Origin of the sequence: Liquorilactobacillus capillatus DSM 19910 (assembly GCF_001434915.1) — a bacterium.
Classification (GTDB): Bacteria; Bacillota; Bacilli; order Lactobacillales; family Lactobacillaceae; genus Liquorilactobacillus; species Liquorilactobacillus capillatus.
The window spans coordinates 57,672-109,125 of record NZ_AZEF01000061.1 but is presented as its reverse complement, the minus strand read 5'-3'; the positions used below and the strand labels follow the sequence as shown (position 1 = coordinate 109,125).

The window sequence follows — 51,454 nt, the reverse complement described above, 5'->3', positions numbered from 1 at the left end:
ACAAAGTAATTAGAACTTTTATAAGTGGATTCACCAACAACAGTTGACGAAGAGCCTCTTTTTATTTTTACATTTTGGTATCTTCTAGTATATTTTTTGGCGCTCACGTTACATAAAAGTTGCATAAAACTAAAAATTTTACAAAATTAGTCTATCTTTTTGGATAATTATTTTGTTATAAGCTGCGATAGCTATATAATTACTTATTTTATTTGTTGAATTTTTGGGTAATATATAACTCTTTATAAGTCTTATTTCTTGCGTGTTTATGTTATCAGCGTATATTACTGACTGAAAGAGGGTAATAAATGTGGATAAATTGGCACTGAAATTAGGTATTAACAGTGTAGATTATACTATAACAAAAGTTAGCTTAGCAGGGCAATTTAAAGGTGAATTCATAGAGTTGACAGTTAGCGAACATTTGAGTAAAAGTGATATCTATTCTTTTTCAAAATTAATAGTGGACAATAAAGTGTACCTTTTTTACGGAACTAGTAAACCTAAGAATATGGATGGAACAGTTCTAAAGTTTAAATTAGTTACGCAACATGAATAAGAGGATAACTAACTTATGTCATTGAATTAAAAATATCTTGAATCGATTGATGCTTAGGACATAGAGACACCTGCGCTGGTATATGCTTAGCTAAGGGTCTTTAAATATTAAAAGGAACACGTGTGTCCTAGAAAAGACTATTGAAATGTTAATTTATGTAATATAAAAGAAAGACAAAAAGCTTACATCAAAATGATATGTCATTTTGATGTAAGCTTTTTGTGTACGCGGTATTTTCTAATTTTGCTCATTACACTTCCACAAGCATGCTATAATATCCAAGGACACTACATATAGTGCTGCAATAATACATAGTACTAAAGATTTTTTATATTACTTTCGTGCAGAAAGGTTTTGTAGTAATAGATGTAGCTAAGATCTAAATTTTAGGCAAAAGCAAGGGATCGTATTTGTGGAAAAGAACAATAAGTTAGTTATCTCAATTATTTCGATAGGATTATTAAGTTTCTTAGGGATTGTGATTGAAACAGCCTTAAATATTACATTTCCGAGACTAATGCGTGCTTTTTCAATTTCAGCAAGTACAGTTCAATGGCTGACAACAGGTTATATGTTGGTTTCAACTGTACTGATCCCTTTTGGAGCATTTTTAAGAAAAAGATGTAGAATAATTTCTTTATTTAGAATAGCTGTTTTTAGTTTTCTGGCAGGAACGATCTGTGCGGGTTTTGCAGAAGATTTTTTGTTTCTTTTACTGGGACGTTTGTTACAGGGGGTGGCAGCAGGAATAGGTCTTCCATTGATGTTTTCACTTATTTTGGAACAAGCTCCCCGAAGATCTGTTGGGACGTTTATGGGAATTGGTAGCTTAGTAATTGCCTTTGCCCCAGCAGTTGGTCCTGCGTACGGGGGCGTAATTCAAAGAGCATTTAGTTGGCATATGTTATTTATCTTATTACTGCCACTTATTATTATTACATGGTTATTAGGAGAATTTAGTATACAGCAAGTTGCACCGACTAAAAAAGTTGCTTTTGATCTACGAGGCGGGATCTCACTAGCGGCATTATTAACTGCGACTTTATTGTTAATTGTTAACCTTACATCTGGCAATGGCTCATTGATACTGCAAATCTTGCTTATAGTAATCATAATAATTAGCTGTGCGGCTTTCCTTTATTTTGAGAGAAACAATCCGCAGCGTCTACTAGAAATAACTTTACTTAAAAATACACAGTTTATAAGCTTATTAATACCGTTTTTCTTACTGCAATTAATGTCTCTTAGCATGTCATACTTGGTGCCTAATGTACTGGAATTAGGTTTTAAGCAATCTACAACGGTGGCTGGTTTTTTAGTCTTACCTGCAGCCGTTGCTGATGCAATGGTAGCGGCAGTTGCAGGTCTTGTTTATGATAAGATCAATCGCTTTTTACCGATACTCGTCGGAACAGGGCTTATCATGCTGACCTTTTTAGCAGCTAATTTACTTGTGCCAAGTGTAATCACACTAGTGTTAACATATACGATTTTTATGGTGGGGTTGGGTTTCAGCTACAGTAATATAATGACACTGAGTTTATCAAGACTTTCTACAGCAGTAACTAACGATGGTAACGCAATTTATATGACTGTGCAATCGTATTCAGGAGCAGTAGGAATAGCACTCTCCGCCTCGCTGATCTCATTTGCACAAAAACAGTCTGCTGATCTTGAGATGGGGACGAAGGCGGGACTTAATCTGAATTTATTGGTCTTACTTTGCTTAGCAATAATTGTTCTATGTTTTTGTCTAATTAGCGTGCGGCAATCAGTAAGGGAGTCGGTAGATGGACTTCAAGATACCAAAGAACTTTCAAAAAAATAAGAAACCAAGTGATATGCTTAGTTGGATCAATAGCTTATTGTTATACTGTTATCTTACTAGTTAAAATTACTTATTTCTTCAAAAAAAAGGAGCTGTGCCAAAAGTTAAGTTTTGGCACAGCTCCTCTTTTATTCTGTATAAACGTGTTCCATAAGTCAAAATTCTCCGTCTAACTTCGAATTACTCATAGCAAAGTACTCGCTATGTTCGTAATTTTGAGTTAGTACTCAAATTTTCCCGACTTATGTCACACTCTCTTTTAATTATGCTCGTTGTTTGTAAGAAGCATTTGAAGTATTGATTACTAATACATCGCCTTCTTGAATAAAGTCGGGCACACTTACAACTAAGCCGGTTTCCATAGTTGCGGGTTTGCCACCACTACCAGCAGCAGCTCCCTTGATATTGGGTGATGTTTCTGTAACACGCAAGTTAACGGTTGTTGGTAATTCAATGCCAATTAATTCTTCCTTGCAGAAGTTTAATTGGACCTTTAATTCAGGAATCAAATATTTGATTTCGTTAACGATCTGTTCTTCAGAAACTTCGTATTGATCATAGGTATCTAAGTCCATAAAGAAGAAAATATCACCTTGCTTATACAAATACTGTGCTTGCTTTTTGTCAACAATGGCTAATTCGACCTTTTCAGTTGGTCGCATAGTTGTTTGGACAATAGAGTTAGAACGAATATCCTGTAATTTCATTTGCATAACGGTATTACCTTTACCGGGTTTGTGGTGATTAGTCTCAAGTACTTTAATTAATTTGTTATCTTTTTCAAAAACCATGCCTGATTTTAAATTGATCGCTTCTATCATTTGTGATACACTCTCCATCTTTTATTAAGCCTAAAGTTTCTAACAATTGAGCCGACAAAAGCTAGGCGGAGCCAGGGATAGTGCAAAACCTAAAATCAACATTTCAAAATCCACCAATCATTTATATTTACTAACCCTTCAATTCTAACATATTAAAGGTACTTAAAGAATGATTCAACGTTATTTAAATAGTTATCTTTATTAAATTAAGTCTAAACCAGTTTTATCTATCCAATTTAATGCTAAATAGTCGAGTTTCAAGCGGCGACAAACTACAATGATAATAAAATGCTTACAGTCAAAATTGGGGGGAGTTTGTATGAAAAAAAGTCAACGACGAAAATTATTTCGGCAAAAGCGTGTCTATTTTGTCGTAGCCATTGTAGCGGGGGTACTGAGTGGTTTTGCACTGAAAGTCTATCTTGATTGGGCGACGTCATTATTGATGAGTTGGAATGTAGGGGCTATAACAGTCATGGTTTTGATGTGGCTTAACTTTCAGCCACTGACAGGAGAACATACCCGCAAAATCGTTGAAACTGAAAATATTCGGTATTCTTTCTTAGATATTGCAATTATTTTAGCTAGTTGTGTTAGCCTCGGGGTAGTCGTTTTTTTAGTGACGATAGGCAAAGGTAATCCGATTGAACTAGGAACAGGGCTGCTCAGCATCCCTGTTTCGTGGAGTTTAGTTCACGCAGTGTATACTTTCCATTATGCGGAACTATATTATAAGAAAAGTACTGATAAAAATGAGGGGGGAGTAGATTTCAATAATGCAGAACTGCCAAGTTTTTGGGATTTTGCCTATTTATCCTATACAATTGGGATGACTTATCAGGTTTCAGATACAAATTTTTCAACTACTAGTTTTCGTAAAGTTGCCTTGGGACATGCACTTATTTCATTTCTCTTTAACACAGTTATTATCGCGGTGCTGGTTAACTTTATTGCTGACTTGGTATAGAAACATAGCTAGAGTAATAAATGCAGTGAGACGGGTAATACCATGAGCTAATAAGCTTTAGGCGCGTTTAAAATGTGATTATAGTCTCAATTAATTCAGCTTTCGTAAGCTATTTAGCTCTTAGTTCTAAATAAGCATTTTTTTCAGCTTGCCAGAATGCCTGGTCGCTACTTGTAATTTTACGGATAGCACGTGCTGGAACTCCAGCGGCGAGCGTATTAGCGGGGATATCTTTTGTGACCACTGCGCCAGCCCCGACCACTGTATTATCACCAATTGTTACTCCGGGACAGACAGTAACATTACCACCTAGCCAAACGTTATCACCAATAGTGATGGGATAACCATATTCGAGTCCTTCATTCCGAATAGCAGCTGTAAGAGGATGACCTGCGGTATACAGACCTACACGCGGTCCAAACAAAACATTGTTCCCGATTGTAATTGGAGCAACATCAAGAAAAATACTTTCATAATTAGCATAAAAGTGCTTGCCTAAATGAATGTTTATACCATAATCCATCCGTGTTGGAATTTCAATGTGGGCATCACTGCTAGGGCAATCAATCATGTTGGTCAGTAGTTGTGTCCGTTTAGTATTTTCCAGTGGTTGAGTGTGGTTATATTCATAGATATGCTGTTTAGCAGCTTGCCGCAGCATAACTAATTCAGGATCGCCAGCTGCATAGAGTTTGCCCGCAAGCATCATTTTTTTCTCTGATGTCATAAAAGACCTCCTTAATGAAGTTGATAAGGGTATTTTAGCACGAAATATTGGGTATGGGAGGAGCGCTGCTCAAATAAAAAAAGCTGGGCAAAAGATGACCTTTACCTAGCTTAACTGTATTATCTTAATAAAATTTAGTCTAAAAATTGTCAATCTTACTTGTCTTGGGTACTAAAAACCTCTAGTAGTTCGGCGATATGATTTAACCTATATTCATTATTCGTGAACTACGAGAAGTCTACAGGTCAAAAAGTAAAAGATATTCTTAAAATTGACTGTCTGATTCCCCGTTCTTAGATAGTTCAAGAATATCAAAAAGCGCTTTTGCCAGTGTGTTGTTTTTATTTTCAACACCATGCTGGCGTAAAATATTGCTGATATCAGTTTCTGTAAACATAGACCATTCACCTCCCTTTCTAAATAATAAATTAAGTATAATACAAAAGTCAAAAAGAACAATAAAAAAAGCAGTAGTTTTAAAAAGAATTAGGTTTAGTCTGACTATGAAAACTTAGTAATAGCAAGGACTATATAAGATTTATTAAAAAAAGTTCTAAGCGTAAATAATAGTTCAAATAGAGAGCAGCATTGTATAATTAAATCAGCCATAGGTAATAGCTGAATTTACTGGTAGACCAATGGTGGTTTCGTGGTTGGAAAAGGGAGGTAGAGTCATATGAGTATGAAACGAGAACGAATCTTAGACATACCGACCAGTGTGAATTTACGTGAGTTGGGTGGGTATCGAACACGGGATGGCCGGATGATCAGATGGCAAAAACTGCTTCGCTCAGGGGATATGAGCCGCTTGTCTTCTAAGGCTGCTAGAAAATTAGCTAAATACGGTCTTGACTATGTGATTGATCTTCGCTCTCCGTTTGAACGTGAGATGGCACCGGATAACCTTCCGCGGCAAACGACGTATCGGTCATATCCGGTGTATCCGCTAGGAAATGCTGAATCGTCAGATTTACCGACTATTGATAAGGAAGATCTAACTGATGAACTTTTTGAAGAGCCATATACTACAATGGTCTTAAGTAAACATTCACAGTTAGCTTTTCGGATGATGTTCACAGATTTACTTGCTAACGCTAAAGAAGAACATTCACTGTTGTTTCATTGTGCAGCTGGCAAGGATCGAACCGGAATTGCTAGTTTCTTGATTTTATCCGCATTAGGAATTGATTATCAGGTAATCAAGCGTGACTATCTATTGACTAATCTTATTTTTGAATCGGCCGATAAGAAGACTTTGAAGCAAAAATTGCACGGTGATAACTTAAGAGACTTGATCACTGAGATGAATTCTTCATTTTATGTTCAAAGTCAATCATTGGATAGAGCGCGGCAAGCGTTGATGACTAATTATGGGAATATCCGGACCTACATGCACACGGCTATGGAGTTGTCAGATACAGATTTGAGTGACCTGCAACGAATCTATTTAAAAAGAGATAGTTAGTATTTTAAAGTTAGGTCTTATTACTATTTAAATAAAAAAGCTTCATGCTAAAGAACGCATGCAGCTTATCTAAAAATAATTGCAGTTGATTATTAATTTTCTTGACGGTATTTTTCCATTTTCTTTTGGAAAGTTGCTTCGGTCACGCCGTATGCAGTAAAGGTAATTGCGTTGGCACCAGCATCAATCGTTTGCTTGATCTGTTCATTGGATTTGCCACCAGATGCAATGATTGGGAAGTTAGGTGAGATGGTAGCTAGTTCTTGTCGCAACCAGCGAACAAGGTCGGCGGTTTGTTTGCCACCAGCAACGTTAAAAGCTTTAACGCCGGCGTCGATTCGTTTCTTTACGTCAATACTTTTATTTACAACGGTATAAATAATTGGAATATCAACAACTTTTCCTACACTCACAACTGTTTCAAGTGGAGTAGGAGCATTAAGGACAACAGCTTGTGCACCATTTTCCTCTGCAAAAAAACCGATTGTGGCCGAACGTAAGCCCTTTGTGAGTCCACCACCAATACCTGCAAAAATCGGAACATTAGAAACAGTTGAAATGGCTTGTAATATTTTGGTATTAGGGGTCCAGGGGTAAACGGCCAAGACAGCATCTGCGTTACAATTAGCAATCACCGCAACATCCATGGTATAGATAATACTTTTGATCCTCTTACCGAAAAGATTGATTCCCGAAGCATCCCTGATAATCGCTGGTGTTTCAACAATATCAGCTCTGAGTTTAGAAGTTAAGTTTGGAACAACTTTTTTAGGTTCTAACATAATCTGACCTCGATTTTTAGTAGTTTAGTGGGTGCAAGAAGTTGAGAGACTCAAGCACTTTTACTAAGATAAATTATAGAAATAAAAGCGTCTGATAGCAAATATTGTGCTGTTTTTTCAGAGAAAGTATTACTGAATGTTTGTTAGCTTCCCAAGCTGAACTATAATTTTATACCAATACCATTCGAAGAATAAAAAAGGAGTGAATATATGCGAGCTATTTTAAAAGAAAATTTATTTATAATGGTAGCTGTTAGTTGCGTGTTTCTTTTAAGTATTGCAACTTTTAAGGACCTAGAGCTCAGTAATGCTCTTATTAACTATCATAGTTTTTTCGGGACTACTTTTCAGACATTTGGTGAGTTTCCGATATATTTTATTTTCATTATAAGTGGTGAGATAGCATTGATCTATGCTATCCGCTGTGGAGGACATCGATCATTTAGCATTCCTTTATTTATAGGTGGTTTTGCATTGTCCGCTTGGCAGGTGGAGCAGTATTTAAATGAAATTACGCATTATTCGCTTGCAGCGTTGACTAATCTTTACAATGGGAAACCACTCGGGATGCATAGTAACGATGTGGCCGTTTTCTCTGTGACTCCGCAAGTAAAAGTACTTCTGTGGCTTGGGCTATATAGTAGTATAACAATTGTCATTTTTTTATGGATGAAAAATAAGCGAAAAGAAGAGTTGCAAAAATACCTATTAGTGGCTGTCTTTGCTTCGTTGACGGCGCTTCTTTCACTAGAAATAAATGGTGTTCTTAAGGCTTTCTGGGGGCGAGTACGACCATATGAATTGAGCACCTCCCAGCATAATTTTACTTCTTGGCTGCAGCCTAACGGTTTCACTGGACATAGGTCCTTTCCTTCAGGACATACGATGGCAGCAACTCTTATGGTGGTCTTTTCATGGTTTACTGTTGGTAAAAGACACACGAGGGTGCTCATTGTAGGGGTATTCTATGGTGCGATTATGGGAATAGCCCGTATTATTATTGGAGCGCATTTCCTGTCAGATGTCGTATTTTCTTATTTCTTAACACTATTAGTAGTTTTTATTATGCATGGTCTTTATAATCATATTGTAAGTGACGAATTAAAACTAACTTAGTAAGTATTGAGGAAAATAGATTATTAGTAAGGGGTGGGTCAAGTGAATAAATATAAAGAGCGTTATGGGATGCCTTTTAAAGTGGGAATAGGTCTGAACCTAATCTATATTATCTTTGAACTTCTTTTTGGAATTCTTTTTAGCTCAGTTGCTTTGATGACTGATGCGATGCATAACCTTAGTGATGTTTTTGGTTTAATAGTTTCATGGCTTGCCGGTATTATCAGTTTTAAGGAAAAAACACCTAAGATGACTTATGGCTACAAACAGGCGACGGTCTTGGGTGCATTTGCTAATGCTACTTTTGTTCTAGCAGCTATGGTGTGGATTATCATTGAAGCAATTATTAATTTTAATCCGCAGGGTTCAAAACAAGGTCTGAGTGTTGCTGGAATTGCATTGATTGGTGTTGTGATTAATTTTACAACAGCCTTTTTATTTCAAAAAGACAGCCAAGAAGATTTGAATATCAAGGGTGCATTTATTCATATGGCGGCTGATGGAATGATTTCATTAGGAGTTGTATTTTCTGGCTTATTAATCAGTATCACTGGTTGGGGAGGAATTGATTCACTCACAAGTATTCTCGTGGCGATCATAGTGATCTATTCTTCATGGGGATTACTGCGTCAGTCCTTATCACTATTAATGGCGGCTGTCCCAGAGGATATGGATATTGATCAGATTATTAAGGTTGTTAAATCATTTAATGAAATAACCGACTATCATGATTTACATGTTTGGGGGATTGGAACGAACGATGTTGCAATGTCAATACACATTAGTTTAGAAAAACAGTCGGATTATGCAGATGTTTTGGGAAGATTGACAAGTAATTTGAAAGAAATAGATAAGGTAACTCACACGGTCGTTCAAGTTGATTGTCCACAAGTAGAGAACGAAAATGACTTTTAATAATCCGAAAACAAAAGACATAAAAAAATGAGTTCGAGACTTTTGTCCCAAACTCAATACTTTAAAATGAATTTTTGGTTATAGACTGAAACCATTAGGTTAAATAACTTGTATTATTGTTGGTTAGTTTTAAATAAAGAACCAATTGTATTTTGAATGTCAATCGCTGTTTTTGCATGGTTCATCGTATATAGATGAATGCCTTCAACACCGCGTGTCAGCAAGTCAACGATTTGATCAACAGCATAAGCTAATCCTGCTGTGCGTAATGACGCAGGGTCATGTTCATATTTATCAAAAATAGCAAGAAATTTTTGCGGAAGATGAGCAGATGTTGTTTTGATAAGTCGTAAAGCTTGTTTTCTCGTAGTTATGGGCATAATACCCGCGATGATTGGAACGTTAATATCAGCTAAGGCACAATTTTCTTTGAATGTAAAAAACTTATCGTTATCGAAGAAAAGCTGTGTGATTAACTGATCGCAACCAGCATCAACTTTTTGTTTCAGGTAATGAATATCTGAAACTAAGTTAGGTGATTCTGGATGGATTTCAGGGTAGCAGGCTCCTAAAATTTTAAAATCAAGGTTCTGTTCATGGATAAACTTAATTAGACTACTGGCGTACTCAAAGTCTTTTTTACGCGGAATCTCTGGAATAATATCACCTCGAAGAGCCAGTAACTGATGAATATGAAGTGAATTCAATTCTGTCAAAATCTTTTTGACCTGCTGAGTGCTGAGGTAAGCAGCAGATAAATGAGCAATTGCTGGTATGTTTAGATTATTATTGATGTAGCTAGCCAGTCTGAGTGTGGTTTCTTCAATATTATTCTTATTATTACTACAAGTGACACTAATGAAGCTGGGCTTAAGTGTTTGTAATTGATCAAGAGTGGCTTTGATATTTACAATACCTGTCTGTGTATTGGGCGGGAAAACTTCGAAAGATAGTGAAGGCGACTTAGTTTTCACCATCTTCAAGCTCCTTTCGAACTTCTTTTGTGGCACTCGTTAGATTCTCCAAGCTTGCTCTTGTTTCATTTTCACCACGTGTTTTAAGACCACAGTCAGGGTTAACCCATACTTTTTGTTTTGGTACTTTTTGTAAGATTTTGCGAATTGCATCTTTAATTTCTTCAACTGAGGGAACTCGTGGTGAATGAATGTCATAGACACCAGGCCCAACTTCGGTTTGAAAGTTTTTAGCTTGTAACTCATCAAGAATTTCAAGATTTGATCGTGAAGCTTCAAATGAAATAACATCTGCATCCATATTGTCAATTGCTGGTATGATGTCAGTAAATTCACTGTAGCACATATGTGTATGTATCTGTGTCTCAGGTTTGACTTGGCTGTGAACTAAGCGGAATGCTGGAATAGCCCAGTCGAGATACTCACTGTACCAGTCACTTTTACGCAAGGGTAGTTTTTCGCGTAACGCAGCTTCATCAATTTGAATGACACGAATACCGTTAGCTTCAAGATCTAGCACTTCATCTTGAATCGCAAGTGCAATTTGCAACGTGGATTCACGCACTGAGATATCTTCACGTGGAAATGACCAGTTTAAAATGGTTACAGGGCCAGTCAGCATCCCTTTAACTACCTTGTTGGTCTGTTCTTGAGCATATTTAGACCATTTGATTGTGATAGGCTTTTGTCGGGTGACATCTCCCCAAATAATCGGGGGTTTAACACCGCGTGTGCCGTAAGATTGAACCCAGCCATTTTTACTGAAGAGATATCCACTTAAATTTTGTCCAAAATATTCAACCATATCATTACGTTCAAATTCACCATGTACTAAAACGTCGAGTCCGATATCTTCTTGCCACTTAATCCATTCATTTATTTTTCCAGCAATAAATATGTCATATTCTTTTTGATCTAATTCATGACGTTTGAGTCGAGCGCGCATTTTCTTGACCACACGTGTTTGCGGAAATGACCCAATTGTAGTAGTCGGAAGAAGAGGGAGTTTAAATTCCTTTTTCTGCAAGACTTCACGTTGGGCAAATGCTGGGGTGCGGACGAAAGCTTCCTCAGTTAGACCAGCAATTTTTTCTTTTAATTTTTTATTACTTTTAATTCGGTTGCCAGTAAATAATTTTTGATTCTTAGCAAGCAGTTTATCAGCCTGACCATCTAAGATGGAAGAAAGCTCGCCAAGTTCAGCAATCTTTTCTTTTGCGAAAGAAAAATGTGCCTTTACCTCAGGACTAAAGTTTTCATTGGCTACGCTGAAGGGGACATGCAGTAAAGAACACGAAGTCGAAAGAACAATTTTTGTGGCAGGCAATTGTTTTACTGTCGCTAGTGTTTGTTGGTAATTGTTATGCCAGATGTTTTTACCATTGACGATTCCAGCGAATAAAACTTTTTCATCAGGAAAACCATTTTTTACGAGTTCTAATGTCTTACGTCCCTCGATAAAGTCTAAACCGAGTCCATCAAAATCAAGTTTGATTAAATCAGTATAATTATCACGGACATCTCCAAAATAAGTTTGTAGTAGAACCTTAAGACTGCCCTTTTTGGTTAACAAAGCAGTGTATATTTTATTGAATAAGGCTCGATCCTGAGGTGACATATCCTTGACGAGTGAAGGCTCATCAAGTTGCAACCATGATGCCCCCAGCTGGTTAAGCTGTGAAAAAACGGCTGTATAAGCTTCTATGATTTGTGAAATAAAATCTTCTGGCTTTGTTCCATTAGCAAACTCGCTTAAGTTAAGAAGGGTGTATGGACCAACCAATACAGGACGTGTTTTGATTCCTGCTGTAAGAGCCTCTTTGAATTCAGTAAAAATTTTGTTGCCAACTAATTTAATTCGTGTTGTTTTATCGAATTGAGGAACAAGGTAGTGGTAATTAGTATTAAACCATTTTTTCATTGGAAGAGCTTTGAGATCGCCCTTTTCGCCTTGATATCCACGGGCAAGTGCAAAATATTTGTCAAGAGGACTGAGTTTTAGCTCTGCTGCTTTTTGCGGGATAATGTTAAACAATAAAGCTGTGTCAAGTGTTGTATCATAGAATGAAAAATCATTGCTTGGAATATAATCGACACCAGCTTCTTGAAGTAGTTTCCAATGTTTCAAACGTAGTTCTGCTGCTCGAGTAAACAATTCTTTTTGTGTAATTTCATTGTGGAAGTATTTTTCAGTACTGAATTTTAATTCACGATTCTCACCAATACGTGGGAACCCGATAACAGAAGTTGCCATATAGTTATCCTCCTTTTTTGATTATGAATAAGGTAACATTATATTTGTTTATTGGATAAGTGTTATAATCAATGATTTGATATAGCTATTAACTATATGAAGATAGTAAGATGAAATTATAATCTTTAACAGGAGGTATAGGATGCGGTTAGAACAGTTGGAGTATTTGGAAATGATCGTCAAAACGGGTTCTTTCAATGAGGCGGCTAAAAGACTTTTTATGACACAGCCGAGTCTTTCAAGCGCAATAAAAAAATTAGAGGAAGAGCTAAGCATTAAAATACTATTGCGAACAAAAACTGGAGTTTCTTTAACAGCTGATGGTAGAGAGTTTATGAGTTATTCCCGCCAAGTGCTTGAACAGGTTGAGTTGCTGCGGGGACGGTACAAAAAAAATGAAAAACGAAAGAAATCTTTCTCCGTTTCTGCACAACACTATGCTTTTGTTGTTAATGCATTTGTTGAATTGTTGCGGGGATTAGATGTTGATGAGTACAATTTTACTTTACGTGAAACGGAGACACAAAATATTTTTGACGATTTGAATGATTTTAAAAGTGAGCTGGGAATTTTATATTTAAACAGTTTTAATAGCAAAGTCTTGCAAAAAATAATGTTAGAGAATGATTTAGAATTTCAGCCATTGTTTATAGCAAAACCACATATTTTTGTTGGATATCGGAATCCACTGACTAAAAAAAAGTGTGTTAATCTAGCAGACCTTGAGGACTATCCATACCTTTCGTATGAGCAGGAAGATGCCAACTCATTCTTTTTTGCTGAGGAAGTTTTAAGCACAATCGTCCGTAAAAAAAATATTAAAGTGAGTGATCGTGCGACTATCTTTAATCTAATGGCAGGAGTCAATGGGTATACAATTAGCTCGGGTATCATTAGTAGCGATTTAAATGACGATAAGATTGTTGCAATACCGCTTAATGTAAATGATTCAATGACGCTGGGATTGGTTAAACATAAGCAGCTTGAATTAAGTCTAATTGCGCAGCAATATTTACAAATATTAAAAAGACATATTCGAAATTATGGATTTAAAATTATCAATGAGAATAAATAAAAAGTACAGTTAGTTGGATGTGTTTAATTTATTTTATAAATCAAAGTAAAATTATCATACAGCTTTGTTAAAGAAAATATTCAGAGCCATAAAGCGTTATCAAAATAGTGATGTGCCATTTTGTGACAGAAGTATGATATACTTACCTAAATTAAAAGATATAGGGGAAGATAGAATGAAAAAAATTATTGCTCTGATGAGTTGTGTCTTTGGCTTGTTTGTATTTGTTAATATTTATCATGAACCACAGGTAAATGCCGCAGAGAAGACATATACAATTGGAACTGATGTAACATTTCCCCCATTTGTGTATGCCAATTCTGATAATAAGTACGTTGGGATTGATATGGATTTAATACGTGCAATTGCAAAGAAGGAAGGTTTTAAAGCTGAGATTAAGCCACTTGGTTTTAATGCGGCAGTCCAGTCTTTAAGCTCTGGACAAATCGATGGAGTAATCGCAGGGATGACTATCACCGATGAGCGTCGTCAAAAATTTGATTTTTCGACACCGTATTATAAATCTGGAATTGTTATGGCAGTTGCTCCTAAAGGGGACATTAAGGGGCTCAAAGATCTAAAGGGCAAACGAGTAGCTGTTAAAACAGGGACTGCGGGTGCTACATATGCTAATTCAATCAAGGACCGTTACGGTTTCAAAACAGTAACATTTGATGATTCAGATAATGTATATAACGATGTTAAAAATGGTAATTCAGCTGCCTGTTTTGATGATAGTGCGGTTTTAAATTATGGGGTTAAAACTGGATTAGGGCTTAAGATCGTCACTAAGCCGACTGATATTGGCAGTTATGGTTTTGCTGTTGAGAAAGGTAAGAATAAGGAGTTAATGTCTAAGTTTAACTCGGGTTTGAAAAAGTTAAAAGCAAATGGTGAGTATGCCAAAATTATTGAGAAGTACACCGGTGAATCAGCAACAGCTGCACAGAAAAAAAATAGTACGCAGGCTAATGCTGAAGGTCATACATTCTTTGGACTGATTAAGCAAAATCGCGATTCTATTATTGATGGTATTTTCGAAACAATCAAATTGACGGTGGTTTCAATTATTTGTGCTACAATCTTTGGTGTTTTGATTGGACTATTAGGTGTCTTACCAAGTAAACTTGCACGTGGAACATCAACAACGATTATTTATATTTTCCGTGGTTTGCCATTACTTGTTTTAGCACTGTTTATTTACAATGGGGTTCCAAGTTTAACTGGTTCTAAAGTACCAGCCTTTGTTGCAGGTATTATTACATTGACCTTGAATGAAGGGGCATATACAGCAGCCTTTGTTAAGGGCGGTATTCAAGCTGTTGATACTGGCCAAATGGAAGCTGCACGAAGTTTAGGATTGCCGTTTGGAAAATCAATGCGGAAGGTAATCTTACCACAGGGAATTAAGATTATGATTCCGTCATTTATTAATCAGTTTATCATCACTTTGAAGGATACCTCGATCCTGTCGATTATCGGAATACTTGAATTGACTCAAACTGGTAAGATTATTATCGCACGTAACTTAGAAGGCTTTAAGATTTGGACAATAATTGCTCTGATCTATTTGATTATTATTACTGTGTTAACACTGTTGTCTAAGTGGGTAGAACGGAGGATTAATGATTAATGAAGAATACAAAGGTTAAAGTTACAAATTTAAAAAAGAATTTTGGTAGTAACCATGTTTTAAAAGGGATTGATTTTGAGGTTGCTCAAAATGAAGTAGTTGTGTTGATTGGGCCATCTGGCTCTGGCAAAAGTACGTTATTACGATGTTTGAATAGATTAGAGGATCCGACTTCAGGTAGTGTCGTAATTGATGGAAATGATATCAGCGATTCAAAAACTAATATTGATCAAGCACGCGAAAATATTGGGATGGTTTTCCAGCATTTCAATCTTTTTAATAACTTGACAGTTGGTCAAAATGTTGAACTTGCGCCGGTTGAACTGGGAAAGTTGTCAAAAAGTGAAGCTGTTACAATGGCTAAAAAACTGCTGGATACAGTTGGCTTAGATGATAAGTATGATGCTATGCCGCAATCATTATCAGGTGGTCAAAAACAGCGTGTTGCAATTGCACGTGCACTTGCAATGAATCCTGATATTATGCTGTTTGATGAACCGACTTCTGCACTTGATCCAGAGATGGTTGGTGATGTTCTTGAAGTTATGAAGGACCTTGCGAAAAAGGGAATGACAATGGTAGTTGTAACTCATGAGATGGGCTTTGCTAAAGAAGTGGCTGATCGGGTTGTATTTATGGCCGATGGTAAGGTTATGGAAGAGGGAAAACCGGAAGAAGTTTTCGGTAATCCACAAAACGAACGAACCAAAACATTCTTGCAGAAAGTTATTAATGTTTAATATCCGAATAGTTACAATTATACTAACTTGCATTAGATAATAGTAAGAGTGTAGATTTAGAAAAAAGAGTTGGGCTCGTCTAAGAAAGATTGCAGAGGTGACATTCAAATGTTTAAAGTTGTTTTAGTTATGCATGATGCTACAACGAATGACTATTATCGAATGAATAAGACTTACTTTGAAAGTATGCCAGTTGCAGGGCAGTACATCTATAACTCTGATGGATTAGCCTATCAAGTTGAAGAAGTAGCGGCATTTGCCGGTTATGTCAGCAGCAAGGGTGCAACAACTATCTTAGTTGTTCATCCAGTTAATAAAAATGAACCTGTAAGTAATTTGTACGGTTTGGATATCGAACGTGATCTAGACGATTAATCATTAGATGAACTTGCTTCTTAAAATTAAATAGACTATAAAAAACCAAATTTTGAGTAATTACAGTTAGAAGTAAAAGAACTGCTTGACTTATGATTTGGTTTTTTTGTAGACTAATGTTTTTTTTGTAGTAATATTTAAGAAGTAAGAAAAAAAGTAAGTAAGTTATCTTATTTTTAGAATACTGGTGATATTATTAAGTTGCCGTTTAAAGAGGGGATTGTTTTTGTATGACTAAGAAAGCAGTAGGTGAACGCCAAGCTGTTTGGAGAAAAAGTTTTTTGATTTTATGGCTGGGGTGCTTTATCACAGCGTTAGGCTACTCAATGACGATGCCTTTTATTTCATTATATTTAGATACTTTAGGACATTTTAGCAAATGGGAATTAAACCTGTATTCAGGAATTGCCTTTTCGGTTACATACTTTTCGCAAGCAATTGTTTCCCCTTTTTGGGGTAATTTAGCAGACCGCAAGGGAAGAAAACTGATGTGTTTGCGTGCTTCAGGTGTAATGGCATTCACAATCTTCTTTGTTGGGATGGCTCAAAGTGTACTGATGGTGATCATTCTCCGTTTATTACAAGGTGCTTTTTCGGGTTACATCAATAATGCAACAGCTTTAATGGCAGGTGAAACACCGCACCAAAAAAGTGGTCAGGTCATGGGGAATCTGATGACAGCTAATGTGACAGGAACACTACTTGGTCCGCTTTTCGGAGGAATTATTGCAGGTGTTGTTGGCTATCGAATGACTTTCTTTATTACCGGTATTTTGATGGGGCTCGTTTTCATTTTAACATACTTCAATGTTACCGAACATTTTACACCAATTCCTGCTAAAAAGATTAAACCCATCAGCAGAGTTTTTCATGAGTTAAGTCAACCGCAGCTTATCATTGTTATGTTTATAACAACACTGCTGGTTCAATCATCATTATTATCTATTTCACCGATTATCAGTTTGTTGGTTAGACAATTAATGAATGGGCAAGGTAATTTTTCGTTAATAAGTGGTATTGTAGCGGCGATGCCCGGTTTTGGGACACTGCTACTGGCTTCAAGAATAGGTCATCTTATGGATAAGATTGGTCCAGAGAGAGTCCTTGTGACTGGATTGATGGCAACAGCTATTATTTTTGTACCGATGTTTTTTGTAACAGCACCATGGCAATTAGGTTTACTCCGTTTTTTGTTAGGCCTTTCCAGTGCCGCGATGCTGCCGGCCGTTCAGACGATTTTAACATTGGATGTTCCCAGTGAAGCTTTTGGTCGTGTCTTTAGTTATAACCAATCGTTTCAGGCTGCGGGCGGTGTAGCAGGGCCGATGGTGGGATCGTTGGTCTCAAGTCTTTTCAGCTATGAAGCTGTTTTTCTAGTTACGGCAATATTTATTGCAGTTGATTTATTACTTGTTACACGAGTTATGCGTAAAGCAAGTTAAAGATAAATTAAAAAATAGCGGGTCAGATCAAAAATTACCTTTTGATCTGACTCGCTATTTTTTATCTGGTTTTAACGCCTTCTACAACTTAAAGATTCTAAGGACGCAAGCTTTCAGTTTAATTATTCATATGATATTTCAAGTAGATAACTCTTTTCGTGGGGAATATGAGCAGTAGTGATCCAAACATCCTTAAAAGGAGCAGCAGGATGGTTTGTTTTGGCTTGATAATACTCAAGCAGGTCTCCATGTTGAGCACTAAAATCATCCTGCATCCTATTGACCATCAGCTTGTTATCAGGAAAGTAAATCTCCTGCTCAGAAACCTTAACATTGTCAGGGATACACAAGCGAACTGCGTTATCATACGAAGTGTCCAATAATTTATAATGATCTGGATGACGTTTGAGAAAAGATAATAAATTAAAAATCGAATCAGAATTACTTGCCATAAGATCATTCCTTTATATTTAACTCAAGTTACAGTTTATTTGGTATAATTGTACTATCTAAGAAATGATATGTAAAATTGAGTCGAGAAAGGCTTTATTTTGGCTAAGGAAGTGGGACTAATGGTCGTTCATTTTTATCTGGTAAGGCATGGGCAAACTGAGCTTAACCGGCGGCGCCGTCTACAAGGGGTTACGGACTCACCGCTAACTAAAAAGGGAATTGCGAGGGCTAAAAATTTAGGAAAAGACCTTCAGAATGTAAAATTCACGGCTGCTTATGTCAGTGACCTTAAAAGAACACAGAAAACAGCACAGTATATTTTAGCGCAAAATAAAAACCTTAAACCGGCAATTATTATTACTTCTGGGTTACGTGAACTTAATTTTGGGAGTTATGAAGAGATGAAAAACCGGCGGCTTATTCCGAATGTTTTACGAAAAATCGGTTTACGAAAAATTTTTACAGCCTTTCGACAACAACAGCATGTTGCTGCGGTAACTAACTTATTTAAGATTATGGATACAGCAACACAAATTGAAACTGCCCAACAGCTTGATCAGCGGCTGACACGTACTTTGACTGCAATTGCACATGAATATCATGCTGCACAGGAAGATGTTAATATTTTAGTTGTTACGCATGGAGTAGTGCTCTCTGTTTTCATTGAAGGTTTGAAGGGCGATGTACCATTACTATTATTAAAAAATGCACGTGTTAGTAAAGTTGATTTTAGAAACGGTCTTTTTAGTGTAGTTAGTATTAATCAAAAAAAGTTAGATAATAAGCGAAGTGAGAAAAATGATAAATAAACAAACAGTAAGAATGCTACACCAACTTGTAGAGGAAAAGATTGTTCCCGGTGTCTCGTACGCGATGCTGCATCATGGTAACTTGCAGGCTGAGGTTTTTGGAAAAAGCCAGCTTATTCCGGTTGAAAGAAATTTAAAGCCAGGGTTGCTCTATGATGTGGCCTCCCTCACAAAGGTAATTGGGACAACAACGGTGATTCTTAAGCTGATTGAAGAAGGTAAAATTGGGCTTGATATGCCTGTCCAAGAGTATCTTCCACATTTCTTTGATACACGTGTGACCGTGCGGCATTTACTGACCCATACTTCAGCGATTACCGGTTATATTCAGAATCGTGATTCTCTGACAGCACAACAGTTATTAGATGCATTATATACGTTACATATAGGTGGCTGGTTTGGAAAAAAGGTCGTTTATACTGATATTGGAATGATTTTCTTAGGGTTGATTATTGAGAAAGTATATCAAAAACCAGTTCAAAAAGTAATTACTATGGAAGTCTTACAGCCTCTAAAGATGAATGAAAGTACTTTTACACCTGCTCCTAAAGACTGTGTTCCAACTGAACTATCAGCCAGTCGCGGACTTATTTGTGGACAAGTACATGATCCCAAGGCTAATATAATTGGGGAGCGTTGTGGATCGGCCGGACTTTTTACGTCACTACATGACGTCCTTAAATTTGCGATGTGGATCTTAGAAACCTCTCCGACAAAGAAGGTTTTGCGGGAAGAAACGATCACTGAATTATTCAAAGACCAGACACCTACCGGTCAGTTAGGCCGTTCTCTTGGCTGGGATTTACGGTATAACAAGCAAAATAAAGCATGTCTTTATCATACCGGCTTTACGGGTACGTTTCTCTTGATAGACAAGGTAAGTCAAGATGGGTTGGTAGTGTTAACCAACAGGGTACATCCCAACTCTGCTAATGATATTTTTTTGGCAAAACGTGATCAGATTATCGCACAATATCTCCAAGAAAAGGATTAAGTAACTAAAATATATTTTAGGAGGAACGGCAGTGAAACAACCACTTTTTTTAAGACCATATTTTCAAGAGAAAATGTGGGGCGGACAACGTTTAAAAACTGAATTCGGGTATGATATCCCTAGTGAACATACAGGTGAGTGCTGGGCTATTTCGGTTCATCCCCATGGACCGGCAACCATAACTAATGGTGAATTTAAGGGGCAAACTTTGGATCAGCTCTGGGCTAAGCAACGTGAATTATTTGGTAATGCTCCTGGGGATGTCTTTCCGTTACTGACCAAGATTCTTGATGCAAGTGCTGCATTATCTGTACAAGTTCACCCTGATGATAGTTATGCTTTGGAACATGAACATGAGCTTGGTAAAACGGAATGCTGGTACGTAATTGCGGCCGATAAAGATTCAGAAATGATTTATGGGCACCATGCACAAACAAAAGCTGAATTAGCCGAAATGATTCGTGCAGGGCGTTGGGATGATCTTTTACGGCGCCTTCCAATTAAAGCTGGAGATTTTCTTTATGTGCCAAGCGGGACGATTCATGCTATCGGTAAGGGTGTTATGGTTTTAGAAACTCAACAAAGCAGTGACACGACTTACCGTGTCTATGATTTTGATCGTGTAGATCAAAAAACAGGGCAAAAACGTGCGCTACATATTAAACAGTCGATTGATGTTACCAATGTTCCGCATCTTGATCCACAGCTAGATATAGTTAAAAAGCAGCAAGGTGATGCTTTGATTACAAGATATGTTGCAACAGACTTTTTTAGTGTTTACAAATGGGAGCTCCCATTTGGAGCAGTATCTTTTCAACGACAGGAAGCGCCGTATACTTTAGTTTCAGTTCTTGATGGTAAAGGTGAGATTGAAGTTGCGGGGCAAAAATATTCTTTAGTTAAAGGACAGCATTTTATTTTACCGTTTCCAGTTAAAGAATGGACGATCAGGGGTCAGTTAACGATGATTGCTTCTGAACCTGGGCTCAAAGCATAATTTTTCTAAGATACATTAGGTTTTCAATGCAAATTATAGATATCGTTTAGAAGTGTTAGTTAATAATCAAACTGTAATGCAAAATAATAAAGAGACGCTAGGCCGAGAGTGACCTAACGTCTTTTTATTGAAAATTAATAAGTTGGTTTGATAATAATTTTTTCTTGGGGACTTAGGTCAGCTGTGGGGTATTTCCGCTTTAAGGCCAGTAAAAGTAGCCTCTTAGCAAGTTCGCCATTCCGAGCTAAAATCGGTCCGTGGAAGTAAGAACAAAAGACGTTCTTATAGATAGCACCTTCAGAATCATCTTGACCGTTATTACCATGGCCGCTGATCACTTTACCCAAGGGTCGTTCACCCTTACCAAGGAAAGTAAGACCATTATGATTTTCAAACCCATGATAAGTTTGAGCTGTTTCGGCATTCTTAATAACGATATCACCGATAAAACGGTTATTATCCTGACTCTTGGTGTAGTGAGGTAAAGCGTTGATACCCTCGATCCTTTCACCATCAGCACCAATATAATATTGACCAAGAAGCTGATAACCACCACAAATAGCTAACATGGGGCCGCCATCTTCAATAAAGGTTATTAAATCATCTTTTTTGGCTTGAATGTCTTTCGAAACGATAACTTGTTCATAGTCTTGCCCACCGCCAAAAAAGGCTAAATCATATTTTGCAGGTTCAAAGGGCTGCTTTAAACTGACAATTTCAGAAGTTAGGGTAATATCCATCTTTTTAGCATAGTAGTCGAGGACAAGGACATTGCCGATGTCACCATAAGTGTTCATGAGATCACCATACAAATGAGCTATTTTTAATGTATAAGCCATCTTATTCCATTCCTTCCTTAATATAACCTTGGGCAGCCATTGCTTTTCGTAATTGTAAGACTGCGGTATAAGTTGCTAAAACATAGACATGTTTTGTTGGCATTTTCTTGATTGCTTCAAGAACAGTATTAAGATTCTCACGCTCTTCGAAGTTTTGAGCGGGAACACCGGCAACCTTAAGTCGAAAGGCAATGTCACGGTATCTTTCTCCACCTGCCAGCACGCTAGGAATTCTTTCAAAGGGCAGATTTTCAAAACGTCCATCCCAGATCCAGCTAGTATCGATTCCATCAGCATAGTTAGCGTTAAGTAAAACGGCAAGTGAAAAAGGATCATTATCTGTTTTTAGCATACTTAAGACTTGATCGAGGCCAACCGGATTCTTAACTAGGATCAGCGTAACTTCCTTATCCTGGATGTTAATCACTTCTTGACGCCCGAAGACCTTTTCATCTTCACTATTCAAAGCTTGCATGATTAGATTAGTATCAATATCAAAATGGCGCCCTACGCTGTAGGCGGCTAAAGCGTTGTAGATATTATAGGTACCACCAATATGCAATTTCACAGGTTGCCCATCGATTTCAAAAGTTGATGTCGTTGGTGTCTGGGCATTAACCGCGGTCACTTGATGTGTTAGTGCGGGACGCTTAAAATCACAGTTAGGGCAATAATATTTACCTAGGTTACTGTAAGTTAATTGGTAATAATGCAGGATACTTTGACAATTTGGGCATAGAAGACCATCTGTATTAGGCGCGGCCATCTGTTCGCGGTCTTCAGTAGCATTAAAGCCATAGTAAATAGTTGGATTAGGTAATTTCTTGCTATTAAAGATCGGTGCATCACCATTAGCAATGATAGTCGCTTGGGGTGCCATGCGGATACCATCTAGTATTTTAGCGTAAGTTGTATATATTTCACCGTAACGGTCCATTTGATCTCTAAAAATATTAGTGAGGACAAAGGCACTTGGTTTAACGTACCGTGTGATTAAGGCAACATTCGCTTCATCAGTTTCTAAGATCGCGAGATATCTTCCAGATTTTGTTCGTTGTGCAGTTAAAAAGGCGGTGACGATTCCTTGTTTCATGTTAGAACCGCTGGGGTTGGTTAGGACGTTATCATAGTTAGTTCGTAAAACCTTAACAGTTAAGGCTGTTGTCAAGGTTTTACCGTTTGTTCCTGTAATAATAACTACTTCATAGTTGCGGGATAAAGTTTGTAAAACCTCAGGATCAAGTGCAAGGGTTATTTTACCAGGTAATGCTGTTCCTCCATGTAGAAAGTTATGCAAGAACCAGTACGATGCACGACCAGCTGCAATTGCGACTGAGCTTTTAAACGACATGCTTTTTCCTCCATTTTAAAGCGATGCAAAGATTTTTTTAAAGATCGCTTTATTTGATAATATCATTTTGTATCATATCATAAATACTGAGGAGTGTATGTTTTTTACAACCTTTTCCGCTGAAAATTAAGAATTTTTGGAGTAATTATTTTTATTTTCAGCTCTGTGTAGTGAAATTTTGCTGAAAATCATATATACTTATTGGGAAAGTCTTAATTTGGAGTGAGTTGTTTTGGCGCAATTATTTTTTCGTTACGGAGCAATGAACAGCGGTAAAAGTATTGAGATACTTAAAGTTGCGCATAATTATGAGGAGCAGCATAAAAGTGTCGTTATAATGACAAGTGCTGTTGATAAACGTGAACAGGTCGGTTATATTGCAAGTCGGATCGGTTTAAAGCGGAGAGCTGTTCCAATCTACGAGACGACAAATATTTACCAAGAGGTTATTAAGCGTAATCCGCAAAGTGCTTGCGTTCTTGTTGATGAGGCACAGTTTTTGAGCCAACATCATATAATCGAATTAGCAGAAATCGTTGATGAACTTAAGATTCCAGTGATGGCCTTTGGTTTGAAAAATGATTTTCGCAATGAATTATTTGAAGGTTCGAAGTATCTTTTGCTATATGCAGATAAGATAGAAGAAATGAAAACGATCTGCTGGTTCTGCCAGAAGAAAGCCATTATGAACTTACGTTTTAATAACGGAAAACCAGTTTATGAAGGTGAGCAAATAATGGTTGGCGGCAATGAAGCATATTATCCGGTGTGCCGTCGTCATTATCTGCACCCACCGCTGTAACTTCAAGAGGAACAATAATAATAGCTACTTTACCGGATTCTTATTTTGTTTAATAGAAGAATTCATTTTTAGATGGAGGAAATTACTAATGAATGATTTGTTTGACAGATTACAGACACTTAAAGATCGTTATGAGGAACTGGGTGGTCTGCTGTCTGATCCAGATGTCATTTCTGATACTAGACGTTTTACTAGCTTATCAAAAGAAATGGCTGACTTACGCGAAACGGTTGAAAAATATGACCAGTATAAAAAAGTTACCGACTTAATTAAGGAAGACGAAGAGTTGCTTGGGGAAAAGCTCGACGATGAGATGGCTGCGATGGCTAAAGAAGAACTAGCTGAGGCCAAGACTGAACGCGAAAAGCTTGAAGAGGAGATCAAGGTATTGTTGCTTCCTAAAGATCCTAATGATGGTAAAAACATTATTATGGAAATTCGTGGAGCCGCAGGCGGTGATGAAGCTAGTTTATTTGCGAGTGATCTTTTCAGTATGTATGCTAAGTACGCTGAAAAGCAGAAATGGTCGATAGAAGTTTTAGATAAAAATGTGACTGAAGTCGGTGGGTTTAAGGAGATTGCCTTGCTCATTAACGGAAATAGTGTTTATTCAAAGCTAAAGTATGAAAGCGGGGCACATCGTGTTCAGCGTGTCCCAGTTACAGAATCAGCTGGACGAGTACATACATCGACGGCTACAGTTGTGGTTATGCCTGAAGAAGAAGATGTTGAGATCGAAATTGATCCGAAAGATATCCGAGTAGATGTTTACCGTTCGTCTGGTGCCGGTGGACAACATATTAATAAAACATCATCAGCTGTTCGAATGACTCATTTACCGACAGGAATCGTAGTTGCGATGCAGGATCAACGTTCACAACAACAAAACCGTGAAAAGGCAATGAAAATTTTGAAAGCACGTGTTTATGATTATTATTCATCAAAGGAACAGAGTGAATATGATAAGAATCGTAAGTCGGCTGTTGGAACGGGAGACCGCTCAGAACGCATTAGAACTTATAACTATCCACAAAATCGAGTTACGGATCATCGAATAGGTCTAACTCTGAATAAGTTGGATCGAATTATGAACGGGGAACTTGAAGAAGTGATTGACGCGTTAATACTTTATGATCAAACACAAGCATTGGAGAACTTACAAAATGAGTAGTTTGACCTATTTTGAGGCCCAAAAATGGGCTTTTTCTTTTGGGGCTAAGTTTAAGGTTGAAGAAAGTACGGTTAATTTGTTGCTGCTGGGGATCAAAGACTGGAATTTAACTGATCTATTATTAAATTATCGTGAGCAGATGCCATCAGTTGAGTTTGAAAAGTTTAAAGGGATGGTAGAAAAGGTGGCACAAGGTTGGCCCCCGCAATACCTGTTAGGTGAGGCTGTTTTCTTGGGTCGAAAATTTAAGGTGACAGAAGATACTTTGATTCCAAGGCAGGAAACAGAAGAGTTAGTTGACTGGATTTTAGCTGATTTCGAAGATACTACGTCACAATTAAAGTTGGTTGATATTGGTACTGGGACAGGGATCATTGGCCTTTCAGTGCAGCTTGCTCGGCCTGCATGGAATGTAACTTTAACTGATATTTCTCCAGCAGCTTTAACGGTTGCACAAGCTAATGCACGGCGATATAAGCTTATCGTGAAGACTATCTGCAGTGATTTATTTAGTGCATTAAAGGGAGAGAAGTATGACATTATCGTTTCTAATCCACCGTATATTGCTACAGCAGAAAAAGATTTAATGGATCGAAGTGTACTTGAACATGAACCGCAGCTCGCTCTTTTCGCTGCAGACAAAGGTTTGCTTATGTACCAACGAATTGCCGCTGAAATCCAGGCTTATTTAAGTAAAAAAGCTGTACTGTATTTAGAAATTGGTTTCCAGCAAGGGCAAGCCGTCAAAGCAATTTTTGAAAAAGCTTTTCCAGCCGCGACCGTTTCTTTGAGAACTGATATGGCAGGACATGATAGGATGCTTAGAGTTATTTTTAATAACATTGATAGAGAGGTAAAATAAATGTTGATTACAAAAATCTATAAGGCGGATGAGATACAAGCAGCAGCTGCTGAATTGAAAAAGGGAGAATTAATAGCTTTCCCAACTGAAACAGTTTATGGTTTAGGCGCAGATGCAACTAATGAACAGGCGGTTAAAAGGGTTTATCTAGCTAAAGGACGTCCGTCTGATAATCCGCTGATCGTTACCGTTTCTTCGCTTGAAATGGTGAAAAAGTATGTTGTTGATCTTAATGAGGATGCACAAAAACTAATTAAACATTTTTGGCCAGGACCGTTGACCTTGATTTTTAAAATCAAGCCGGGGTCATTATCTAAGGCTGTAACTGGTGGACTTGAAACAGCGGCGTTTCGGATGCCTGCAAATCGAGTTACGCGTGAATTGATTACGCGTGTAGGTGTTCCGCTGGTGGGGCCTTCAGCTAACACATCCGGCAAACCCAGCCCGACAACAGCGGCACATGTTTTCCATGACCTAGAAGGTCGAATAGCTGGCATAGTTGATGATGGACCAACAACAGTCGGAGTAGAGTCTACTATCTTAGACATGTCAGTTACGACACCAGTTGTGCTACGTCCAGGAGCTGTGTTAGGTGAAGAGCTTGAACGATTTCTTGCTAAAAAGGTAGTCTTTGATCGGCATAAGGTTGCAGCTGAGGAAACACCGAAGGCACCCGGGATGAAATATAAACATTATGCCCCTGCAGCACAGGTCTTAATCGTTAAGGAAGCTGATTGGTCTGCAGCTCTAGCGTGGGCTAAAAAACAACATGAAGAAGTTGGTGTGATGGCCTTAAACGAAAACTTGCAAAGCGAAAAACCAGTCAACTGTCTTGTCTATGATTTAGGAAAAGACATCTATACTGCGAGTCAACATCTTTTTGCCGGGCTGCGGTATTTTGATAATAAGAAGCAAATCCATTATATTTTAGCGGCAGCTTTTCCAGAAGAAGGTTTGGGTGCAGCTTATATGAACAGGTTACGCAAGGCAGCTGGCAACCAATTTTTTAAAAACTAAAAATTGCGCTAGCAAAAAAGGCCATTATCAGCTAGAATATACTAGGAAGAAAAAGGAGTGGCTAAATTGGGAAAGTTTGAAGTATTGGATCACCCACTGATACAACATAAGTTAACGATTATTCGGAACGAAGATTGCGGAACCAGAGAATTCAGACAGGTCGTTAATGAAATTGCAGAATTAATGGCTTATGAGGTCTCACGTGATATGCCTTTAGAAGACTACGAAGTTAAGACACCAATTACGACGACTGTTAAGAAACGTCTTGCAGGTAAAAAAGTAGTAATTGTACCTATTCTTCGTGCTGGTTTGGGAATGGTCGATGGAATCCTTGAACTGATTCCGGCAGCTAAGGTTGGTCATGTTGGAATGTATCGTGATGAAAAGACTTTGAAACCAACAGAGTATTTTGTCAAAATGCCAGATAATCTTGCTAGTCGGGATATCTTCATTGTAGATCCGATGTTAGCAACAGGCGGTTCAGCTATTATGGCTGTAGATGCACTTAAAAAGCGTGGGGCAATCAATATTAAGTTCGTTTGTTTAGTTGCTGCTCCTGAAGGTGTGAAAGCATTACGGGATGCACATCCTGATATTGATGTTTTTGCAGCTGCTTTAGATGAACGTTTAGATGAGAATGGCTATATTGTTCCTGGACTTGGTGATGCTGGTGATCGTCTTTTCGGAACAAAATAATAATCATTAAACGGCAGATATTTTAAAACTTGAGCTTAGCAACGTCTTTAGTGGGGGAGTTAAAGGATAATTCTTTTAATTGTGCAATTATGATGGTGTAGAGGCTTAATTTTTGAAACGAATAAGTTTAATTGATGACAAGGGACTGGGTTAAATGACCCGGTCCTTTTGTGTTGCATCAACGTGTTGGTCGGTCTTTTTTTGATTTATTATTAATTAGCAGTCACTGACTATTGCTTGCGAGATATAAATTAGCGTAAATATTCAAGGTCGTTGGCAGTTGTTAGCGTTATTTGTTTTATCTTAACTGATAATATTTGCACAAAAATATGGAAAATAATGAAAATTGTTTTTTGACAAAATATTATTATTGGCTAATTAATCCGCTTAAATCGGTATGGGAGACGCTTTCCTGGACTTTCAATATCGCTTTGTGTTTTTTGTAAAATGGTGGTATGATTTCTTGTGTATTCAAAGAGCTATTTTCTTTGAAACCTTTTGTACCATGCTTTTTCCCATAATTGTTGGGTCGTACATCCAACCGTGAAAAGAGGTGAGACTTGGTGAATGAAGGAGCTTATGTTCAGAAGCTTTTTGGTATTCCCTTTAACCTTAGTAACGATATTCCAGGATTAATAGCGGCAGTGATTGTCTTTTTTTTATTGTTTTGGTTGTCTAGAAGTATTCAATTGAGACCAACTAAAAGGCAAAACATTATTGAATGGATAATTGATTTTACTAATGGAATTATTAAGGGCGTAATGCCGGATGAAGAAGGCAAAAAATTCGGACTATTGGCATTTACTTTGTTTGTGTTCATATTCATATCTAACCAATTAGGTTTGATGGCGCAGTTGACCGCAAATGGAACGAGCTATATTTCAAGCCCGACATCAAATGCCATGACGACGTTGTCGCTTGCGTTTATGGTTCTTATGCTTGCACACTTCCTCGGTGTAAAGAAATTTGGGTTCAAGGGGTATTTTAAGAATACTTATTTAAGCCCCATTCCATTTTTGTTGCCACTGAGCGTGCTTGAAGAATTTACGAATTTTTTGACGTTAGCTCTTCGTTTGTACGGGAATATTTATTCCGGTGAAGTTTTATTGAAGTTGATCTACAAGTTTGCAACTTCTTTTGGTGTTGCATCATTTATTCCAGCGATACCGCTAGAATTAATCTGGCAGGGATTCTCTGTCTTTATTGGAAGCATCCAAGCCTACGTCTTTGTTACATTGACAATGGTTTATATTTCTCAAAAAGTTGAAAAAGAGTAAACAAGGAGGATTTCTAATTATGAGTTCATTAGCTTTAATTGGTGCAGGTTTAGCTGCAGCTGGTGCTGCTATTGGTGGTGCTATTGGTAACGGTCTTGTTATTTCGAAGATGTTGGAAGGTATGGCACGTCAGCCAGAATTATCAGGTCAATTACGGACAAATATGTTCATTGGTGTTGGTTTGGTTGAAGCTGTTCCTATCATTTCGATTGTTATTTCATTCTTATTGTTGGCACAAGGCTAATAATTCTTTTGTCAATATTTAGCTGTTTTTAGTGTTGACAGTATAGAGGAGGTGTCAATAGATGAGTTCAACATTTTTATTAGGTGCTGCAAACGGGGTTCAATGGGGCGATACGATTTTTTACCTTGTCCTATTTATAGTCTTGATGGCATTGTTGAAGCATTTTGCATGGGGACCAGTTAGCGAAATGATGGAAAAACGTGCTGATAAAATTTCTGGTGATCTTGATTCTGCAGAAGAAGCACGTAAAAAAGCAGAAGACTTAGCTGCACAACGTCAGACAGCCTTGAAGGATTCTCATTCAGAAGCTTCTAAGATAATTGATCGGGCAAAGAAGAATGGTGAACAGCAGAAAGTTACGATCGTTAGTGATGCACAGGAAAAAGCGCAGACGCTGAAGATGAATGCTAAGGAAGATATTTCACGTGAACGTCAAGACGCTTTAGACAGTGTAAAAAATGATGTTGCAGAATTATCTATTGAAATTGCTTCGAAAATCATTCGCAAGGATTTGAACGCAGATGATCAGAAGGCCTTAATTGATACTTATATCGAAGGGTTGGGGAAGCAAAATGAAGCTAAGTAGAGAAATGGTTGCACACCGTTATGGACAAGCTTTGTTTGACTTAGCGGAAGAGCAAGATCTTCGGCAGCCTTTATTAGAGGAACTGACCGAATTAAAAAAGGTCTTTGCAGATCAGCCAGAGCTAGGTGTATTTTTGACAAGCAAACAAATTTCGTTTGCGGCTAAGTCGAAGATGCTGCAGTTTTTAATAGATAAAGCGTCGCAAACAGTGGCCAATCTTCTAAGAATGACTTTTGACTACGGACGTCTTTGCACACTGGATGCAATTATTAATGAGTATATTAGATTGAACGATGAATTTGAAAAGACAGTTCGAGCTTCTGTTATCACTGCCATCAAGTTAGAAGATGCTCAAAAAGAAAGACTTGCATCTTCATTTGCAGGCGTCGTTGGTGCTAAAAAAGTTTATCTTGATGAAAAGATCGATCCTGACATTATCGGCGGGGTCATCCTTAAATCGAATAGTTATATTTATGACGGTTCAATCAGGACAAAGATTGCACATATTAAACGTCTGTTATTGAAATGAATTATAAAGAGGTGAAACTTCTATGAGCATTAAGGCTGAGGAAATCAGTGCTCTAATTAAGCAACAATTAGCGAATTATCAAGACGAGCTCAGTGTGGATGAGGTAGGAACTGTTACCTATGTTGGTGATGGAATCGCTCGTGCCAATGGACTCGATAACGCCTTAGCTGGTGAATTGTTAGAATTTGATGATGGCACATATGGGATGGCTCAAAACTTGGAGTCAAATGATGTTGGTATTGTTATTCTAGGTTCATTCAAGGGAATTCGTGAAGGCGATAGTGTTAAACGTACAGGCCGTATTATGGAAGTTCCAGTTGGTGAAGCTCTGATTGGAAGAGTTGTTAATCCTTTGGGACAAGCTATTGACGGACTGGGTGAGATGAAAACTACCAAAACACGTCCAGTTGAAAAGAAAGCTCCTGGTGTTATGGAACGGCAATCGGTTAAAGAACCTCTTCAAACGGGTTTAAAAGCGATCGATGCTTTAGTTCCAATCGGACGTGGTCAACGTGAATTAGTTATCGGTGACCGTAAAACGGGTAAGACCTCAGTTGCGATCGATACTATCATTAATCAGAAAAATGAAAATATGATTTGTGTCTATGTCGCGATTGGTCAAAAGGAATCAACTGTTCGTGCACAGGTTGAAACATTACGCAAGTACGGCGCGATGGACTATACGATCGTTGTTTCTGCTGGTCCTTCATCTCCTGCACCATTACTTTGGTTAGCTCCTTATGCTGGTGCTGCAATGGGTGAAGAATTTATGTATAATGGTAAGCATGTTTTGATCGTGTATGATGATCTGTCAAAACAAGCAGATGCTTATCGTGAACTTTCCTTGATTCTGAGACGTCCACCTGGTCGTGAAGCTTATCCTGGTGATGTCTTCTACTTACATTCACGTTTATTGGAACGTGCTGCTAAGTTAAGTGATAAGTTAGGTGGAGGTTCAATGACTGCTTTGCCGTTTATTGAAACTAAGGCCGGCGATGTTTCAGCATATATTCCAACTAATGTTATTTCGATCACCGATGGACAAATCTTCTTAGACAGTGATAACTTCTATTCTGGAGTTCGTCCTGCGATCGATGCCGGAACATCTGTTTCACGTGTTGGTGGTTCTGCGCAGATCAAGGCTATGAAGAAAGTTTCAGGAACGTTACGTCTTGATCTTGCTTCTTACCGTGAACTTGAATCATTTGCACAGTTTGGTTCTGATCTTGATGAAGCAACTCAAGCTAAGCTAAACCGTGGACGCCGCACAGTTGAAGTCTTGAAGCAGCCGTTGCATAAACCACTAGTTGTTGAAAAACAAGTTTTGGTTCTCTATGCTTTGACACATGGCTTCTTAGATGTAGTTCCTGTGGACGATATTGCACGTTACCAGGAAGAATTGTTTGCTTTCTTTGATAATAACAATAAAGATTTGTTGGATGCTATTAAAGAAACAGGTCAATTACCTGAGACAGCTAAACTTGATTCTGCTCTTAAAGATTTTGCCGAATCTTTTCAAGCAACCGCAAAATAAGAAAGGTTGGTGAGAGTTAATGGGGGCTTCTTTACAAGAAGTTAAGCGACGGATCGTTTCTACTAAAAAGACAGAGCAGATCACTGGTGCGATGCAGATGGTTTCAACTGCTAAGCTGAGCCAGATTCAACGTCATACAACCAGTTATCAAGTCTATGCAGATAAGATACGTAGTGTTATTACTCATTTGGCACAAACACATCTTTTAGATGGAAAAGTAGTCAGTGACTCGGCCAGCACACCTAAAAAAGGCAAAGATCAAGTTAGCGGGTTTAATATGTTGACAAAAAGGCCTGTTAAACACACAGGGATAATTGTTATCACATCTGACCGCGGTCTTGTTGGAAGTTACAATAGTAATGTAATCAAACAAACAATGGAATTGATAAAGAATGCGGGTCACACAACTGATGACATTGTTATCATTGCTTTAGGTGGAACTGGTGCTGATTTCTTTAAAAAGCGCGGTTATAAAATTGCTTTTGAATATCGTGGTATTACTGATATACCTAAGTTTAGAAATACGCAGCAGTTAGTTAGAAAAATTGTTGGAATGTATGATGAGGAAGTTTATGATGAATTATTTGTTTGTTATAACCACTTTGTTAATACATTGACTTCTGAGTTTCGGGCTGAACAAATGCTTCCGATTTCAGCGATTAATATCGGAGATAATGATTTAGCTCAAAAATCAGATGAAGGATACGCACCAGCGTACGAGATGGAACCTTCACAAGATGCAATTCTAGAAGTAGTGTTGCCGCAATATGCAGAAAGCTTGGTTTATGGAGCAATCTTAGATGCTAAAACATCCGAACATGCTTCTAGCTCAACTGCAATGAAATCAGCAACAGATAACGCGAAGGATATTATTTCTTCACTAGAATTACAGTTTAATCGTGCACGTCAAAGTGCTATCACAACAGAAATTACAGAGATTACAGGTGCACAAGCTGCCCTAGATTAGGATGACAGGAGGAATTAACAAGATGAGTTCTGGTAAAGTAGTCCAAGTTATCGGACCTGTTATTGATGTTCAATTTCCTCTTAGTGAATCTTTACCCGACATTAATAATGCACTTCATGTAGAGCGCGAAGACGGCTCAAAGCTAGTTATTGAAGTTGCACTTGAATTAGGTGATGGTGTTATGCGCACGATCGCCATGGACTCGACGGATGGTATCAAACGTGGAGCCAAGGTCGAGGATACAGGTTCTTCAATTAGTGTTCCTGTTGGTAAAGATACATTAGGAAGAGTGTTTAATGTTTTAGGTAACACCATTGATAATGGTCCGGAATTTGATAAGAATGCCCGTCGCGATCCAATTCATCGTGATGTTCCAGCATATGATCAATTAAATACTGGGGTTGAAATCCTTGAAACAGGTATTAAAGTTATTGATCTTCTTGCACCTTATGTTAGAGGTGGAAAGATTGGACTCTTTGGTGGTGCCGGTGTTGGGAAGACCGTTTTGATTCAAGAGTTGATCCATAATATTGCTCAAGAACATAATGGTATTTCAGTTTTCACTGGTGTTGGAGAACGGACACGTGAAGGAAATGATCTTTACTTCGAAATGAAAGACTCTGGTGTTCTTGAGAAGACTGCCATGGTGTTTGGTCAGATGAACGAGCCACCTGGTGCACGTATGCGTGTTGCTTTGACTGGATTGACAATTGCTGAATACTTCCGTGATGTTGAGGGACAAGATGTCTTATTATTTATTGATAACATTTTCCGCTTCACGCAAGCTGGTTCAGAAGTTTCAGCCTTACTTGGTCGTATTCCGTCAGCTGTTGGTTATCAACCAACATTAGCAACTGAAATGGGTCAACTGCAAGAACGTATTACTTCAACGAAAAAAGGTTCAGTTACATCTATTCAGGCTGTCTATGTACCTGCGGATGATTATACTGACCCAGCTCCAGCAACGACTTTTGCCCATTTGGATGCTACGACTAACCTAGAACGTAGTTTAACACAGCAAGGTATCTATCCTGCTGTTGATCCATTGGCATCAACTTCAAGTGCACTTGAACCTGAAACTGTTGGTGAAGAACACTATGAAGTTGCTGTTGAGGTTCAACATGTTTTGCAAAGGTACCGTGAATTGCAAGATATCATCTCTATTTTAGGGATGGACGAACTTTCTGATGAAGAAAAAGTAATTGTTTCACGTGCGCGTCGTATTCAATTCTTCTTATCACAGAACTTCTCAGTTGCTGAACAATTTACAGGTGTCCCTGGGTCATATGTGCCAGTCGAAGAAACAGTCAAGGGTTTCAAAGACATTTTAGACGGTAAATATGATGATCTTCCAGAAGATGCTTTCCGTTCAGTTGGACGTATTGAAGAAGTAGTTGAAAAGGCTAAGAAAATGGCTAGTAAATAAGGAGGTAACGTTTAATGGCTGAGCAATCTGTTTTGACAGTTAATATTGTTACTCCTGATGGTAGTGTCTATGAAGGACAGACTACAATGGCTATTTTTAAGACAACTATTGGTGAGATCGGTGTTTTACCGAATCACATTCCTTTGCTTGCATCTCTTCAAATCGATGAAGTTCGGATGAAGGTTGAAGGAACTGAGGATAAATTTGAGGAAATTGCCGTTAGTGGTGGTTTTGTTGAGTTTTCTAATAATACTGCGACAGTTGTTGCTAATAGTGCTGAACGTAAAGAGAATATTGACTCTGAGCGTGCCGAACGTGCTCGTAAACGTGCTGAAGAAAAATTAGTACGTGCAAAACAAGAACATGATACAGATACATTGCGTCGTGCAGAGGTTTCGCTACGGCGGGCAGTTAATCGGTTAAACATCTCAAAACATTAAGTACTACTTAATTGGATTGGATAAATATTTTGAAAAAAGCTAAGACATAGTTTGCCTATGCCTTAGCTTTTTTTGTATTGGAGTACTTAAAGGGGTATTTTTAGGAACTTTTTTGTAAGATATACTGTTAAATGGAAAAATAATTAAAATATTACAAATTAGTTACATTTTTAGAGACGGGTGATTTTTTTTATGCTATCATTAGTCTGAAAGAAATAAGGGGTTGTTTTAATGAAGTATTATGGCTTTTTAGCTTTGTTAACATTAGTGAGTCACTTCGTTTTTATTACTTTAGCGTTTGTTAGTTTGCAGACTTTACGTCTCGATCGGTGGGTAACTCCGAGTCGGCAAAAATATTTTAATATTTTGTTAGTAATGCTCGCAATTACAATCGGCTATACTTGCAGCTCTTTCTTCCTCAGCTTTGTTGATAATGTCCGTAATCTTACATATTTGCTTTAGCTTTGATCGAGCATATGTTTCGTAATTGTTTTTTATTATCGTGAAATTAATTAGTTGTCGAATAATAAGACATTTTTGGAGGAATTGTATTGGAAAAAATTATCGTGCGCGGTGGGAAACCATTAAAAGGTGAAGTTAGAATTGAAGGAGCCAAAAATGCAGTTCTACCTATTTTGGCAGCTGGGTTATTAGCGAGTGAAGGGCAAACTTATTTAGAGAATGTTCCAGATTTGTCAGATGTTCATATGATGAATAATATGCTCCGTTTTTTAAACGTTAAAGTTGCGATGGATAAAGAGAAGAAAACTGTTTCTTTAGATGCAACAGCTCAACCTTCGTATGAAGCACCATTTAAATATGTCTCCAAGATGCGGGCCTCAATCGTTGTTTTTGGCCCTCTTTTAGCGAGATTAAAGCATGCTAAGGTTGCAATGCCTGGTGGGTGTGCTATTGGCTCACGACCGATTGATCTACATTTAAAGGGCTTGGCTGCAATGGGCGCACAGGTTGAACAGCATGATGGTTATATTGAGGCTTTCACGACTGGCCTGGTGGGAGCAAATATCTACCTTGATTTTCCGAGTGTTGGTGCAACACAAAATATTATGATGGCAGCGACACTAGCTAAAGGAACAACTATCATTGAGAATGTTGCACGTGAACCTGAAATCGTTGATCTAGCTAACTTCCTTAACCGAATGGGTGCCAAAGTTACTGGTGCGGGAACAGAAACGATTAAGATTGTTGGGGTTAAGAGCTTGCATGGTGTACAACATACGATTATTCAAGATCGGATTGAAGCAGGCACTTTCATGGTAGCTGCAGCTGTAACCAGAGGAAATGTGTTGATCAAAAATGCTATTGCAGAACATAATAAACCACTTATCTCAAAACTAGAAGAGATGGGTGTAACAGTTATTGAATGTGATGAAGGAATTCGAATTATTGGAACAGATAAATTAAAGCCTGTTTCAGTGAAAACATTGCCGCATCCCGGTTTTCCAACTGATATGCAGCCGCAGCTTTCAGTGTTGCAATTAATGGCAGTAGGGACAAGTATATTAACAGAAACCGTTTTTGAAAACCGTTTTATGCACCTCGAAGAGTTGCGTCGTATGAATGCTAAGTTCAATGTTGAAGGTAATTCAGTTGCATTGCAGGGACCAACAGATTTTCATGGCGCAGAGGTCGAAGCAACTGACCTCCGAGCAGCTGCCGCATTGATTTTGGCCGGCTTAGTCGCAAAAGGTTACACACAAGTTTCCCAACTGAAATACTTAGATCGTGGCTACTATAATTTCCACCAGAAATTAGCTGGTTTGGGTGCTGAGATAAAACGAATCGATGATGAAAGTTGTGAAGCTTATCAAGTGTATAAAAACAGTCATGTTTAAAGTAATCACTGCCTAATTACTACTCAGTATCAGCTATACTAATCTTAATTTTTTATATTGTTTAGTCTCGACAGCTGATTGTGTATTTTTGTGCAAGTTGATTTGTGCTATAATGGTAATGATTTTTTGCATATAATCTATGCTAGTGCTAAATGATTGTGCAACTATACATCCAATTTATTGAAGGAGAGTAATTATGGCTAAAGATATTGGTATCGATTTGGGAACTGCTAATGTTTTAATCAATGTGCAAGGTAAGGGCATTGTTTTAAATGAACCTTCAGTAGTTGCAATCGATACGCATACGGGACGCGTCTTGGCAGTGGGTTCGGAAGCGTACAAAATGGTTGGACGTACTCCAAGTAATATTCGTGCGATTCGCCCGCTTAAAGACGGTGTAATCGCTGATTTTGATATAACTGAGCAAATGCTTTCATACTTTATAAAAAAATTAAACGTTAAGGGCTTTATGTCTAAGCCTAATATTTTGATTTGTTGCCCAACCAACACGACTTCAATTGAGCGCAAAGCAATTCGCCAAGCTGCTGAAAAATCTGGTGGTGGGAATGTCTACTTGGAAGAAGAGCCAAAAGTAGCTGCGATCGGAGCAGGTCTTGATATTTTCCAACCGCATGGAAACATGGTAATTGATATTGGTGGTGGAACAAGTGATATCGCCGTAATTTCATTGGGCGACATCGTTGTTAGCCGTTCTTTGCGTGTTGCGGGTGACCGCTTAAGCAGTGATATTTCAGCTTATGTTAAAAAGAGACATTCGCTCCAGATTGGTGAACGGACAGCTGAGAAGGCTAAAATGGAAATCGGGACTGTTGTTGCGGGGCACCGTAAAAAAGAGATGGAGATTAGAGGGCGTGACATCGTTAATGGCTTACCACGGACAATTAAGTTATCCTCTGATGAGATTGAACAGGCATTGCGTGATACGATGCTGGGAGTAATTGCAGCTGCTAAAGAAGTTCTGGAACAGACACCACCAGAATTAGCTGCTGATATTATTGATCGCGGAGTAATTCTAACTGGTGGTGGTGCATTATTAGACGGGATTGATCAATTATTCTCCGATAACTTGAAAGTTCCAGTTATGGTTGCTTCCACACCTTTAGATGACGTCGCTTTAGGAACTGGTTTCTTATTAGACCATATTACTAAGAGTAAAAAGGCTAAGAAGTAAGCTGTTCGGGTCGAGTTTGTATCGAAAAGAAGGGCGGTAGGCAAGTAAATGAGAAGCTTACTGATAATGTTGGTTCGCGGCTATCAAAAGTTTATTTCCCCTTTGTTTCCTCCAAGCTGTCGTTATTATCCAACCTGCTCGCATTATATGCTGGAAGCTTTAAAAAAGCATGGTGCATTAAAGGGAACATTGATGGGACTCGCGCGGCTTTTACGCTGTCATCCCTTTGTTCGTGGAGGATATGATCCGGTTCCAGATCATTTTAGCTTAAAACGAAATCGAAAAGCTCCAAAGTAAAGTATTATTTAGGAGGAATACTGTGGCAAGAAGAGAAAAGAATATTGAGGTCTTTGAAGAAGAAAAGATGGTTAACGGTAATGTCGTCTTAGAATTGAAGACGGAACAAAATGAGATTGGCTCCGTTACACAGGATGGCAAGCGTTTTGTAGCATCTTTACCTAATGGTGAAACATTTAAGGCAAGTTCTCAAAAAGAAGCAGTCAATATTTTGATTCGCAACTACCATCTACATCGAGTTAATTAGGTATCTCTGCCGACTAGCTTAGTATCTTAGTCGGCATTTATTATCTTAAAAGTAAAAAGTGTATATTTGTTTAGAAGGAGGATCAGCTTTGGCAGAAAAACAACTGACAAGGGCGGATAATGATGATTCGCGTATTGATTACGGTATTATTTTTTCGGTACTGATTCTGGCTGTAATCGGAATGGCATCAATTTATGTTGCTGCCAAACATGATACTAGTACAACAAGTATTATGAAGGCAATAATTATGCAGGTCGTGTGGTACGTTCTTGGAACGACGGCAGTGGTTATCATTATGCAATTTGATGCTGAACAGTTATGGAAGTTGGCACCCGTTGTATATGGGGTAGGGATTGTACTCCTATTGCTGGTCTTAGTTTTTTATAGCCGAGCATATTTTAATAGTACGGGCGCAAAAAGCTGGTTTTCTATTGCGGGACTGACTTTTCAGCCGTCAGAGATTATGAAACCTGCGTATATTTTAATCTTAGGGCGAGTTGTGTCACAGCATAATAGTGAGTACCCTGTGCACACAACGAATTCTGATTGGCGTTTATTGGGTAAGATGATCGCTTGGACACTGCCAATTGCAGTTTTATTAAAACTCCAAAATGATTTTGGGACGATGCTTGTCTTTTTTGCCATTTTAGGTGGTGTTATTTTAGTTTCAGGAATCACATGGAAAATTATTGTACCTGTTGTTACCTTTGCTACTGTAGTTGGTGGAACAGCTATTTTCTTAGTTGTCTACGGACGAAATATTTTAATGAACTTTGGTTTCAAAGCTTATCAGTTTGATCGAGTTGAAGCTTGGTTAAATCCTTCAGCTAGTACTTCTGGCAGTAGTTACCAGTTGTGGCAGAGTATGAAGGCCATTGGTTCAGGCAGTTTGTTGGGAAAAGGGTTTGATGTTTCCAAGGTTTACGTGCCGGTACGTGAATCTGATATGATTTTTTCAGTTATTGGTGAAAACTTTGGCTTTATCGGTGGTTGTGTCTTGATTTTCATCTACCTGTTACTGATTTTTCAAATGATTCAAGTTACTTTTGATACTAAGAATGAGTTTTATGCGTATATATCGACGGGCGTTATTATGATGATCCTCTTCCATGTTTTTGAAAATATTGGAATGAGTATCGGTCTTTTACCATTAACAGGGATTCCCTTGCCTTTCATTAGTCAAGGTGGTTCAGCTCTGATCGGGAATATGATTGGAATAGGTTTAATTATGTCGATGCGCTTTCATAATAAGAGTTACATGTTTAGTAGTAGTAAGGAATTTCATTAAAGAACGGATTAAGATTAACTATGTTTATAGTTGGTCTTTTTTTGTATAATAAGGTAAAGAGTCAGTCGAAGGGAAGTTAGCAGTATGAAAATATTTTATTGTTATAACAGGTGCAGCACTTGTCGTAAGGCACAGAAATGGTTAGATGAAAACGCAGTAGAATATACAAAAATAGATCTTATCAAAGAGCCACCTGTAGCAAAGCAACTGGCTGAATGGATTAAGAACAGCGAACGTCCGCTTAAATACTTTTTTAATACTAGTGGTATAAAATACCGTGAGTTGCAACTTAAAAATAAAGTGCCAACAATGGATATTCAAGAGGCAAGTCGGCTTCTAGCAAGTGATGGTAAGTTGATTAAAAGACCATTGCTAGTTGAAGGGGATCATGTGACATGTGGTTTTAAAGAAAATGTTTATGAAGCTGAATGGAAATAGCTACTTGATAATTAGTTTTGATAAATAAAGGGACAGCAATAACCACTAAAAACGGTCTAAGTAAGTGGTTTATGTCAATTTGTGATAACTAGTATCAATTGAAAATGATTCGCAGCTGGGATAGAATGTTAGCATACATTAATTGGGGGAATCGTCAATGTCAAAACTTGAAGTTAAGGATTTGCATGTATCGATCGATGGTAAGAAGATTTTAAAGGGTGTCAATCTGACAATGAACACGGGTGAGATTCACGCTATTATGGGGCCAAATGGAACTGGGAAATCAACATTATCACAGGCTATTATGGGTCATCCTGCCTATAAAGTCACACAAGGTGAGGTTTTGTTGAATGGTGAAAATATTCTTGATCTGCCAGTTGATGAACGCGCACGTGCGGGCCTTTTCTTGGCGATGCAGTATCCAGCAGAGATTCCCGGGATAACTAACGCAGAGTTTATTCGGGGGGCTGTAAATGCTCGCTTGCCAGAAGATAAGTCGCTCTCAATTCGTAAGTTCTTAAAGAAACTGGATAAAACAATGCAAGTTTTAGATATGACTGAAGAAATGGCGGATCGCTATTTGAATGAAGGCTTTTCCGGCGGTGAGAAGAAAAGAAATGAAATTTTGCAGTTAATGATGATCGAACCTAAATTCGCTATTCTAGACGAGATCGATTCAGGCTTGGATATTGATGCGTTAAAGGTTGTTTCACGTGGAGTTAATCAGATGCGTGGTCCAGAGTTTGGATCATTGATTATTACACATTATCAGCGCTTGTTAAATTATATCGTTCCAGATGTTGTTCATGTTATGATGGGCGGAAAAATCGTTAAGCAAGGTGGACCTGAGCTGGCTAAACGGCTTGAGGATGAAGGATATACTGGCTTGCGGGATGAATTAGGCCTGGACATTAAATTAGTGGATGAAGAAGCGTAGGGGAGATGTGAGTATATGACGATTGATGTGAAGAAATATCCAGCAATTGCTGAATATGCCAAGGAAACGGCAGAGCCTGCTTGGTTTACAGAATTAAGGATCCAGTCGTTAGAAAAAGCAGCTGAGTTAGAGCTTCCATCTTTTGAAAAAATTAGGTACCAGCGTTGGCCGATCCAGTTGCAGCAACCTTTAGAGAAAAGGAATGTTCAAAAAGAATTATTGGAAGAAAATGATTTTGAACAGACTGAAAATATGGTTGTCCAAGTTGGGCAAGCAACCTTGGAATTGAAGCTAAGCCAAGAGATGCGAGATCAAGGCGTAATTATCTGTGACTGGCAGACAGCACTTCATGAACATGGTGAGCTGGTACAGAAGTACTTTATGCAGAAAGCAGTTAAGTTTGATGAAGATCGTTTAACAGCACAACATGTGGCATACATGACGAGTGGCTTGTTTATTTATATTCCTAAGAATGTTATTTTAAAAGACGTTTTTACTAGTTATTTTATTCAAGATGCTACGACGAAAGCTGATTATGTACACCATGTAATGCTTATAGTAGGCGAAAATAGTGAGTTTTCGTACCTTGAGAACCTAAAAACAATTGGGACAGAAGCGACAACTGCCAACATCATCGTTGAAGTAATTGCGCAGGAAAATAGCCATGTCAAGTTCGCTAGTGTTGATCGCTTAGGGGTGAAGACGACAACCTATCTTAACCGTAGGGGATACCTTGAAAAAGATGCACGGATCAATTGGTCAATGGGAATGATGAATGATGGCAAAATTGTTGGCGATTTTGATTCTGACTTGGTTGGGGATGGTGCTCATTCTGAGGTGAAGATCGTTGCTATCTCAACTGGGAAACAAGTCCAGGGAATTGACACCCGGGTTACTAATAGGGGGAAGCATACGATTGGGCACATTTTACAACACGGAGTTATCTTATCACGTTCAACGCTAACCTTTAATGGTATTGGACATATTATTAAAGGTGCTAAAGGAGCAGACGCGCAACAAGAGAGCCGTGTTCTAATGCTTTCAAATAAAGCTAAAGGTGATGCTAATCCTATTTTGTTAATTGATGATAATGATGTAACAGCTGGTCATGCCGCAAGTATTGGCCGGGTTAATCAGGAGCAGCTTTACTACTTGATGAGTCGCGGACTACCGAAGAAAATGGCAGAGAGATTAGTTATTATCGGTTTCTTGGGCCCGGTCCTGGCGACTATCCCATCAAAAGCGATCCGTGAGCAGCTGAAGCTGACAATTGAAAGGAAGCTGATCGATGGTCAAAAAGATGAATGATTATATAAAGGATTTTCCAATATTAAATCAAAAAGTTAATGACGAACGTTTAGTTTACCTGGATAATGCCGCAACGACTCAAAAGCCGCGGGCGGTTGTAGAAGCTGTTACAAATTACTATTATCATGATAATGCTAATGTTCACCGGGGGGTACATACTCTGGCAGAGCGGGCAACAGAGGCCTTTGAGAACGTTCGAACCAAAGTGGCACACTTTATTAATGCACCAAGCAAAGATGAGATTGTGTATACTAAAGGGACAACGGAGGGCTTGAATTGGGTAGCTGCTGGATATGGTCGCAACCATGTCAAAGTGGGTGATGAGATCGTTATTTCATACATGGAGCATCACAGCAATCTTGTTCCGTGGCAGCAGTTGGCGCAACAGACTGGCGCTAAACTTAAATATATTGCACTTCAAGCTGACGGACAGCTTGATATGGAAAGTGTACAACAGCAGATTACTGATAAGACCGCGATCGTCGCATTAACACACGTTTCCAATGTCCTAGGGGTTGTCAATCCAATTGCTAAAATTGCTCATATAACACATCAACATAATGCACTAATGATTGTTGATGGTGCACAGTCGACACCGCATATGAAGATTGATGTTCAAGCATTAGGAGCAGATTTCTTTGCCTTTTCAGGACATAAGTTACTTGCACCGACAGGAATCGGTATTTTGTGGGGCAAGAGCAGCTTATTGGCAGAAATGTCACCACTGGAATTTGGCGGTGAAATGATCGACTGGGTACAACTGCAAAAAACGACTTTTAAAGCAGCTCCTTGGAAATTCGAGGGTGGCACTCAGAATATTGCTGGTGTAGTTGGCTTAGGAGCAGCCATTGATTATTTAGAAAAAATTGGGATGGATAATATTCAAGCACATGAACAAGTTCTTATGCAAGCAATTCTTCCTGAGTTGAGTAAGATTAAGGGGTTAACAATTTACGGCCCGCAAGAGGCACAGGAACGCACGGGGATTATTGCGTTTAATCTGGATAATCTTCATCCGCATGATGTCGCGACAGCTCTTGATATGGAAGGAATTGCGACTCGTGCAGGGCATCATTGCGCACAGCCGCTAATGGCTTATTTAAAGGTTCCAGCAACTGTCAGAGCAAGCTTTTATTTGTATAATACGTTAGCAGATGGACAGCGTTTGGTTGAAGGAATCAAAGCTACGAAGGAGTTCTTTAAAAATGGCACTATCTAAGCTAGAAAACTTATATCGCCAAATGATTTTAGAGCATGCAGCTCATCCCCATCACCATGGTTCACTAAAAAAGACGTCGCAAAAAATTGAGTTACGAAACCCGACGTGCGGGGATGTTTTAACGTTAGAAGTTGAATTAAAAGATGGAAAGGTAGCTGATATTGCATTTGCAGGCTCCGGTTGTACAATTAGTCAAGCCTCGGCAAGTATGATGACCGATGAAGTTATTGGCAAGACGCCCGCACAAATCGCTAAAATGGTGGTTGCCTTTTCTGAAATGGTTACTGGTAAAGAAACAGATGAGACTGAAGAACTGCTGGGTGATGCGACGATTCTAGCTGGTGTTGCACAATTTCCGGCTCGGATCAAGTGTGCAACCTTAGCTTGGAAAGCTGTTTATCAAGCTGTTAAAGCAGATGATAGTAAAGCGACACTGGGTTTATTACATCATGATGTATAAGAAAGAGGAGGGTCTCTAAATGGCAGATGCAAATATGCTTGGCTTAGGCGGAGAATATAAATATGGGTTTAAAGATGATATCAAGCCTATTCTGACGACTGGTGAGGGTTTGAATGAAGATATCGTACGCCAGATTTCAAAGGCTAAGAACGAGCCCAAATGGATGTTGGATTTTCGTTTGAAATCATTTGAGCGTTATAAAAAGATGGCGCTGCCAGATTTTGGCCCAGATTTATCCGATATTAATTTGGACCGGATTAATTATTTTAGACGAGATAGCAATAGTGTGGCACGTAAATGGGAAGATGTTCCTGACGATATCAAAAATACCTTTGACCGTTTAGGGGTTCCTGAAGCAGAACGTAAGTATCTTGCTGGCTCATCCGCGCAATATGAGTCAGAAGTTGTTTATCACAATATTCGGGAGGATTTTGAGAAGTTAGGGATCATCTTTATGGATACTGATTCTGCTTTGCAAAAGTACCCTGAATTAGTACGCAAGTATTTCGGTAAGTTAGTACCACCTGCTGATAATAAGTTCGCAGCACTCAATTCTGCAGTTTGGTCAGGCGGGACATTTATTTATGTACCTAAGGGTGTTAAGACTGAGGTTCCCATCCAGAGTTACTTCCGGATCAATGCGGGGAACAGCGGTCAATTTGAACGGACTTTGATCATCGTTGATGAAGGCGCCAGCATTAATTATGTCGAAGGTTGTACAGCACCGAATTATTCAGAAGATAGTTTGCATGCAGCAGTTGTCGAAGTTAATGTTTTAAAGGATGCGTATTGCCGTTATACGACTATTCAAAACTGGTCAGATAATGTCTATAGTCTTGAGACCAAACGTGCACAAGCACTTGAAAATGCAACGATGGAATGGGTCGATGGCAACTTAGGGTCTAAGGTTACGATGAAATATCCGAGTGTTTATCTGAATGGGCGCGGTGCACATGGAACGATGCTGTCAATTGCTTTTGCAGGTAAGAATATTGATTCTGATACGGGAGCTAGAATGATTCATAATGCCAAGGAGACTTCAAGCTCGATCGTCTCTAAATCTTTGTGTAAGGATGGTGGCCGGGTCGACTACCGCGGTAAGGTTCGCTTTGGTCGCAACAGTGATGGTTCTTTTTCACATGTAGAGTGTGATACGATTATTTTAGATGATAAGAGTGCCAGTGATACGATCCCCTTCAATGAAATTAAAAACGGTAATGTTTCGATGGAACATGAAGCTAAAGTCTCTAAGATATCCGAAGAACAACTTTATTATTTAATGAGTCGGGGGATCACAGAAGAAAAAGCTACTGAAATGATCATTATGGGATTCGTAGAGCCCTTTACTAAGGAACTACCAATGGAATACGCAGTAGAACTTAATCGACTAATAGAATACCAGATGGAAGGTTCTGTTGGTTAAACAAGTATGACTAGCCGTAAACGTTGTTATATTAACGTTTGTGGCTTTTTATTTTTTTATTTTTGGAAAATTAACGACAAATTTAACGACAACATGCTGCTTTTGGCTTATTTGTCCATGAATTTTGCAAATTTTTCTGCTGTATCACGTTTGGCTCTTTGTGTTACATGGGTATAAATATCAAGCGTTGTTTTTGAGTTTGAATGTCCTAATCTGTCTTGTACTTCTTTGATAGATGCTCCTGCTTCAAAAAGTAAAGAAGCATGAGTATGTCTAAAGCCATGAACAGTGATCTTTTTTTGAGGATATTTTTTATAAATCCAATTAAGCCAGTCATTTACTCTATTTGGGATTAACAATTTATTTGTTTCCATCTGAGTAAACATAAATTGATCACTAGTCATTGAATTAATGCCACTTTTAAGAAGCCTTTCTCGCTGATCGAGTCTCCATGATTTCAATAAAGAAATCGTTTTGGCATCTAGTTCTATTTCTCGTTCAGAGGAGGCTGTTTTAGGGGTTTGGACTATAACCCTATGTGCTCTTGCATCAAAATACAGTGTTTTATATATTTTTACACTGTTATTTTTATAATCAATATCTTTCCATTGGAGGCTTAAAGCCTCGCTTTTTCGCAATCCCGTATATGCTAGTAGCCTAAAAAATGTAATATACCTTTTATCGCCAATGGTATCTAGACATTCAAAAAAATATTTTAATTCATCATGTGTATAGAAATTTTCTTTATTATCATTTTTGGATAGGGGACGTGGTACAACAGTTTTCTTCATGGGATTACTGTCAATAATTTCTAAATTAATAGCGTAGTTTAATATTTGAGCTGTTAAATTTTTAATATGTCGATACTGACGATATCTTTTGTGCCAATAGTTAACGGCTTTTTGACAAAAAGGTACGTTTATCTTTTCTATTTTAAGCTTTCCAAATTTAGGCTTTATATAACGCTTATATAGCCACCAGCAATCAGTAGCTGTCGATTGTTTAACTGTAGTTTGATATGATTCAAACCATAAGTCAAACAGCTCTTGGAATGTTTTTATAGTGTTGTTTTTTTTAGCTAACTTGCCACTTGAAAATTCTATTTGTAGCTGGCTGGCTTTATTTTTAGCTTCAGTTCTAGTAACGAACCCTTGTCGAGTGGTTTCGTATTTTTTCCCCGTTACCGGGTCATAACCTAAAAAAACGCGTAATTTATAACGTGTTTCTCCTTTTTTATTTTTATAACTAGTTATTTTCATAGTGTATAGCCTCCAATGTTTATAAAATATAAGAAAATACGTAATTCAGGTTGAAAAACCATATAATTCGTTTTTTAAAATCAATATTTGCGTATTCATATCTAAAAATGCGCACGTACGTTCGATTAAAGTACTAAATAAAAGCCCTCGAAAAGGCAATTATCTATATACCAAGTATCTGTTTCTTCTTAGCCTCAAAATCCTCTTTGGTGATGATATGTCCTCGTCTAGCAGCTTCTTGTATGCTTAGAGTAAATTTGATGCACTATGTATTCAAAAGCCAGCATCTAAATGCTAAGCTTTTTAGTAATTTTATTTTATCTGTGTTGTTGAAGCCGCGTTTTTAGAAGGGTGCTGAAGCATGATGAATACAGCTGCGACAATCAAAACTACGATTGCAGGGAAAGCCATTGCTGCAGTTAAACCGAATAATGCACTACCAATAATGCCCAAAACTGACCCAACAAGTGAAATACCATGTCTCTTTGACTGAACAAGTGCAATGATATTAACAACTACACCAATCCAAGCCATTGCGTAAAAGAATCCTGCACTACTTGTATGACTAGTGCTTACTGCTTCACTAATAACTACAAACCATGAAACGGTAAACAAAAGACAATTTATTATATCCAAAACCCCAGTAAGTGTATTCAAAAGTAAACGATTTTTCTTCATTTGTTTTTCCTCTAATCTTTAGCTAAGTTTATTTGCTCTAATCCTGTACTCAAAACTTGTCCTTTGGTTAAATCGGCAGTAACTTTGGTGACTTGACCCGAATTTTCATCGCTAGTAGTCCCCAGTATTTCATTAACATCACCATCATCGGTAGAGATGTTGCCACTACCACTTATAGCGGTTATTATATACCGCCCCGGCTTGATATCTTTGCCAACAACCCAATCCCCAGCATTTAATTGTGTTTTGTAAGTTCTTTTTCCAGCAGGGGAGAAGCTGGTACTCTCAATCCCTTCAAGTTGTACAGTGTCTCCTTTTTTCAAGGTAGTAGTGTAAGAATCTACTTGGCCACTATTTTCATCGGGTGTCTGCCCAAGTATTAAATTAAGACTACCTGTACTATTAGAAACATTCCCACTACCGTTAGTAGCTTTTATTATGTATCTACCTGGCTTTATATCTTTACTCTTACCAACTTTAAAGCTTCCAGCACCTAAAGCTGTTTGTTGGGCTTTTGCATAAACTGTGTTAGCACCATTAGTTGATTCTCCTAAAAAAGATATTCCTGAAATGGATAGAGCAACAACTGATACCAGTCCAAGCTTTGAAAATTTGTTCATTTTGATACCTCCCTAATAATTCAGCTTTTTAAGTCGTCAGTTTTTGGACTATACGAGTAATATTTGATACTTTGTTTCATTGCTAAATAAAATTCCTCGAAAGGGCAATTGTCTTAGTCGCTCAAATTATGTGCTTTAAAGTTTTTAAGTTTAGCTAAGTATATTGAACCACCAACAATTGAAACTATACCACCAATCCAACCTAAAAACGGGATTAAGGCGACTGCTCCACCAACAATTAGTAAAACACTTGGAGCTGTTCCAACACGAGCATCGCCTTTATAATAGACAGCCGCAATAATACCTAAAGCTAAGATTGCAATTTTTAAAATTTCGAGTATAATAGCCATTCCTGATGTTCCACTTGTAGTATTATTAGCAACATCACTAATTGCACCACCAATAACAAACCAGCCTCCGAAAAGTAAAACAATTCCTCCAACTAAACCAACAATTCCATTTGTTAATACAAGCTTTTGAGATTTCATAAAAAAAAGCTCCCCCTATAAAATTTCAGCTTTTTAAGTCATCAGAATTTGGACTTTATGATATCTTTATATATGATTACCACTAATAAAATATACCATTTTTCCTAACACTCTAAAACTCTACTCTCCTTATTTTGAAAATTAAAAAACTATTGCTTATTAATTTTATCAACACTTACTAAAATGACTTTGTCTCCCTTGTACTGAGAAATGATTCCCTCGTTTATCTGATTACTATTAACATTTCCCCAACCACTCAAAGAACCGTCAACAGTATCGTGTCCCCAATTTTTAATTTGGATGAACTTTTACCAATAACAAGGAACTCTTGTCCGCCATCTGCGGTAGGTGTAACCAAAAGGTGATACTCTTTGAAGCTATCTGCTCCTAAATCCCTTATGTAAAAATCCTTGAGTTCTATACCTGCACCCTTTGACATTAAATCAGAATCACTATATTGATTTGCATTTTTAATATCAATTTTCGCAGTTATATTTGCGTACTCATTACTTGAAGATTCTGATGAACTAGACACTGAATCGGAGTTACTAGATGAACTGTTAGAATTCGAATTCTGGGAAGGTGTTTTAGCGTTCGACTCGCTCTCGCTTTTAGTTTTTGATTCTTGAGCATATTCCGTAGAAACGGAAGAGCTAAACTTTTTTTCGGATTCACTTTCAGAAATAGATTTTGTTTTCTTTGAAGAATTATTTGCTTTGTTTGATGTAGATCTGTTACTACATGCGGATAATAAAAAAATAGAAGAAAGGGTGGCACAAATTACGCTTTTTTGTTCATTTTAATCTCCCTAGTATATAATCTCCAATAACCTATTTTTTCAAATTTTAAGTAAAAGCTGTTAATTCAAGTTGTACGAAACAGCTAGTTTAGTTTTGCGTGATTGAGCCATCTTTATGAACGGTTACACTCATTGCTGTTCCAGTCATTGATCCGTTATCTATAGAGCTTTTAGAAATAGCCTTTACAAAATAACCGTTTTCGTCGTTAAACAAGCAGCCCCATTGCCAATCGCCGTTATTATCACCAAATTTTGCTTCCACAGCTGCTACGGCCTCGGCAGTATTGTTGATTGCTGCGCCTGAGGCAGCAGGAGATGACGAACTGGAAGATTGACTTGAAACGGAAGAGACTTGAGTAGAGGCAGTTGCATTAGAACTACTTTGTTGAGTAGCAAGTGAAGAAGAATTAGCAGCCACACTTGTTGACGATGCAGATTGTGAAGACGCAACGGATGCAGCCGTAGATTGCGAAGATGCGGTACTCATGGACTTAGCTTTGGCTTCGCTTTCTAACTTAGCCTTACTTTCAGATACTTGTTTTTTCTTCAATGCAATACTAGATGCTTTTTTGCTTGAGTTTTCCTTTGCGATACTTTCTAATTTGGCTTTGGAAAAGTTGTTACCTTTACCTGTAGAACTATTATTTCCGCATGCAACAAGCAAAAGAGAGGAGCTTGCAATTAAACCCAATAAATATATTCTTTTCATTTTAATTCTCCTAAATGCAATCTTAGTTAGCAAAATGATTATACGGTATACCAAATTCCTCTATTGAAAACTTTTTTAATAATCCAGCATAGCAACACACCTTTATGTATTGTTCTTGTGATGTTTCCAAAAAATTTGAGTAAGTGCAATCTTTAGCTTTTCTTTGTCTTCCTCAGTAAGTTCTTCATTGGCATAAGTCATTCCTTTTTCAAGGTCTTCATCAAGAAAACTTTTTAAATCAATTTTATCTTGAGAATGCTTACCTTCAGAATTCTTGCCTAGTAAAAAATCAGTTGATACATTGAATAAATCAGATAAAACTTGTATAGCTTCTATATTGGGCTGTCTTGTTCCACGCTCCCAAGCACCAACAGTTTTGCTAGAAACATGAACTATTTTCCCAACATATTCTTGTGTATAATCTTTGCTAGTTCTTAATTCCTTTAATCTTTGTGAGAACATAGAGTAGTGTCCTTTCTAAAATATAACTTGATAATACTACTAAAAGTAGATTCATTTTAAAAAGACTACAATGAGTAGTTATAAAATATTTTAACGCTACTTTAAGTGGTTTTTTATGAGAAAGTAGTTTATAAAGTAGAAGGTTCTGTCGGTTAAATTAATTTTAGAACTGATAAGCACCGTTTGTTACAACAATGATGATTGGTTCTTTGTTAACTGAAATCATTGAATTAACCTCTAAAATAACTATGAAGTATTAACTATCAGTGGAATTTATATTTTTATGTTGAATTATTTTTAGAGCAGGTGTCAATCTAGATGATGTGAAACAGATTATCTAATACATATGGAAAGTAACGCTGCTTTTTGTGAGTACAAATTTAAATATATTAAAAGAACCATACCAAGGTATCAGCTGGTATGGTTCTTAACTTGGAGTTAGTCTATTGTAATAAATTACACATTGTATTATCATAATAGTGGGTAGCGTTTAATTAAAACGATTCGCAAACGTTGAGCTACCTGCTACTTCCTGGGGGTTTTATCTTGATATGAAGTCAAGATAAAATCCTTTTTTGAGATTGATTTTAAACAACAAAAGTAGTGTACAACTTTAACTGGTGGACGGTCAAGTATTAAATCTTTAACTTTCTCCAGTTAATAATTATTTATACATAAGTTATCAATAATAAATATGAGGTATTAATTAATATCAGCTTAGTTTGCTGGAACAAAAAAGGAGTCTAAGTTAAACGTTAAACTTGATCCAAGTTTTTACTGGTTTTGAGTTAAAGCTTAGATGTTATTAACTTATCTTACACCCTTTTAAATATAGAAATAATAACTATTTATACAATTTTAGTTTATAACAAGGCACAGCAGTTAAGCTTGTTTTGTTAAAGCAATGTAGTAATTAGCCATTGTCAGTTGATAGTAAGGCAGTGTCCAAACAGCAGTTATCCCGCTAGTAATAATGGTTAAAAACCAGTATCCGATGAAACTTAACTGTAAAACGAAGTATTCCCATTTATGATTATTCATTAGAATTCGACTTTGCGTGATAGCTTGGATATAACTAATCTTATGGCCTTGTTCAAGTTGATCACG

At 37.8% G+C, this 51,454-nt stretch carries 55 protein-coding genes (1 of these 55 running past the window's edge); 39 read left to right on the top strand and 16 right to left on the bottom strand.

The genetic code is table 11. The annotated features are described in order from the left end of the window. The first annotated feature begins 310 nt into the window (after positions 1-310). Positions 311-559 (top strand): hypothetical protein, encoded by a 249-nt coding sequence (locus FC81_RS10695; RefSeq protein WP_057746837.1) that lies wholly within the window; start codon positions 311-313, stop codon positions 557-559. Positions 560-962: 403 nt separating this feature from the next. Then, entirely contained in the window at positions 963-2,387 is a 1,425-nt protein-coding gene (locus tag FC81_RS10690; RefSeq protein WP_057746834.1) for an MFS transporter, read from the top strand. 263 nt (positions 2,388-2,650) lie between these two features. Here the strand turns inward: FC81_RS10690 and efp are convergent, their stop codons facing one another. Next, positions 2,651-3,208 (bottom strand): elongation factor P, encoded by a 558-nt coding sequence (gene efp, locus FC81_RS10685; protein WP_057746831.1) that lies wholly within the window; start codon positions 3,206-3,208, stop codon positions 2,651-2,653. 319 nt (positions 3,209-3,527) lie between these two features. On the opposite strand from efp, the gene FC81_RS10680 reads away from it, so the two are divergent. Then, positions 3,528-4,175: a DUF1345 domain-containing protein gene (locus FC81_RS10680; protein ID WP_057746828.1), complete on the top strand. Its 648-nt coding sequence runs from the start codon at positions 3,528-3,530 to the stop codon at positions 4,173-4,175. Positions 4,176-4,284: 109 nt separating this feature from the next. Here the strand turns inward: FC81_RS10680 and FC81_RS10675 are convergent, their stop codons facing one another. Then, complete coding sequence (locus tag FC81_RS10675; protein WP_057746825.1) at positions 4,285-4,902, bottom strand: sugar O-acetyltransferase; 618 nt, start codon at positions 4,900-4,902, stop codon at positions 4,285-4,287. Between the two features lie 265 nt (positions 4,903-5,167). Beyond that, positions 5,168-5,299 (bottom strand): hypothetical protein, encoded by a 132-nt coding sequence (locus FC81_RS11235; protein ID WP_268871917.1) that lies wholly within the window; start codon positions 5,297-5,299, stop codon positions 5,168-5,170. 279 nt (positions 5,300-5,578) lie between these two features. Between FC81_RS11235 and FC81_RS10670 the strand changes: the two genes are divergently transcribed. Beyond that, positions 5,579-6,367, top strand: coding sequence for a tyrosine-protein phosphatase (locus tag FC81_RS10670; protein ID WP_235804686.1), 789 nt, complete (start codon positions 5,579-5,581; stop codon positions 6,365-6,367). Between the two features lie 92 nt (positions 6,368-6,459). Here FC81_RS10670 and FC81_RS10665 read toward each other — a convergent pair whose 3' ends face one another. Next, positions 6,460-7,149: a beta/alpha barrel domain-containing protein gene (locus tag FC81_RS10665; protein ID WP_057746822.1), complete on the bottom strand. Its 690-nt coding sequence runs from the start codon at positions 7,147-7,149 to the stop codon at positions 6,460-6,462. 210 nt (positions 7,150-7,359) lie between these two features. Between FC81_RS10665 and FC81_RS10660 the strand changes: the two genes are divergently transcribed. Both FC81_RS10660 and FC81_RS10655 read left to right on the top strand, forming a co-directional pair. Then, positions 7,360-8,265, top strand: a complete 906-nt coding sequence (locus tag FC81_RS10660; RefSeq protein WP_057746820.1) for a phosphatase PAP2 family protein — start codon at positions 7,360-7,362, stop codon at positions 8,263-8,265. Positions 8,266-8,307: 42 nt separating this feature from the next. After that, complete coding sequence (locus FC81_RS10655) at positions 8,308-9,180, top strand: cation diffusion facilitator family transporter (protein ID WP_057746817.1); 873 nt, start codon at positions 8,308-8,310, stop codon at positions 9,178-9,180. A 113-nt stretch (positions 9,181-9,293) separates the two neighbouring features. Here FC81_RS10655 and metF read toward each other — a convergent pair whose 3' ends face one another. Then, entirely contained in the window at positions 9,294-10,157 is an 864-nt protein-coding gene (metF, locus tag FC81_RS10650; protein ID WP_057746815.1) for a methylenetetrahydrofolate reductase [NAD(P)H], read from the bottom strand. Beyond that, positions 10,144-12,408: a 5-methyltetrahydropteroyltriglutamate--homocysteine S-methyltransferase gene (metE, locus tag FC81_RS10645; RefSeq protein ID WP_057746812.1), complete on the bottom strand. Its 2,265-nt coding sequence runs from the start codon at positions 12,406-12,408 to the stop codon at positions 10,144-10,146. The genes metF and metE overlap by 14 nt, the downstream gene beginning before the upstream one ends. Before the next feature lie 142 nt (positions 12,409-12,550). Here metE and FC81_RS10640 point away from each other — a divergent pair, with 142 nt between their 5' ends. The 5 genes from FC81_RS10640 (at position 12,551) to FC81_RS10620 (ending at position 17,673) form a co-directional block, all read left to right on the top strand. Next, a complete protein-coding gene (locus FC81_RS10640) occupies positions 12,551-13,483 on the top strand; it encodes a LysR family transcriptional regulator (protein ID WP_057746809.1) in 933 nt (310 codons plus the stop codon). A 175-nt stretch (positions 13,484-13,658) separates the two neighbouring features. Next, positions 13,659-15,116, top strand: coding sequence for an amino acid ABC transporter substrate-binding protein/permease (locus FC81_RS10635; protein WP_057746806.1), 1,458 nt, complete (start codon positions 13,659-13,661; stop codon positions 15,114-15,116). Further along, positions 15,116-15,856, top strand: a complete 741-nt coding sequence (locus tag FC81_RS10630; RefSeq protein ID WP_057746803.1) for an amino acid ABC transporter ATP-binding protein — start codon at positions 15,116-15,118, stop codon at positions 15,854-15,856. The genes FC81_RS10635 and FC81_RS10630 overlap by 1 nt, the downstream gene beginning before the upstream one ends. Positions 15,857-15,964: 108 nt before the next feature. Further along, positions 15,965-16,231 (top strand): hypothetical protein, encoded by a 267-nt coding sequence (locus FC81_RS10625; RefSeq protein ID WP_057746800.1) that lies wholly within the window; start codon positions 15,965-15,967, stop codon positions 16,229-16,231. A 230-nt stretch (positions 16,232-16,461) separates the two neighbouring features. Further along, positions 16,462-17,673, top strand: a complete 1,212-nt coding sequence (locus FC81_RS10620; RefSeq protein WP_057746797.1) for an MFS transporter — start codon at positions 16,462-16,464, stop codon at positions 17,671-17,673. 122 nt (positions 17,674-17,795) lie between these two features. Here FC81_RS10620 and FC81_RS10615 read toward each other — a convergent pair whose 3' ends face one another. Further along, on the bottom strand, positions 17,796-18,125 hold the full coding sequence (locus FC81_RS10615) for a hypothetical protein (RefSeq protein WP_057746794.1): 330 nt from the start codon (positions 18,123-18,125) through the stop codon (positions 17,796-17,798). Between the two features lie 99 nt (positions 18,126-18,224). Between FC81_RS10615 and FC81_RS10610 the strand changes: the two genes are divergently transcribed. The 3 genes from FC81_RS10610 to manA are packed head-to-tail and all read left to right on the top strand — an operon-like array spanning position 18,225 to position 20,926. Beyond that, entirely contained in the window at positions 18,225-18,935 is a 711-nt protein-coding gene (locus tag FC81_RS10610) for a histidine phosphatase family protein (RefSeq protein ID WP_235804685.1), read from the top strand. Further along, positions 18,928-19,929, top strand: a complete 1,002-nt coding sequence (locus tag FC81_RS10605; protein ID WP_057746853.1) for a serine hydrolase domain-containing protein — start codon at positions 18,928-18,930, stop codon at positions 19,927-19,929. Before FC81_RS10610 ends, FC81_RS10605 begins: the two co-directional genes overlap by 8 nt. A gap of 31 nt (positions 19,930-19,960) precedes the next feature. Then, a complete protein-coding gene (gene manA, locus FC81_RS10600) occupies positions 19,961-20,926 on the top strand; it encodes a mannose-6-phosphate isomerase, class I (protein WP_057746788.1) in 966 nt (321 codons plus the stop codon). Positions 20,927-21,060: 134 nt separating this feature from the next. Here the strand turns inward: manA and FC81_RS10595 are convergent, their stop codons facing one another. Continuing rightward, positions 21,061-21,765 carry a type 1 glutamine amidotransferase gene (locus FC81_RS10595; RefSeq protein ID WP_057746784.1) on the bottom strand — a complete coding sequence of 235 codons (705 nt, stop codon included), beginning with the start codon at positions 21,763-21,765 and terminating at the stop codon, positions 21,061-21,063. Between the two features lies 1 nt (position 21,766). Then, positions 21,767-23,116, bottom strand: a complete 1,350-nt coding sequence (locus FC81_RS10590) for a Mur ligase family protein (RefSeq protein ID WP_057746780.1) — start codon at positions 23,114-23,116, stop codon at positions 21,767-21,769. Positions 23,117-23,348: 232 nt separating this feature from the next. On the opposite strand from FC81_RS10590, the gene FC81_RS10585 reads away from it, so the two are divergent. From FC81_RS10585 to sufB, 25 genes are all read left to right on the top strand, one after another. Continuing rightward, entirely contained in the window at positions 23,349-23,918 is a 570-nt protein-coding gene (locus tag FC81_RS10585; RefSeq protein ID WP_057746777.1) for a thymidine kinase, read from the top strand. An 88-nt stretch (positions 23,919-24,006) separates the two neighbouring features. After that, positions 24,007-25,089: a peptide chain release factor 1 gene (gene prfA / locus FC81_RS10580; RefSeq protein ID WP_057746774.1), complete on the top strand. Its 1,083-nt coding sequence runs from the start codon at positions 24,007-24,009 to the stop codon at positions 25,087-25,089. After that, the gene (gene prmC, locus FC81_RS10575; RefSeq protein ID WP_057746771.1) at positions 25,082-25,951 is read left to right on the top strand and encodes a peptide chain release factor N(5)-glutamine methyltransferase; all 870 of its coding nucleotides are present in this window, start codon (positions 25,082-25,084) and stop codon (positions 25,949-25,951) included. Before prfA ends, prmC begins: the two co-directional genes overlap by 8 nt. After that, positions 25,952-26,968, top strand: coding sequence for an L-threonylcarbamoyladenylate synthase (locus tag FC81_RS10570; protein WP_057746769.1), 1,017 nt, complete (start codon positions 25,952-25,954; stop codon positions 26,966-26,968). Positions 26,969-27,034: 66 nt separating this feature from the next. Next, positions 27,035-27,664, top strand: a complete 630-nt coding sequence (gene upp, locus FC81_RS10565; RefSeq protein ID WP_057746850.1) for a uracil phosphoribosyltransferase — start codon at positions 27,035-27,037, stop codon at positions 27,662-27,664. Between the two features lie 563 nt (positions 27,665-28,227). After that, a complete protein-coding gene (gene atpB, locus FC81_RS10560) occupies positions 28,228-28,941 on the top strand; it encodes a F0F1 ATP synthase subunit A (protein WP_057746766.1) in 714 nt (237 codons plus the stop codon). 19 nt (positions 28,942-28,960) lie between these two features. Beyond that, on the top strand, positions 28,961-29,185 hold the full coding sequence (gene atpE, locus FC81_RS10555) for a F0F1 ATP synthase subunit C (RefSeq protein ID WP_057735614.1): 225 nt from the start codon (positions 28,961-28,963) through the stop codon (positions 29,183-29,185). Between the two features lie 61 nt (positions 29,186-29,246). Next, positions 29,247-29,771, top strand: coding sequence for a F0F1 ATP synthase subunit B (gene atpF / locus FC81_RS10550; protein WP_057746762.1), 525 nt, complete (start codon positions 29,247-29,249; stop codon positions 29,769-29,771). Beyond that, entirely contained in the window at positions 29,758-30,300 is a 543-nt protein-coding gene (gene atpH, locus FC81_RS10545) for an ATP synthase F1 subunit delta (RefSeq protein ID WP_057746758.1), read from the top strand. Before atpF ends, atpH begins: the two co-directional genes overlap by 14 nt. 22 nt (positions 30,301-30,322) lie before the next feature. Further along, the gene (atpA, locus tag FC81_RS10540; RefSeq protein ID WP_057746756.1) at positions 30,323-31,834 is read left to right on the top strand and encodes a F0F1 ATP synthase subunit alpha; all 1,512 of its coding nucleotides are present in this window, start codon (positions 30,323-30,325) and stop codon (positions 31,832-31,834) included. A gap of 19 nt (positions 31,835-31,853) precedes the next feature. Further along, the gene (locus FC81_RS10535) at positions 31,854-32,801 is read left to right on the top strand and encodes a F0F1 ATP synthase subunit gamma (RefSeq protein ID WP_057746753.1); all 948 of its coding nucleotides are present in this window, start codon (positions 31,854-31,856) and stop codon (positions 32,799-32,801) included. 22 nt (positions 32,802-32,823) lie between these two features. Beyond that, positions 32,824-34,227 carry a F0F1 ATP synthase subunit beta gene (gene atpD, locus FC81_RS10530; RefSeq protein ID WP_057746750.1) on the top strand — a complete coding sequence of 468 codons (1,404 nt, stop codon included), beginning with the start codon at positions 32,824-32,826 and terminating at the stop codon, positions 34,225-34,227. Positions 34,228-34,241: 14 nt separating this feature from the next. Continuing rightward, positions 34,242-34,667, top strand: coding sequence for a F0F1 ATP synthase subunit epsilon (locus tag FC81_RS10525; RefSeq protein ID WP_057746747.1), 426 nt, complete (start codon positions 34,242-34,244; stop codon positions 34,665-34,667). A 231-nt stretch (positions 34,668-34,898) separates the two neighbouring features. After that, entirely contained in the window at positions 34,899-35,129 is a 231-nt protein-coding gene (locus FC81_RS10520) for a DUF1146 family protein (RefSeq protein ID WP_057746743.1), read from the top strand. An 89-nt stretch (positions 35,130-35,218) separates the two neighbouring features. Beyond that, the gene (gene murA / locus FC81_RS10515) at positions 35,219-36,523 is read left to right on the top strand and encodes a UDP-N-acetylglucosamine 1-carboxyvinyltransferase (RefSeq protein ID WP_057746739.1); all 1,305 of its coding nucleotides are present in this window, start codon (positions 35,219-35,221) and stop codon (positions 36,521-36,523) included. A 196-nt stretch (positions 36,524-36,719) separates the two neighbouring features. Then, positions 36,720-37,715, top strand: coding sequence for a rod shape-determining protein (mreB, locus tag FC81_RS10510; RefSeq protein ID WP_057746736.1), 996 nt, complete (start codon positions 36,720-36,722; stop codon positions 37,713-37,715). 48 nt (positions 37,716-37,763) lie between these two features. Continuing rightward, positions 37,764-38,012 (top strand): membrane protein insertion efficiency factor YidD, encoded by a 249-nt coding sequence (gene yidD, locus FC81_RS10505; protein WP_057746734.1) that lies wholly within the window; start codon positions 37,764-37,766, stop codon positions 38,010-38,012. A gap of 22 nt (positions 38,013-38,034) precedes the next feature. Continuing rightward, positions 38,035-38,259, top strand: a complete 225-nt coding sequence (locus tag FC81_RS10500) for a DUF2969 domain-containing protein (RefSeq protein WP_057746729.1) — start codon at positions 38,035-38,037, stop codon at positions 38,257-38,259. An 88-nt stretch (positions 38,260-38,347) separates the two neighbouring features. Further along, entirely contained in the window at positions 38,348-39,547 is a 1,200-nt protein-coding gene (locus FC81_RS10495) for an FtsW/RodA/SpoVE family cell cycle protein (RefSeq protein ID WP_057746726.1), read from the top strand. 84 nt (positions 39,548-39,631) lie between these two features. Next, complete coding sequence (locus FC81_RS10490; RefSeq protein WP_057746723.1) at positions 39,632-39,985, top strand: arsenate reductase family protein; 354 nt, start codon at positions 39,632-39,634, stop codon at positions 39,983-39,985. 157 nt (positions 39,986-40,142) lie between these two features. After that, entirely contained in the window at positions 40,143-40,922 is a 780-nt protein-coding gene (gene sufC / locus FC81_RS10485) for a Fe-S cluster assembly ATPase SufC (RefSeq protein ID WP_057746720.1), read from the top strand. A 15-nt stretch (positions 40,923-40,937) separates the two neighbouring features. Then, a complete protein-coding gene (sufD, locus tag FC81_RS10480; protein WP_057746717.1) occupies positions 40,938-42,230 on the top strand; it encodes a Fe-S cluster assembly protein SufD in 1,293 nt (430 codons plus the stop codon). Continuing rightward, a complete protein-coding gene (locus FC81_RS10475) occupies positions 42,211-43,449 on the top strand; it encodes a cysteine desulfurase (protein WP_057746714.1) in 1,239 nt (412 codons plus the stop codon). Before sufD ends, FC81_RS10475 begins: the two co-directional genes overlap by 20 nt. Next, positions 43,436-43,909: a Fe-S cluster assembly sulfur transfer protein SufU gene (gene sufU / locus FC81_RS10470; RefSeq protein ID WP_057746711.1), complete on the top strand. Its 474-nt coding sequence runs from the start codon at positions 43,436-43,438 to the stop codon at positions 43,907-43,909. The genes FC81_RS10475 and sufU overlap by 14 nt, the downstream gene beginning before the upstream one ends. Positions 43,910-43,928: 19 nt before the next feature. Beyond that, entirely contained in the window at positions 43,929-45,332 is a 1,404-nt protein-coding gene (gene sufB, locus FC81_RS10465; protein WP_057746708.1) for a Fe-S cluster assembly protein SufB, read from the top strand. A 107-nt stretch (positions 45,333-45,439) separates the two neighbouring features. Here sufB and FC81_RS10460 read toward each other — a convergent pair whose 3' ends face one another. From FC81_RS10460 to FC81_RS10420, 7 genes are all read right to left on the bottom strand, one after another. Then, on the bottom strand, positions 45,440-46,591 hold the full coding sequence (locus tag FC81_RS10460; RefSeq protein WP_057746706.1) for a tyrosine-type recombinase/integrase: 1,152 nt from the start codon (positions 46,589-46,591) through the stop codon (positions 45,440-45,442). Positions 46,592-46,903: 312 nt separating this feature from the next. Beyond that, complete coding sequence (locus FC81_RS10455) at positions 46,904-47,269, bottom strand: hypothetical protein (RefSeq protein ID WP_057746704.1); 366 nt, start codon at positions 47,267-47,269, stop codon at positions 46,904-46,906. A gap of 11 nt (positions 47,270-47,280) precedes the next feature. Beyond that, the gene (locus FC81_RS10450; RefSeq protein WP_057746701.1) at positions 47,281-47,889 is read right to left on the bottom strand and encodes a hypothetical protein; all 609 of its coding nucleotides are present in this window, start codon (positions 47,887-47,889) and stop codon (positions 47,281-47,283) included. A gap of 113 nt (positions 47,890-48,002) precedes the next feature. Then, positions 48,003-48,377, bottom strand: coding sequence for a hypothetical protein (locus FC81_RS10445; RefSeq protein WP_057746698.1), 375 nt, complete (start codon positions 48,375-48,377; stop codon positions 48,003-48,005). Positions 48,378-49,264: 887 nt separating this feature from the next. Beyond that, a complete protein-coding gene (locus tag FC81_RS10430) occupies positions 49,265-49,885 on the bottom strand; it encodes a hypothetical protein (RefSeq protein ID WP_057746690.1) in 621 nt (206 codons plus the stop codon). A 102-nt stretch (positions 49,886-49,987) separates the two neighbouring features. Next, complete coding sequence (locus FC81_RS10425) at positions 49,988-50,347, bottom strand: helix-turn-helix transcriptional regulator (RefSeq protein ID WP_057746687.1); 360 nt, start codon at positions 50,345-50,347, stop codon at positions 49,988-49,990. 882 nt (positions 50,348-51,229) lie between these two features. Next, positions 51,230-51,454: the 3' portion of a DUF975 family protein gene (locus tag FC81_RS10420; protein ID WP_057746684.1), read on the bottom strand. Its footprint extends 468 nt past the window's final position; the window shows 225 of its 693 coding nt (coding positions 469-693); the start codon falls outside the window, past its right edge — the gene reads right to left on this strand; it ends in the stop codon at positions 51,230-51,232.

Bases quoted from the DNA above. Each gene is read 5' to 3' on its own strand.
- mreB (WP_057746736.1), top strand. From the start codon at position 36,720: ATGGCTAAAGATATTGGTATCGATTTGGGAACTGCTAATGTTTTAATC.
- FC81_RS11235 (WP_268871917.1), bottom strand. From the start codon at position 5,299: ATGTTTACAGAAACTGATATCAGCAATATTTTACGCCAGCATGGTGTT.
- FC81_RS10620 (WP_057746797.1), top strand. From the start codon at position 16,462: ATGACTAAGAAAGCAGTAGGTGAACGCCAAGCTGTTTGGAGAAAAAGT.
- FC81_RS10615 (WP_057746794.1), bottom strand. From the start codon at position 18,125: ATGGCAAGTAATTCTGATTCGATTTTTAATTTATTATCTTTTCTCAAA.
- atpE (WP_057735614.1), top strand. From the start codon at position 28,961: ATGAGTTCATTAGCTTTAATTGGTGCAGGTTTAGCTGCAGCTGGTGCT.
- FC81_RS10425 (WP_057746687.1), bottom strand. From the start codon at position 50,347: ATGTTCTCACAAAGATTAAAGGAATTAAGAACTAGCAAAGATTATACA.
- sufU (WP_057746711.1), top strand. From the start codon at position 43,436: ATGGCACTATCTAAGCTAGAAAACTTATATCGCCAAATGATTTTAGAG.
- FC81_RS10460 (WP_057746706.1), bottom strand. From the start codon at position 46,591: ATGAAAATAACTAGTTATAAAAATAAAAAAGGAGAAACACGTTATAAA.
- FC81_RS10660 (WP_057746820.1), top strand. From the start codon at position 7,360: ATGCGAGCTATTTTAAAAGAAAATTTATTTATAATGGTAGCTGTTAGT.
- FC81_RS10570 (WP_057746769.1), top strand. From the start codon at position 25,952: ATGTTGATTACAAAAATCTATAAGGCGGATGAGATACAAGCAGCAGCT.
- sufB (WP_057746708.1), top strand. From the start codon at position 43,929: ATGGCAGATGCAAATATGCTTGGCTTAGGCGGAGAATATAAATATGGG.
- prmC (WP_057746771.1), top strand. From the start codon at position 25,082: ATGAGTAGTTTGACCTATTTTGAGGCCCAAAAATGGGCTTTTTCTTTT.
- FC81_RS10595 (WP_057746784.1), bottom strand. From the start codon at position 21,765: ATGGCTTATACATTAAAAATAGCTCATTTGTATGGTGATCTCATGAAC.
- FC81_RS10680 (WP_057746828.1), top strand. From the start codon at position 3,528: ATGAAAAAAAGTCAACGACGAAAATTATTTCGGCAAAAGCGTGTCTAT.
- FC81_RS10665 (WP_057746822.1), bottom strand. From the start codon at position 7,149: ATGTTAGAACCTAAAAAAGTTGTTCCAAACTTAACTTCTAAACTCAGA.
- FC81_RS10625 (WP_057746800.1), top strand. From the start codon at position 15,965: ATGTTTAAAGTTGTTTTAGTTATGCATGATGCTACAACGAATGACTAT.
- FC81_RS10430 (WP_057746690.1), bottom strand. From the start codon at position 49,885: ATGAAAAGAATATATTTATTGGGTTTAATTGCAAGCTCCTCTCTTTTG.
- atpF (WP_057746762.1), top strand. From the start codon at position 29,247: ATGAGTTCAACATTTTTATTAGGTGCTGCAAACGGGGTTCAATGGGGC.
- sufD (WP_057746717.1), top strand. From the start codon at position 40,938: ATGACGATTGATGTGAAGAAATATCCAGCAATTGCTGAATATGCCAAG.
- FC81_RS10640 (WP_057746809.1), top strand. From the start codon at position 12,551: ATGCGGTTAGAACAGTTGGAGTATTTGGAAATGATCGTCAAAACGGGT.
- prfA (WP_057746774.1), top strand. From the start codon at position 24,007: ATGAATGATTTGTTTGACAGATTACAGACACTTAAAGATCGTTATGAG.
- sufC (WP_057746720.1), top strand. From the start codon at position 40,143: ATGTCAAAACTTGAAGTTAAGGATTTGCATGTATCGATCGATGGTAAG.
- yidD (WP_057746734.1), top strand. From the start codon at position 37,764: ATGAGAAGCTTACTGATAATGTTGGTTCGCGGCTATCAAAAGTTTATT.
- FC81_RS10475 (WP_057746714.1), top strand. From the start codon at position 42,211: ATGGTCAAAAAGATGAATGATTATATAAAGGATTTTCCAATATTAAAT.
- atpA (WP_057746756.1), top strand. From the start codon at position 30,323: ATGAGCATTAAGGCTGAGGAAATCAGTGCTCTAATTAAGCAACAATTA.
- FC81_RS10490 (WP_057746723.1), top strand. From the start codon at position 39,632: ATGAAAATATTTTATTGTTATAACAGGTGCAGCACTTGTCGTAAGGCA.
- FC81_RS10445 (WP_057746698.1), bottom strand. From the start codon at position 48,377: ATGAAATCTCAAAAGCTTGTATTAACAAATGGAATTGTTGGTTTAGTT.
- metF (WP_057746815.1), bottom strand. From the start codon at position 10,157: ATGGTGAAAACTAAGTCGCCTTCACTATCTTTCGAAGTTTTCCCGCCC.
- FC81_RS10525 (WP_057746747.1), top strand. From the start codon at position 34,242: ATGGCTGAGCAATCTGTTTTGACAGTTAATATTGTTACTCCTGATGGT.
- FC81_RS10535 (WP_057746753.1), top strand. From the start codon at position 31,854: ATGGGGGCTTCTTTACAAGAAGTTAAGCGACGGATCGTTTCTACTAAA.
- FC81_RS10450 (WP_057746701.1), bottom strand. From the start codon at position 47,889: ATGAACAAATTTTCAAAGCTTGGACTGGTATCAGTTGTTGCTCTATCC.
- FC81_RS10455 (WP_057746704.1), bottom strand. From the start codon at position 47,269: ATGAAGAAAAATCGTTTACTTTTGAATACACTTACTGGGGTTTTGGAT.
- FC81_RS10635 (WP_057746806.1), top strand. From the start codon at position 13,659: ATGAAAAAAATTATTGCTCTGATGAGTTGTGTCTTTGGCTTGTTTGTA.
- FC81_RS10675 (WP_057746825.1), bottom strand. From the start codon at position 4,902: ATGACATCAGAGAAAAAAATGATGCTTGCGGGCAAACTCTATGCAGCT.
- FC81_RS10520 (WP_057746743.1), top strand. From the start codon at position 34,899: ATGAAGTATTATGGCTTTTTAGCTTTGTTAACATTAGTGAGTCACTTC.
- metE (WP_057746812.1), bottom strand. From the start codon at position 12,408: ATGGCAACTTCTGTTATCGGGTTCCCACGTATTGGTGAGAATCGTGAA.
- FC81_RS10670 (WP_235804686.1), top strand. From the start codon at position 5,579: ATGAGTATGAAACGAGAACGAATCTTAGACATACCGACCAGTGTGAAT.
- FC81_RS10590 (WP_057746780.1), bottom strand. From the start codon at position 23,116: ATGTCGTTTAAAAGCTCAGTCGCAATTGCAGCTGGTCGTGCATCGTAC.
- atpD (WP_057746750.1), top strand. From the start codon at position 32,824: ATGAGTTCTGGTAAAGTAGTCCAAGTTATCGGACCTGTTATTGATGTT.
- atpH (WP_057746758.1), top strand. From the start codon at position 29,758: ATGAAGCTAAGTAGAGAAATGGTTGCACACCGTTATGGACAAGCTTTG.
- efp (WP_057746831.1), bottom strand. From the start codon at position 3,208: ATGATAGAAGCGATCAATTTAAAATCAGGCATGGTTTTTGAAAAAGAT.
- FC81_RS10630 (WP_057746803.1), top strand. From the start codon at position 15,116: ATGAAGAATACAAAGGTTAAAGTTACAAATTTAAAAAAGAATTTTGGT.